The organism is Staphylococcus cohnii species complex 1663, assembly GCF_041008415.1.
GTDB lineage: Bacteria > Bacillota > Bacilli > Staphylococcales > Staphylococcaceae > Staphylococcus > Staphylococcus ureilyticus.
In genome coordinates this window covers 1-57,671 of record NZ_JBFDVL010000010.1, presented here as the reverse complement: position 1 = coordinate 57,671, position 57,671 = coordinate 1, and the positions used below count along the sequence as shown (strand labels likewise).

Below are 57,671 nucleotides of genomic sequence, written 5' to 3'. Positions count from 1 at the left end.
TGAATTACCATTATGTAATTTTTTATCTATACTCCATTGTTCTACTTGTATTAATAATTGATCTAGTGTGTTCGTAATTTAAATATTCTTCCTTATCTAACAATATTGTTAGATTTTATATATTGCTTCAAATTTATTTTGTTAAGTGTTTTAATTGCTTTGGAGGTGATTATATTGAATCAATCTAATAAAAATCAAAATATTTTATCATCACTAAGTTATTTCAGTGTGTTTTTCGCACCAATTATATTTCCAATATTCGTTTGGATATTTGCTGAAAAACCAACTTCTACTCATGGTAGAAAAGCATTATTTAATCACATTTGGGTATATATTTTCTTATTCTTTGCAAATCTAGGTTTCATCTTTTCTCGAGAAGTTTTCGATAAACCTTTTGACAATCAAGAAGTAATATCTAATGTTTCATTCGGTATAGGCATTTTTTTATTACTCATTGCTGGCATTATATTTCTTTTCAACATCATTCGTGGTATCAAATTGCTTACGGATAAATAATATTGTCCCATCCTTAACTGGATGGCTTTTTCCATCTTTATATTCTCTCCCTTTCATCGTCTACATGCTACAATCTATCATTACTGCCGTGACATTAATTACAAATAAAGCAGCTATAAAGACTTTAAAAAAGTTCTTGTTAGAAACAATGTTGATAATTTTACATCACTTTTGATAAGACATACCCATGCATCAATATATTAAAGTAAAGAATTTTCAATGCCATATATTAGTAAAAGATTAGGTCATGCAAATATTGAAATTACTTGGTGAGTATATAATCATTTGCTTGAATAATTGAAATCACAGGAAGATGATAAGCTACTTAAAGCCTTTAATTTCTAGCTGGACAACTCAACGGACAAAAAATTTTAAAAGTGTTCAAGTCGTCCCTTGTTGACCAAAATTTATAGAATTCACTTTTGTATATTTTTCATAAAATAAAAAGAACGCTGATTTAACAACGTTCTTTTGTTATCCAAAGTATTTACTTGAAATGATTTTTCTGTTTTTACGGAAACAGTTAAAGCCGAAAACGATAAGGCTATTCAAGCGTTAGAAAGTATGGAAACTCACACCAATGCGTTGGCGTATCTTGTAAAATCTATATAACTATTGGCGTTTCATCGTCTTAAAAGTTCATTTAAGACACTTAGCCAAACTTATCCAAATATAATAAAAACCCGTCAAATCAACGTTTTACTCACGTCAACTTAACGGGATTATCTAATTTACGGAAACGGAGGGATTCGAACCCTCGCGCCGCTCTCGCGACCTACACCCTTAGCAGGGGCGCCTCTTCAGCCAACTTGAGTACGTTTCCAATGGCTCCACAGGTAGGACTCGAACCTACGACCGATCGGTTAACAGCCGATAGCTCTACCACTGAGCTACTGTGGATAAATAGTATCTCTAATCAAGCACAAATATTATTATATCAATTAATAGCAAATTTTCAAGAGATATCGTAAAAAAATATGCAGAACATTTACACTAAATTAATATAATATTCCGCATATTCTACTTTTACATTAATATTTTTAATAAACTTTACTATTTACTTTCAAACAAAGAATACTTAGCAAGTGCTTCATATATATTTAATTGTGGTTTTGTATAATCTATAGGAGATTCTGGATCAAAAGTTGCAACTCTTGCCGCTCTATCCATCATATAATAATAATAAATACCATTTAAATATTGATGATGCATGCTATGAGCTGAAATGTTTACAACGATAGATTGATTATCAACAAAGTTCACTTTGCATTTTTTATCTTTGAGTGATTTAATACTTTGAACATAATGGATATTAATCCATGTATTTTGTGTTTTTCTATCAGAATGTGTTGGAAAAAAATAAGTGGGAAATAAAGGAGTGAATAAAATCGGGGGCTTGCTGCTAATACCTGTAATTCGAATGGTATCCTCTTTTTTAAAAACATAACTACTACCATAAAATCTACAAGAGCGGTCAATAATTTTGTGGGTACGTTCTTTTATTGTACTTTCATCTTCTTTATACCTTAGCACTCTTGTTCCTTCATATTGGCCAACGGGTAAATGGCACGGTTGCAATGACATATCACCTTTTTTAATAATATACGGTTGAATCATAGTTGTAACCTCCTTACAATTTTGGTGATACTCAAATAATATACTATCATCATTTTAAAATCAACTTATATTATAAAATATTTTCTATATATTCTACAATTAAATTTTAGTTACGAATCTTTTTCTATTTTTTAATTATTGAAAGTTTCGTTTTACACTTATTTTTTCGGAAAAGTCAGAATATTCGTTGATTTAAAAATCAAAACCTTGTATAATGTATTTTAAATATAGATAGAGGGGTTGTGTTGATAATGAAACATAATACACATGTAAAATACAATACTTTAGAGTCTTTTGTATCAACAATTAATGACTTAGGTATCGAATTAATCATTGATGAATCGTTAAGGAATGTCCGTAAGCAACAATTAGAAAATCTCATCGATCATGCACTTAAAAATAAAAACGAGAATGATTTCAAACGCTATACAGAAGAATATAAACATTTGGAGGCATATCTCGTTGGTTAATTTAGTTGTCATATATTTAAAATAAGGTCTATTCACTAATTAATTAAAGTTAGCGAATAGACCTTTTATATTGTTTATTTAGGACATTAATCTGATTAACTCATATCTATCAATATCTCCAAAATAGTGATAGATATCATAATCTGCTAATGCTTCTTCTATACTATCAAAGTCATGCAATGTGCCTTCCAATGCATGTTCTAATTCAGTAACGTCTCCCACACCAAAGAAGTCACCGAAAATTTTAGCATGTTCAATTCTTCCTTTTTTAACATCTAATTTAATTTGAACAAATCCTTTTTCAAATTTTTCTTCTCGTTCAAAATTATATTTAGGATTTCTACCGTAATTCCATTCCCAAGTACGATATTTTTCATTACTTAATTGCTCTATATTTGCCCAATCTTCGTCTGAAAGCTTATATTCTTCAACTTGTGTAGCCTCACCAAATATTGTTTTTAAAATAATTTCTTTAAAAGTATCAATATCTAATGGTTCAGTTAAGAATTCTGAGATATTAGCAACTCTACTTCTCACAGATTTAATACCTTTCGATTTAATTTTTGCTGGATTCACACGCAAGGCATTTTGAACTTCATTTAATTCACTGTTTAACATTAAAGTACCATGGCTAAACATTCTATCTTTTACTTTGACCATGGCATTACCGGAAATTTTAGCTTTACCGATTTGAATATCGTTTCGGCCACTCATTTCTGCATCTAATCCAAGTGATTTCAATGCTTCCACTATAGGTTCAGTGAACTTTTTAAAATTATGAAAACTATTGCCATCATCATCCGTTATAAAACTAAAGTTTAGGTTGCCTGTATCATGGTACACGGCACCGCCACCTGAAATACGTCTGACTACATCTATACCATGTTCATCAATATAAGGTTGGTTCACTTCTTCAATCGTATTCTGATTTTTGCCAATAATAATTGAAGGACGATTGACATAAAACAGAAAATAACTATCGTCATTCGGCATGTGCTTTAATACATATTCTTCCATTGCCAAATTTAATGTTGGATCTGTAATATCATTATTACTAATAAATTTCATATACTGCACTCCTTTTCCTCTTAATACCCTTACCTTATTTATGCAATATTTTCATTAAAAATGCCAATCATTTAACTGATTTATACTAATTTTTCTAAAAAAAGAATGATAACTGTATATTTAAAGGTTATTTGTTTATTTGTCTGTCGTTTTTTTGTATAATACTATCTAGTTAGCATTTCTAGGGAGGATTCAATATGACTGTCGCAGAAGTCGGAAATATAGTAGAATTTTATGACGGTTTAAAAGGCCGCGTAGAAAAAATTAATGATAACTCTGTAATTGTAGATTTAACAATTATGGAAAACTTCAATGATCTAGACCTGCCTGAAAAAACTGTCATCAATCACAAGCGATATACAATCGTCGAACAAGAAGGATAGTTTATATGAATAGAATTTCAAACGCTTTAATCTGGTTTATTGTAAGCTTCATCGTATTTCACATTATTTTATATATCATGTGGGGTGAAAAGCAAGAATACTGGTACCTTTATACTGGTATCATGCTTATCGCAGGTATCAGTTATATATTTTACCAAAGAGATATTGAATCAAAAAGATTATTAACATCTCTAGGGATAGGTATTATTACGGGTATCGTACTCATTATTATACAGCTAGTTTTAGCAGCTATCTCATCAGATATTCAGTACGCATCACTGATTAAAGAGTTAACGCGAACAGGTGTATACTTTAAATGGCAAATGTTAGTTACTTTATTATTTGTGATACCGTGTCATGAACTTTATATGAGAACTGTATTACAAAAAGAACTACTCAAATTAAACATTCCAATGTGGTTAAGCGTATTAATAACAGCAATTTGTTCTGCTTCTTTATTTTTCTATCTAGATAAAATGTGGATTGTTTTCTTTGTATTCATCGTTCAAATTGTGCTTTCATTAAGTTATTATTATACGCGTAGAATTGCTACGACTGTCATAGCACAAATTGTTGCAGTAGTTATTCTATTAATTTTCCACGGATAAATTGAAATAGAAACACAAGCTTATGAATGATGTAAAAAAGATTAAGATTTTACAGCTTATACCCCACAGTTTGAAAGAGATGAGGGCATAAAAGGTCTCTGAATGAAAATAAACGCCAATTTCTATTGAAATAATATAGAAATTGGCGTTTTCTTTGGTTTTAAGAGATTTTTATAGCACATAAATTTTATCAAATAATAACATTAAATGTTTGTTTTTGTTCGATGTGGTAGTCATTATCTTTTAAATTTCTAGCAATTAATTCAACCATCGTAATTTCACCCGTTTCGTGAATGACAGCATCTTCTAAATATTGCTTATAGTTTCTATAGCAGTAATCAGTCATACTTACACGATACATGTGGTCTAATTTAATATTTTCCAATGTCACACGATGGTATGGCTCTGCATTCATATCTATTGTATAGTTAACACCTTGCCAAAACGTACATAAGGTTTCATCTACGATTGTTAAGCTCAATGCGCCGTCACTAAAAGCTATATGTGAATAGCAATACTCTAAAATATCATGAATCTGTTGACCTTTCATTGTTAAATCAACTGGGACATCTGGATGAGGATAGGCATTAAATAAATCTTCATTTGTAATGATGCCATTGAGCCCCTCTTCACCACTCGTTGGTAAGTGTACACAAGATATATCATAATCATAGGCTAATCGAATACTATCATGTAATAACTGTGTGAATGGATGAGGTTTTGTTATAACATCACTCAAACCATTTACCTCTGCTGACAAAGCATTTTCGTTTATGCTTTCTTCACTCCAATTACAAACTGTTTTTCTATCATAAAAAGTCAAATCTAATAATGCTTGGTCTTCTGGATAATGATTTAAATCCACAATTTTAGAATTGACATCTTCTAATTCATACGAATTTGTGCGTTTTTTAAAGTTAATCTTCACATGTATAAGTTGTTCAGCATTTTGTCCTGCTTGTACATAAAGCGTCTGATCATCTCTACCGATAAACGTTTGATGTTGATGACCAGTAATTAATAAATCAATAACGCCTAGGGTCTGCATGATTTTTTCCGCTTCATTTACATTTTGCTCACGCTCATTAGAGGTTTTATTTAGTTGATTTAGTCCACCATGGTATATAACAATTAAAAAGTCTGGCATTTCGCTTTCATGAATAAATCGAATCCAACGTTTAGAAGAGCGTAATGTTTTTTCAATTCGTACATCATTTTCCATTTCAAAATGTTCACGCTCCATTAGCCCATCTGAAGTCAAACCCACTATTGCGATTTTGACACCTTCTATTTCTTTAATTGTATATGGTGTAGAAAAATATGGTTCTTTTGTACGTTTATATTCAATATTTGCCGATAACCATGGAAACCTAGACAATGATACTGCCCTTGAAAAGAATGACAGACCAAACTTAAATTCATTAGGACTAATACCACTTGCATCGTATTGCATAGCATTCATCAATTTTATCATTGGATGACGTTTATAAGGTGCTACAACTGCATAATAAAATGCTGCTAACGAACCTGCTAAACTACCACCACTGTCTAATAAAATAACGTGATCATTTGTTTCTCTAATACTTTTAACATAAGATCCTGCTCTATAAATATTGGAATTATTCTCACCACTTTGAAAATAACTATGCATATCAGAAGTAGTGATAATGTCTATTGCGATTTTTTCACTTTTTTTCATACGCCTCTCCCCTCATTAATATTAGTCTAACACGTTTCTAAAATAGCTTGAAATAATAATAAACATTTATCATCAACAGTGAATATTTGCCAACTATACGCTTTGATCCTGAAACTAAAAGCACCAGTACATCATTTGTTAGATGTACTGGCACCATTGTTTCACAAACTATTCAGTTCAGATTTACATTTAACAATCAACCAATTTGTACGCGTTCTTTAGGATAATGAAATTTATCAGGTTCTCTACGTCCACCAATCATAATAATAAAACTGATTAAACCAACACGGCCAATTAACATCAACACCATCAAGACACCTTTACTCATATCATTCACATCACCAGTAATACCTAATGATAATCCACAAGTTCCAAATGCCGACATAACTTCAAAAAACGCTTGTAAAAATGAAACCTTTCCATTTTCAACAACCAGTATAAAAATCATACTCGTAAAAGTTAATATGCTAGCCATGATAAAAACAGCAAATGAACGTTGAACATCAGTTATGTGAATTTCACGATTAAATGCTTTGATAGACGTTTTTTCAGGTTGGTTGCTAAAGTTTAAAAGGAATAATATTAAAATCGCAAATGTCGTAGTTCTAATTCCCCCACCGACAGAACTTGGGGATGAACCTATAAACATCAGTATACCCATAACGATATTCGTACCTTCTCCAAAACCACTTACATCAATAGTTTGAAGCCCTGCGCTCCTTGTGGTAGCTGATTGAAATAATGCATAAAATAGCGATTTGTGCCAACTCATATTCTGAAAAGCTTGGTTATGTTCGAATAAAAGGATAATTAATACACCGAAAATAAACAAACCAAAATAAGTGACCGTTGTGATTTTTGCAAATAATGAAAATCTAAAATTAGGAATTCGATTTTTGATATATGCTTTCACTTCTATCAATACAGGAAAGCCAATTGAACCTAACATGATTAAAAACATAACAATAGTTTGCACAAAATAGTCATTTGCATATGGTATAAGTGATTGTCCAGTTATATCAAGCCCACCATTTGTTGTTGCTGATACCGATACAAATAATCCTTGCATAATTGCATATTGAATGTCGGGGTTATCTCTATAGAAATAAAATGCTAATAATGATGCACCAACAAGTTCTATGATAATGATTGTTCGAACAATATCTAAAATCAATTTCACAGTACCACTCATCGTATGTTTATTATTATCAAGCATGATTAATTGGCGTTCACGCATACCAATATGTTTACCTAAGACAACCCACAGCATAGTTCCAATGGCCATAACACCAATACCACCTAAATTTAGTATCAGCATGATAACCACTTGGCCAAATGTTGTGTAAGTATCAATAATGTTAACTGGCGTTAGACCTGTTACACTGACACCTGACACAGCAACAAACAAGGAATCAATTGGATCTACAGAGACATTGGACTTATGGACAAACGGCAAGTTCAGCATTAAAAATGCCACGATAATTGCCGCGATATAATACATTACAATCCCTTGTTGAGGACTTGATTTTTTTAACAATTGGTTGAAAATGGACAACGTTTCTTCACCTCAACGTTACTTCAGTTTAATCTTAATATCCTTTTCTTTACCATCCCTATATATTTTAGCTGGTAGCGTTTTTAAATCATCTTTATGATTAAAAATAATTTGTCTGTATCTAAGATTATCTTCTAATGCTTTACCATCTAATTCTACTATGACATCATTTTTTTGCAACCCGGATTTTTCACCTAATGAATCTTTTTTAACATCACCTACTAGCACGCCTTTTTTAACATCTTCTGGTAAATTAATAGATTGTTTGGTAGCTTCATCAACCTCACTAATATTAGCAATCTTCACACCTGTATTAGGATATTTAACTTCACCTTTATCTTCTAATTGCTTGGCAATGTCTTCAGCGTCATTGACCGGTATGGCAAAGGCAATACCTTCAACATTATCCATATCTATTTTCAAGGATGCTATACCTACTAACTTACTATTTCTATCAATCACGGCTCCACCTGAGTTGCCCGGATTTACAGGTGCATCTATTTGGAAAGCACTCATTAACACATCATATTGATCGTCTTTATTGATATCCACTGGTATGTGTCTGTTCAAACCTGAAATAATACCATCAGAAATACTTCCTTTAAAATCTACACCTAGAGGGTTTCCTACGACTATAATTGGTTCACCTAGTACTAAAGTACTGGAATCGCCTATTTTAATTGGTTTCACTTTACTATCCGATTTTACTTTAGCTTTAACAACGGCGATATCTGAATACTTATCCGTGCCAACAACTTTTCCAATCGCATAGTCATCATTACCATATGTAATCTTCTGTTCTTTTTTATCTCCAACCACATGTGCGTTGGTCATAATAAAAATAGAGTCGCCCACTTTTTTGTAGACGACACCTGAACCTAATTCATTTTCTTTACCTGCTTCTTGTGTCTCTTTTTCGGCAGAAGTTCTATCATCACTTGTATCATTTTCAACAGTTACTACTGAATGAATTGCACTGTTTGCACTTTTCATTGTTGTTGTATAAGCTTTATCTTTATTTTGATTATCGTTAAACACGCTATCATTTGAAGTACCATTTTCATCAACATTTTTGAATATAGCTTGTATGAGTGTAAGTAAAACAATAACTGCAACAACAATTAAAATTTTAGCCCAATGTTCAATAAAGAAAGCCTTAACTTTATCAGAAGTATTAGCTGTGCTTTCATGCTTAGTTTCATTGTTACGATTCGAATGTTCACTGGCACTTTTTTGGTGCTTCATTTGGAAAGATGTTTGTTCATCATTACTCAAATAATCATCGACTCTAGATTGTTGTGCATTCTCTGAGTAAAAGTTTTCTTCCTGCTGTTTTTCAGCTGGGACATGTTGTTCATTTGATTGTGCACTGTTATTTTGATCCACATTCTCAACATGTGATGATTTTGAATTTATATTATTTTTTTCATCCGCTATGTTCTCGTTTTCATTGTATGGATGATTGATATTGTCCGCTGAGGTTGACTCATCGTTTTCTGTTCTCTCTGGTGTATGTTTTGAGTTCCGTGCAGCAGCAATGGCTTGTTGTTGCTGAATTTCTTCTTGTGTAAGCTTTTCAATACGTGCTTTTCTTAAATTTTCTTTCACACGCTCTTCATTATTTTTAGCAAGTATTTCAGCCTTTTCTTCACGCTGTTTTCTAGCTTGACGTTCTTGTTGCACACGTTGTTCCCGTTCCTCGTTATGAAAGTACTCACGTCGCTTGCGTCCATACTTTACTTTTGGGATGACATGTTTTTTATTTTGCGTCACAATAAGCCCCCCTATTACTTTTGATTGCAATTCTATTATGACATATCAAATATAATTTTTCTGCTTTATTTTGTCATATAAAGTTAGCATACTACAGATTATAGTCTCTTTTATTAAAAAATTCTAACTTTATCTCATGAAAAATAAAACAAAGCCTGAGACATAGTTTTTTATGACTCAGACTTATTTATATTATTTATGTTCTTTTTTATTATTTTTAACAGAAGTTAACCAACCAATAATCACAAGTGCAATCATAACCGTCCAGAAAATAGATTGCCATAATACACTGTGTGGGAAGTGTTCCGGTAATATTTTAATATCTGGGTGCGCTAACACCATAATAACTAATTTAATACCTACCCAGCCGACAATTGCAAATGCAGCACCTTCTAAACCAGGATATTTATTCAATAAATTTACAAACCAAGTGGCTGCAAAACGCATGATGATTACGCCTAGCATACCACCTAAGAACATGACTGCAAACTGTCCAAGGTCCATACCACCAAAGTGTATACCAACAGTAGGTAAAGTTACTGCAATAGCAAGTGCAGCTAACATAGAGTCAATCGCAAAGGCAATATCTGCAAATTCTACTTTTAATACTGTGCCCCAAAATGCTTTTGGACTTGCATGTATTTCCTCACCTGATTCATCATAATGGTGGTCATCCGTACCATCTTCTTTTTGGTGATCTTTTTCATTAAAGAATGATATAAGATTCTTAATGGACATGTATAATAGGTAAATTGCACCCAATGCTTGAATCCACCAAAAATGTGCGATGATGCTTATTAAGAATAAAGAAATAAAACGGAAAATAAATGCACCTAACAGTCCATAAAACAATGCTTTTTTACGTTGTTCTGGAGGCAAGTGTTTAACCATGACTGCCATTACGACAGCATTATCTGCTGCTAATAATCCTTCTAAAAATACCAGTACTACTAGAACCCATAAATAAGGTAAAATTAAACTCGGATCCATTTAGGACAACTCCTTTAGTTTTTTACATAAAAATAGAGACCTAAGCTAAGTAAATGCTACACACATTTTCGATCATATACACGCCTATAGTAAATTAAACTTTTAGCTTTATATATTTTGTATGTTTGTAACATTTATAAGCAAAGGTCTCACTCGACAGTATTTTTCTGCCCATTTTACCGGAAACGTTTAACGTTTCGTAATGACGACAAAATGACTATGTTAAAAAGATATATAAAACAGACATTTCACAAAAATATTACTATCTCATATATCTCTTTAAAAACAGTTGAGTTACTCCCCTCCGACTACAAAGTCATAGGTATTCTATTAATAATATAGTATTATACACAATTAATCATATTATAACAAACTGTATAATTTAATTTCTGGAAATTTTTCTTCAAACCATCTCGTTGCAAACTCATTTTCAAATAAAAAAACGTAATTATCATAAACATCTTTAACAAGAATAGAACGAGAAGAGCTCATTTTATCTTTAATATCTTCTTCATTTTCAATCCATCTTGCAATTTTTGGACCAACTGGTTCCATGATGACATCGACATTATATTCATTTTTAAGTCTATGTTCAAATACTTCAAATTGTAACTGACCTACCGCACCAATAATAATTTGATTGGTATGCAATGCTTTATAGTATTGAATTGCGCCTTCTTGAACTAATTGTTCAATTCCTTTATGGAAATGCTTCTGCTTCATGACATTTTTGGCAGAAACTTTCATAAATAATTCTGGTGTAAACTGCGGTAATTCTTGGAAACTGAATTTTTGGTTGCCACCTACTAATGTATCTCCAATTTGGTAATTACCTGTGTCATACAAACCTATGATATCTCCAGCAACTGCGTGATTAACTGTTTCTTTATCATCAGCCATAAACGAAGTCGAACGTGTTATTTTCTGTTTCTTTTTCGTTCTTTGTAAGGTAACATCCATACCTCGTTCAAAAGCGCCACTAACTACCCTCATAAAAGCAATTCTATCTCTGTGTTTGGGATCCATATTGGCTTGAATTTTGAAAATAAAGCCTGAAAAATCCGTATCGTAAGGTGTAACTTCAATATCTTCTTTCGTTTGTCGTGCACTTGGCATAGGTGCATGATCAACATAAGCATTTAAGAAATTTTCTACACCAAAGTTCGCTAATGCTGATCCAAAGAACACTGGTGTTAAATCACCATTTCTCAAAGCTTCATTATCAAATGTTTCTCCTGCTTCTTCTACCAACATTAATTCTTCGATTGCTTGTGTAAAGGCGCTATCATTTTTAATATTATGATCTTCTTCCAGTTCATAATCATCATTTAAATGTAGTACATTTTGTTCATCTCTAAATGGCTCAATCGTATGTGTATCTCGATCAATGATACCAAAGAAATTTTGTCCCATACCCACTGGCCAATTCATAGGATACGTTTCGATTTCCAGTGTAGACTCGATTTCATCTAACAATTCAAATGGCTCTTTTCCTACTCTATCTAACTTATTGATAAACGTAAAAATAGGAATACCTCTCATTTTACAAACTTTGAATAGTTTTAAAGTCTGAGGTTCAATACCTTTTGCACAGTCTATAACCATTACAGCACTATCCACTGCCATTAATGTTCGATATGTGTCTTCGGAAAAGTCTTCATGCCCTGGCGTATCTAAAATGTTGATTTTATAATGATCATAATCAAATTGCATCACTGAACTCGTTACTGAGATACCACGTTCTTGTTCAACTTTCATCCAGTCACTTGTCGCAAACTTACCGCTCTTTTTACCTTTTACGGTCCCTGCTTCTCTTATTGCCCCACCAAATAACAGTAACTTTTCTGTTAATGTGGTTTTCCCAGCATCAGGATGTGAAATAATCGCAAAAGTTTTTCTGGATTCTACTTCTTCCTTTATACTCATTTGTTCTCTCCTTTAATTCTCAAATATCGATTGACCAATATCATCAGCAATTTGTACTGCTGTTGACTCATCAAGTAACGTAAACAAGTGTATCACAAGTTCCTCCTTGATATCATCATCATTTAACGAAGTATCAATTTCTAATGACCAATTGAGGTCTGGTATTGCCATAAGTAAGACATCAGCGTCATCATTTTTATAAATATAACTACGAACTGTTACACCATTCAGACTTATAGGCTTAATTTTCAACAGGACCACCGCCAAACTTTTTATAAGCCGCTTCTAAACCGATTAAGTCATCTCGATGCGGTACTTTTACATGACCAGGCATAATTTGATAAGGCTCACGCCCTTTTGACGCCAAGACAACTGTATCACCAGGATTAGCAATTTCAATAGCATGACGAATCCCTTCCGCACGATCTTCGAATTCAACATAATTACTATGCGTTGCGCCTTTAGCAAGTTCACTTGTTAATTTTTTTGGATCATCATTTGCTGGATTGTCAGGCGTAAAAATAACATAATCCGCTCTACAAGCGACACGACCCATTTCAGGTGTTTTCCCCATGTCTCTTTCTCCAGCCATTCCACACAAGAAAATCAATTTCTGTTTTGCAAAAGGTTTCACTGCATCTATAAGTTTATCCATACCATCTGCTGTGTGTGCATAATCTATAATTAAATCAATTGGTAATTTTGGGTCTAAAACTTCAAGTCGACCCTCAACTGGTTCTAAGTTTTCTACCGCTTGAATAATTTCTTCTAAAGTAGCACCTTTTGCCCAAACAGCTATCATTGCTGCCATAATATTAGAGACATTGAAAATGCCTACATATGGTGACTTCACAGGAAATGTACCTTCAGGTGTATTAAAATCAAATGTTACACCTTGTAAAGACTCATGAATATTTTCAGCCTTAAATTGTGCATGTTCTTTGATGCCATACGTAAACACCTCGTAAGGTGTAACTGAAGCTAAATATTCTGAGAATTCATCATCTTGATTTAAAACAACATATTTTTCTTTTGATAAATCTTCACCTAACTGGCTGAATAATAATGATTTGGCATGACCATAAGCTTCCATTGTACCGTGAAAGTCTAAATGATCTTGCGTTAAATTTGAAAACACAGCAACATCAAAATTAACACCACTTAAGCGTCCTAATGATAATCCGTGGCTTGATACTTCTAAAGTCATAGCTTGTGCTTGTTGTTCTACAGCTTCATGAATTTTTTTCGTCAACGCAACTGTTTCAGGAGTTGTATTTGTACCTTTAGATTTTTCTTCGTTAATTTGAAAACCATTTGTACCTAAATAAGCACTACCTTTACCTAATTTTCTATATATGTGGTGTATCATTGTTGCTATAGATGTTTTGCCATTTGTCCCGGTAACACCATATGTAGTAAGTTGTTTACTTGGATAATTAAATAATACATTTACGAGTAAACTAGCAACACGCAACGTGTCAGGAACGATAACTTGCGTTACATCACCTTTCAACAGTTGTTCATGATTTACCACAATAACTTTACAGCCTTGATTCACCACATCTTGACAAAATTTATGACTATCGACGGTATAACCTTTAGAAGCAACAAATATGCTGCCTTCTTTAGCTGTACGCGAGTCCGTTGTTATATCATTCACATTCATATCTAATGTTCCAATCACTTGTTTAACTCTAATTTTTTTAAACAACTCGTTTGCATTCAACATTAACCGCTCCTTTATTTCCAATACTTCTATTATACACATTTTCAAGTGATTTTATAGAAACTAATATTGCATTTTGCCTTTTCTCTACCATTATATATTTTTTTCGTTTTTATTTAAAAACATTATAATTACCGTAAGTATAAACTAGATTTAAAATGTTAATCATATGTAATTAATTATGTAGATTTTCTTTTTTATTTGTTTAATTTCTTTTAAGATGACTTATTTTAAAAGCATGCGTGGTATGGTATAAATATAGAACAATCTAAATTTATCATGATATAATTTTTAAAAATAAGTATGAATTATTTTCTATGCGTTTGTAAAATGATATAATCTTTATTAATTATGTTTTTTCTTTCGCATGACAACAAAATGCGTTAAACTTAGCATGAGCTAAATTTATACTATTGGAGGGTGACTCAAAATGGTTACTCGTAACAAAAAAATATTGATTATTACTGGTTCTTTTGGTAACGGACATTTACAGGTTACTCAAAGCGTAGTAAACCAATTCAACGAAATGAATCTAGACAATTTAACTGTCATTGAACATGATTTATTTTTAGAAGCTCACCCAATTTTGACTTCTATATGTAAAAAGTGGTATATCAATAGCTTTAAGTATTTCAGAAATATGTACAAGTCTTTTTACTATAGTAAACCTGACCAAATAGACAAATGTTTCTACAAATATTATGGTTTGAATAAATTAATTAATTTATTACTAAAAGAAAAGCCAGATTTAATTCTACTTACCTTCCCTACGCCAGTGATGTCTGTATTAACTGAGCAATTTGATATGAATATTCCCATTGCCACAGTTATGACAGATTATAGATTACAAAAGAATTGGGTTACACCACATTCTCAACGATATTATTTGGCAACTGAGGAATTAAAAGATGAATTTGCTGAATTAGGCATTCCAAGAAATCAATTAAAGGTTACAGGCATTCCAATTTCTGATAAATTCGAACAAGATATCGACCAATCTGCATGGTTACGTCAAAATAATTTGAATCCTGACAAACCAACAATCCTTATGTCAGCAGGTGCTTTTGGTGTTTCTAAAGGATTCGATCAAATGATTAGCGATATTTTGACTAAAAGTCCACACTCGCAAGTCGTCATGGTTTGTGGTAAAAACAAAGATTTGAAGCGCACATTATCTAGCCAATTTAAAAATTATGATAACGTACTGATTTTAGGTTATACAAAACAAATGAATGAATGGATGGCTTCAAGTCAATTGATGATAACAAAACCAGGTGGCATCACTATTTCTGAAGCACTAACGCGACAAATACCAATGATTTTCTTAGATCCTGCGCCAGGACAAGAGTTAGAAAACGCGCTCTATTTTGAAGAAAAAGGTTATGGTACAATCGCTTATTCACCCGATGAAGCTATACAACAAGTAGCCTCATTAACAAATCATCCAACTTCACTAGTGGAAATGTCTGAAGCAATGAGTGAATCGCGCATTCCATATTCAACATATAAATTATGCAAAGATTTGTTAGAACTTCTAGACCATTCGACACGTTATGAAGAAGTTTATGGAAAGGTTCCTTTATATGCAAAGCTCTTCGTTAAATAATACTAACTACAATTCAAGCACAAATTTTATTATTATGTTGATTATTTTATTTTTAATGGAGTTTGCTAGAGGTATGTATGTATTGAGTTACTTAGCCTTACTTCCAACGGCAACTTCTATTGCGGTAGGTGTTACATCTATCGCTATTTCTATTCACTTTATTGCTGATGCAACAACAAACTTTGTCATTGGTTTTTTACTTAAACGCTTAGGTACTAAACTTGTTTTAACACTTGGATTTTTATTAGCTTTTGGTAGTTTGTTTTTAGTCATTTGGTTTCCTACATCACCAATCGTATTAATCACAAGTGCGATATTACTAGGTATCGCAGTGAGTCCGATTTGGGTCATTATGCTTGCAAGTGTTGATGAAAATAACCGTGGTAAACAAATGGGATATGTCTATTTCTCTTGGCTACTAGGCTTATTAGTCGGGATGGTTGGAATGAACTTAATCTTTAAATTCCACCCAACACGCTTTGCGTTTATGATGTCATTAGTCGTATTGATTGCATGGATTTTATACTATTTCGTTAAAATCAGGCTTACTAACTACAATACAAGACCTGTTAAGCAACAATTAGGACAAATTGTAAACGTGACCAAACGTCATCTCATTCTATTTCCAGGTATTTTATTACAAGGTGCTTCAATCACCGCCTTAGTCCCAATATTACCTACATATGCGACAAAAGTTGTCGGCGTTTCAACCGTAGAATATACAATAGCAATTATCATTGGTGGTATAGGTTGTGCCATTTCTATGCTATTTTTATCTAAAATTATAGATAAAAATGGAACATTATTTATGTACAGTATCATTTTTGGTGGTTTTGTCTTATACACTATAATGATATTTGCTTTATCTATTATTACAGATATTAAACTAGTCTGGGGCTTAGCATTATTTATTGGCCTAATGTATGGTATCTTATTACCTGCATGGAATACTTTTATGGCTAGTCATATCCATATGGATGAACAAGAAGAGACTTGGGGCGTGTTCAATAGTGTTCAAGGTTTCGGGTCTATGATTGGTCCACTCGTAGGTGGTTTAATTACAGAATTCTCTAAATCTGTTAATAATACATTTTATTTTTCAGCATTAGTGTTCTTATTTTTAGCAATATTTTATGGCTTGTATTTTATTAAAAATAAAAAACAACACAATCACACTTAAGTATATGAGTACGTTTCAACATACAAAAGCGTCGCTATCATTTTAGAAATTATCTAAAAATATGATAGCGACGCTTTTAAAATTTCAATATTATCATCGATTAAAATGATAATTTTATATAAAAAAATTATGCAAAATTAAAATTCTCTAATACTTTCCATTTTTCTGCACTTTCATCATAGTAAACTAAAGAAAGTTGCTCAATTGCTTCTTTATAGTCAATACCCGCTAAGTTCAATTGACCAAAAATGTCTTCGAACTCTTGACTAGTCAAGCCTTGTGCAATTGTAAAATGTGGTACAAATGGATGTTCTGGACGACCATAAAAATCACCACTATTGAATTGATTAAATAATTTTTCTAAATTGTCCGTTTTGGCAACTTTAAAATAAATTACATTTGTAATTGGCGCAAAGTTTGATGCCTTTGTCGCGTGTACTTCAATCGGTGGTATCCCCTCGATTCTTGATTTGATTGTCTCTTTGACAGCGTCAAGATCACCTTCGTTTATTTTAAAATGCTCTTTAATCGTAATGTGTGGCATAATCGTTGCATAGTGAGCATCATAACGTTTACGGTATGCATTTACTTCATCTTGAAACGCTTTTGACGGAATTAATGCTAATCCTAAAATCATTTAAATTCCTCCTTTGTTTAACATAACTACATTATATCAAATTTCACAAAAATTCGTTACTTTTAACTAAATTTCCTACAGATAATTAAAAAGAAATATTATCTGATAAAAAATATTTTAATAAATCATCTAGTAAATGTTTCCAAGATTTCCATCTATGTCCCCCATCAAACTCTGCATAGTGATAAGTAATATCACTATTTTCGATAATCGATTTCAACTGGCGATTAGGTGTTAAAAAATCCGCTTGCTTTCCGGTCGTTGGTAAAGCAAAGTCTTTTTCTTCTAATCCAACTGTATGCCAAATCGTCAATTGTTCTTGAAATTGACATCGTTCAATTAATGTTTGTATTACCTCATCATGTTGAGGACTCAATAGACCTACTTGGCTAAAAATTCTTGGATAGGATAAGGCTGTGATCAAAGCTGCACTCCCTGCTAAACTATCACCTAAAATAACTCTGCCATTTCCTACTTTATATGTTGGGAATTGAGCGTCTATAAACGGTAAAATTTCATTCGCCATACATTTTACAGTTAGTGCTGTTTTTGCTCCTTGAGGATGAAATTCTGCTCTTCTTTTTTCAACATCTTCATAATGAAAACCCACAAAGATTGCTCTTTCTACTTCATTTGCTTCCCATAATTTTTCATACGTTCTGTGTATTCTACCAAAGCTAAAAAAATCCAAACCATCAAAACAAAAGACGACCTTGTATTTAAATAATTCTGTGAAATCTTTAGGTAAATAAATAGAAAGTGTGATGTCTCTATCTAATATGTCGCTTGAAAAATTAATTTTATTAATTCGTCCTGCTTGAAAATTGTCCATAAAATAATGCGCCCCCTCATAGTCTTAATGACATTGTATCAAGAGACGCAATATTTTAAAATGACTCCTTTTTATTTAGCAAAGTAAGATATTATTTTTTAATCGTTAATATTCTCTTTTTTAAGGCGTTCAGGATAATCTTTTAGCCAAAAAACAGCATTGGGTACTTTTTCTGGGTCTGGTTTATAAATCGCTTTTCTACCAGATCCTAAACGCTTTTTCTGCAATTCATAATCTTTCAATGCGTTTATAGCTGGTTTGTGTAATAGCCAAATCGCTATGATATTAAGCCATGCCATCATGCCTACACCTAAATCTCCCATTAACCATGCTATATCTGCCGTTTTCACTGCGCCATAAACTGTTGCTAATATCAATACAATACGAGTTATATTGATAAATATAAAGGAAGTTCTATAATTTGCAGATCTCGTTAAGTATGCAATATTGGTTTCTGCAATATAGTAATAAGCCAATATAGTAGTAAATGCAAAGAAAAATAATGCAATTGCTATAAAGTAAGATCCGAATCCAGAGAATGATGGATCAAAATGATAACTTCCGCCTTGTAAAGCCTTATCTATACCTGCTTGAGCATACATTGCTGTACCAGAATAATCTTTATCTCCATTTGACATTTCAACAAAGATACCATTATCTTTAATCAAACTCGCTTTATCACTAGGTGTATTGCCACCATCCGTTACATTATATGTACCAGAAAGCAAGATGATTAGTGCGGTTGCAGTACAGACAAATAAAGTATCAACGTAAACTGAAAACGCTTGCACCAAACCTTGTTTTGCTGGATGTGACACCTCTGCTGCCGCGGCTGCATGTGGCCCAGTACCTTGACCAGCCTCATTTGAATAAAGACCTCTTTTGACTCCTATTTCAATCATTGCACCTACAATCCCACCAAATGCTGCTTGCATGCCAAATGCAGATTTGAAAATTAATGCAAACAATGCAGGAACCGCTTCAATATTAAATATAATGATAATAACCGCCATTAATATATAAAACACTGCCATAAATGGTACAACTGCTGTCGCTGCATTAGCAATCCATTTGATTCCCCCAAAAATAATTAATCCGATAATGATTGCTAAAAATATGGCTACAACCCATGGATTTAATTGAAACGCATTTTTCATAGAACTGGATATAGCATTGGATTGAACACCTGGCAATAATAATCCGACTGAAATTACAGTGACAATTGCAAAGATCAATCCATATACTTTGCCCAGTTTCCCCTTTATACCATATTCAATATAAAATGCTGGTCCACCTCTATATTGTCCCTTCTCTTCTCGTTTATATATTTGACCTAGTGTCGATTCTATAAAGGCGCTACTTGCTCCTAAAAATGCTGTAGCCCACATCCAAAATACGGCGCCTGGCCCACCAATAAATATTGCTGTCGATACACCTACAATATTACCAGTACCTACACGACCTGCTAACGATAAGGCGATTGCTTGAAAACTTGAAATACCAGTTGGTGACTTTTCCCCTTGAAACATAAGTCGAATCATTTCTTTAAAGTGTCTGACTTGGAAAAATTTCATAAATAGTGAGAACAATATACCAGTGATTAACAAACCATAAACTAATGGTTTGCTCCATACTATGTCATAAAGCCAAGTTAAAAAACCTTCTATCATAACGTATCCCCCTTGTTATACCATTAAAGAAAATGATATTTTTTAATATTATACACATATGTTATGTTCCGCGCAACGCATTATATAAGTTATTATTTTCACAATTTATATAATGCGTTATGAATTTTTTATATAAATAACATTAATATATTTAATACTTATATTATCTTATAACGTACTACTTATTATTGAGTAACAATTGTTACTTACCTGAAATTGCAGTCAACCACACGGTGCGACTAAGTACAAACTTTCACAAATTTACCTTTTGTTCTATCTTTTTTTAAGATATACTGAATTATAAATTCAAATAAAGTTTTATAGGAGGAACCATTCTATGCTTAACAAAGTATGGTTTAGAACAGGTATCGCTTTATTAATCCTGTTTTTACTAATCAAATTGATTATGGAAGTACATAGTATTTTCACACCATTCATTATTATCCTTCAATCTGTGTTACTGCCATTATTATTGAGTGGCTTTTTGTTTTACATTTGTTTGCCTTTTCAAAAAATACTTGAAAAGAATCATGTGCCACGCTGGGGTAGCATTACTCTAATCTTTATAGGCTTACTCATAATTATTAGTATTGTTATTGGGGTATTAGCTCCGTTAATTGCAGAACAAATTGAAAACTTAGTAACTCAAATACCTGCATTACAACATGAAGTTCAAAACATCATTAATTTCGCTCTAGATCAAATGGAAAGATTGCCTAATGATGTAACAGATCGCATTAATAAAATGGTACAATCTATCAGCGACAGTACTGCTGATATTTTATCTAACTCTTTAGGTTACTTAACATCATTTATTTCAACACTTTTCTTACTGATAATGGTTCCGTTCTTTTTAATTTATATGTTAAAAGATCATGAACGTTTTATCCCTTTCATCGCAAGACTATTTAAAGGAGACAGAAAAGTTTTCACTGTAGAATTATTGAAAGATTTAAATGAAACTGTTAAATCCTATATTCAAGGCCAAGTTACAGTAAGTATCATTCTTGGAATTATCTTATACATTGGTTATTCAATTGTAGGACTTAACTACACATTATTACTCGTTATGTTTGCATGTGTAGCAAATATGATACCGTTCTTAGGTCCTTGGATGGCATTTGCACCCGCTGCAGTCATTGCAATTATTCAAAGCCCTACAACATTTATATGGGTATGTATTATCACGCTGATTGCACAACAATTAGAAGGTAATGTGATTACACCTAACGTAATGGGTAAATCACTTAGTATTCATCCTTTAACAATTATTGTAGTGATATTAGCTGCAGGTAATCTTGGCGGTTTCGGTCTAATCTTAATAGCTGTTCCATTATATGCTGTCATTAAAACGGTTGTCAGAAACGTATTCCGTTATAGACAAGAAATTATTGCAAAAGCCAATAGTGACGTCAAAGAATGAAATAATGATATAAAACAAAAAGACTATTCGTTTCAGTTGTTGAAACGAATAGTCTTTTTATATGTTAATAATTAAAGATATTTAATTATTTAACGATATGATAACCACTGTCTACATGGATATTTTCGCCTGTAACTCCACTTGAAAAATCACTCAATAAGTAAGCTGCAGTTTTACCTACTTCTTCTTGGTCTACATTACGTTTTAATGGCGCACGTTCTTCAATTTCTTTCATGATTGTGTTAAAACCACCAACACCTTTAGCGCTAAGTGTACGAATTGGACCAGCTGAAATCGCATTGACACGGATATTATCTTCACCCAAATCTAATGCTAAATAACGTACATTTGCTTCTAAACTCGCTTTAGCTACACCCATCACATTGTAATTTTGCACAGCATACTCGCCACCTAAATAAGTAGTAGCAACAATACTACCACCCTCAGGCATGAATTTTTTTGCTTCTCTAGCAACAATTGTTAATGAATATGAACTAATGTCTTGTGCCAATAAGAAGCCATCACGAGATGTATCTGAAAAACGACCTCTTAAATCTTCCATGTTAGCAAAAGCAATCGAATGATAAACACCGTCAATGTTACCTACTTCTTCTCCAATTTTTGCAAAACCATTGATAACATCTTCGTCTTTTTGTACGTCTATTTGATACATTCTAATTGTTTGTTGATCTAACTGTTCAACAAGTTTTTCCATTTCTTTTTTACTACGTTCTTTACGATATGTAAAAACTAAATTCGCACCTAATTTGTCTAATACTTTAGCTACACCAAAACCGATACTACGTTTATTAGCAATACCCATAATGACGAATGTTTTATTTTCTAAATTTAACATGAAAATAACTCCTTTTTTAAATTTTCATTGTAAATTGGTTCGAGATGTTATAATCATACTTCCTATCACTTCGCTCGATGCCAATTCTAACAAACTTTATTTTAACATTGGTTTCATTGTTTAAACAATTCATTTTACATTCTATAAACGAATTCATCGTTTTTTGCTTTCTTTCGAGTTGAAATTTTGACCAACGCTTCATTCAATTAATCAGTACTAACAGCTTAAAGTAACTTGCATATTGTTCTTTCACTACCTATTAATACATATTTTAGGACTTCAATACTATCCCAGATATAGATGTTAATAATAAAATTCTAATTCACGTTTTAGCTCATCAACATACTCTTTAGATCCCGTTACAATGACACGGTCTTTATAGCGTAATTGAGTATCACCATGTGGTACAATCGATTCATTATTTCTAATGATTCTCACAAATATGATATCCCCATCAAACGGGAAATTTCGTAATTGAATTTGATCATATTTATGATTTAGCATTGCAATTTCATATAAAGATGTTTCCACATTACTTAAAAGATTAAGCATATTTGGTGTTTCTATTAAACCTTTCAAGAGTATCTTATTACTCATAAAGCCACTAAATACTTCTATACCTTCACTTTGTAAACCTTCATCACCAGTACTCGCTTCTAACCTACATATAACTCGATTTACACCATGGCTTTTGGCCATTAAAGCCACTTTTCTATTTATATCGTCATCATTTGTAGAACAAACAACAATATCTCTTTCAAATAAACCTAAACGCTCTAATAATGGTTCTTCATAATCTGCAATTTCAATCATCGAAATTGCATCTGATAATTTACGTTTATCACTTAAATCATTTCTATAATATAACGAAACTTGATAAAGTTGTGATGTTAAATTCTGAGCAATTGGTATGGTTAATTGGTTTTTACCTATTAAACTCACTTCAATCTGTCTTGTTGCTTCATCTGGCATCGGGAACATTTTCTTAAATATAATTGGTACAAAAACACATGTAATAACTGCACTTAATATTAAAATACCTGATATTTCAGATGATATTGTTCCAAGTTTTTCAGCAATTTTTGCAGAAGCAATAACCAACGATAAAGTTGACGTTAGCAAGAAAGCTGAAGAAATTGTTGTTTTCATATCAAACCATCGACGTATATAAAATACTGGTATTAATTTAGATATTAAAAAGGCCAATATTAAAAATGGAATGATAAGTAATAATGAAGGCTCTTTTATTAACATTGGTATATTTAAATCTACACCAACCATGATAAAGAAAATTGGAATAAAGAATCCGTAACCAAAGGAATCTAATTTCTCTACCATATCCTCATCAGGACCCAGTAAAGAAACAATCACGCCGGCTAAGAAAGCGCCTAGAATATTTTCTGCACCAACGCCTTCCGCCAAAGCAACTAGCATGATAATTAACGCAAATACCGCACGTATACCAATTTGTGTTGTACCATCCATCAGTTTTTGCAAGAATTGTGCTTTCTTAAATAATCCACCTAGGAAATAAAAAACAAGCGCAAATACTACTAAACTCCCTATTAACCAAAGTGATGTGCCACCTGAAGCGTGTAGTGTTCCGTACGCAGTTAATAATATCATTGTCACTAAGTCAGCTAATACTGCTACTAATAATATGAATTGCCCGATAGTTGTACGCATAATATTCATTTCTTTTAGTGTAGGTACCACAACACCTAATGAAATAGTAGAAATAATAATAATCATTAATAAAACATCATCAATTAAACCAAACCATTTAAATGCATATGCAAATACAATTGAAATAACCATAATAAATAAAAATACAGTAAGTGCTAATTGTAAATGACCGGGTTCTTTACTTTTTTCATTATCTTCTAATGCGCCTTTGTCTTTTTTAAATGCTTTAAAATCAATTTCTAAACCACTCAAAAACATTAAGAATATAAAGCCTAATGTAGATAAAATATTTAACATAGCATCACGTTCTACTATGTTTAAAAAAGAGTGCCCAATAAGAATACCCATTAATATTTCTGCTACAACAACAGGCAAGAATGTAATTCGCAATCTATTGATTAGTATCGGTGTAAGGAATGCTGCCATTACAACGACAACAAGTGATAAAAATTCCATGTAACCCCCTATAATAAGTAAGACATGAATGAAGTTGCTAATCCAAAGTAAATCAACATACTCACAATATCATTGATTGTAGTTATAAATGGACCACTAGCAACTGCAGGGTCAATTTTTAGTTTATTCATAACTAATGGAATCATTGATCCCACTAATGTACCTACTGTCATAGCAATTGTTAAACTGCTTGCCACGATCGTAGCTAAAATTGGCTGTCCATAAAGCACCATTATAATAATAAACAGCAATATAGCACAAATCAAACCACTTAAAAAACCGCTACCTGCTTCTCTCAATGCGACTTTAAAATTACTTTGTTCGTCAATTTCACCAGTTGAAATATTACGTACTGATACGGCAAGTGATTGTGTCCCAGAATTACCAGACATACCACTGATAATTGGAATAAACGCTGCCAATAATGACACTTGTGCTAAAGTATCCTCAAATGATCCAAGTATCGTGGCTGTGATCATTCCTAAAAACGTTAAAATAATTAGCCATGGCAAACGTTTCTTAGCAGTTTTAATGACTGAATCATTGGTTGCATCAACATCAGATACCCCGGCTAAACGAGAGTAGTCTTCACTCGCTTCTTCATCCATAACATCTAAGATATCATCGATTGTAATAATACCTAATAAGTGATCTTGATAATCGACAACTGGCATAGCGATAAAATCATAATCACGCATTTTCTGAGCAACATCTTCTTGGTCATCAGCAGCATTAGCACTGATCACACGTTCGCTCATTATGTCTTCTATATAAGCATCATTTTCTGCTACGATTAAATCTCTTAGTGATAAAACCCCAGCTAATTGTTTATGCTCATTCACTGCAAATATGACATAAATTGTCTCAGCATCTGGCGCTTGTTCTTTAACATGCATTAAAGCTTCTTTCACTGGCATTGTTGATTTTAAAGAAATATATTCCGTCGTCATGATACCGCCAGCAGTATCCTCTTCGTAATGTAATAATGCTTTAATTTCTTTTGCATCTTCACGGTTCATCAGTGTCAACAAGCTAACAATTTTCTGCTTAGATAATTGATTCATAATGTCTACTGCGTTATCGTATGACATATTTTCTAACACTTTGCTAGCATATGTAGCGTCCATAGTATCGAACAGCGCTTCATACGCTTCTTCATCAATTTCTAATTGTTCAAAGAAATCTGCTACTTCTTCAGGGGACAATACTTCAAACATTTTTTGTCTAATATCTTCATCGCTGTCTTCAAAGTATTCACTTTGTTCATATGTGTGCATCGCTAAGAATTCTTCTCTAAATTCACCAATATGATTTTCATGCAGTAATTTATCTAGCATTTCTTGATCATATACTTGCTCATCTTCTAAAACGATTTGGTCTTTTTCATTTGCCAAAAGTCCCACCTCCATAGTTACTCAAATTATATCATATTAAATATGTTTTCTATTGCATCATATTTATCTTGTATTTCAATCTTTTGATCATAGATTGGATGTATAAAAGATATTTTAAAACATCGTAACAACTGATGTTTAAAATACGAATGTTCTCCTCCATATAAATCATCACCCACAATAGGATGTCCTATATGCTGAAGATGGACGCGAATTTGATGTGTCCGGCCTGTTAATAAAGTAACTTCACATAAACTGTAATTATTTTTATGGTCTAAGCATCTATATTTTGTTTTTGCTTGTTTACCATTTGAATTGACTTGTCTTGTAATAATACTAGCAGGATCTCTAGCAATAGGTGCATCTATGATTCCTTGTGATTGCAATTCACCATAGCATACGCATAAATAGGTTTTATCAATGTGTATGTTTGACATCAGATGATGTAAAAAACCATGTTTAGCAATCACAACAATACCTGAAGTATTTCGGTCAATCCTAGTGACAATATGCGGTACGATGTTTTGTCCTGATTGTTTAAAATAACCTAGAACTTGTTCAGCTAAACTAAAATGTTTATGTTCTCTTGATGGTGCGCAGTTTTGAAAAGCTTTTTTAGAAACGATTAATAAGTATGCATCTTCATATAAAATATTTAAAGACTTATTGAATGGGATTAAATTATTACTAGCTGTCTCGTAACCTAAATGTACCTCCACTATATCGCCGTTCTGTAATTGCTTACGCACAGTTTCTGCTTGTCCATTAACAATTAAAGCGCCATTATGCTTAATGGCGCTAATTGTATTCTTAGAATACCCTTGCTCCTGTAAAAAAGTTCTTAGCATTTGAAGGTCTCTAATCATATACGTAAATTGCATTATTCATCGTCTCCACTTGAAATAAAGGAATCATGTACTCTTTTCCAAAATGGAAATGGTCTAAACCTAGCAAATCTAATTTTTTCATTTGCCACTCTAAATTGAATTGCATTAACATTTTTATGTTTTATGCTGACGTGATCTATGGTCGTTAAAATCTTATCATGATTCACTGGTGTAATCAGACATGTATGATGTTTGGGCAATACTAATGGTGACCCAACCGTTCTGAATACTCTATTATTAATAGAAGCGATTTCGGCGATTTGCATCGCTTCCAAAGAAGGATGTATTAACGCACCACCCAACGCCTTATTATATGCAGTAGAACCTGATGGTGTTGACACACACAGTCCATCTCCTCTAAAGCGTTCAAATTGGTTTCCTCTAATATTCACATCCACAACAAGTGTAGAACCATTTTCAGTTTTCATCGTCGCCTCATTTAATGCTAAGTATCTCGTCTCATATCCATTATCGTTATAACGCACTATAATTTCTAATAGTGGATATTCTATAACTTGGAATTCTGAATTATTAATTTCAATAATCAATTTCTCTACTTCATGTGGCAACCAATCTGCATAGAACCCTAAATGTCCAGTATGTATCCCTACAAATGCGCACCTCGATAACATGTGACTATACTGATGGAAAGCCTGTAATAAAGTACCATCTCCACCAACTGATATGACTATTTCAGGATTTTCCGTATCTTCAACCATTTCAAAATCTTTCATGTGATTAATCATCTTATGCTTTAAAGCGTTCGACTTAGAATCACCTTTAGATAAAATTGTATAGCGCATGATTGCACCTCCTAGTCATTATCATGCTTTTTAGCACGTTTTTTGGAATAGTATTTTTGAGCTTCTTGAATTTCCTCTTTAATTTCTGACATTTCTTCATCAAGTAAAAACGCTGCTTCAGCCGCACGTTCTAGTCGGTGCTGAATTTCTGGCGGATAATCTCCATCATATTTATACCGCAAAGTATGCTCGATTGTTGCCCAAAAATTCATGGCTAATGTTCTGATTTGAATTTCTGCTAAAATTGACTTTTCACCTTTAAGTGTTTCGATTGGATATTCAATAATTACATGATATGAACGATATCCACTTTGTTTTGTATTACTAATATAATCGCGTTCTTCTACTACTTTGAAATCTTGACGTTGTCTCAAGAGATTGACCACAATATCGATATCATCGACGAATTGACACATTAATCTCAAACCTGCTATATCATACATTTCTTCATGTAATCGATCAAATGAGATTTGTCTTTTATTTGCTTTATCAATAATGCTAGTCATAGGTTTAACACGACCCGTCACAAATTCAATCGGTGAAGCATTATCTTCTACATCATATTGTTTTCTAAGCCCTTTTAATTTTACTTTTAATTCATCAACTGCTTGTCTATATGGAGATAAAAACTGATCCCATTGATTCATTGTGCTTCACTCCGCTTCACTCTAATTCGAAAGTATCTTCCACAACAGAAACAAACTCCTTACCATAGTTTGAATTACCTTGAATATTTTCTAATATATAATTAAATTCTCTATCGAATTGTTTTAGTTCTAAATGATCATTAACGATAATCTTTTTATTTTTATTTTCATGTAGCATCGACCAAGTTTCTTGAACAAAAATCAAATATGAATACGACTGGCCGTCATCTAAGATATATGCAAAGCTATAATTATCACTATCAACAAGCATTTGTCCTGCTTCTTGTAAGCCTTCTGTAGATTGTTCTGTATAACACTTTAAACTATCTTCTGTTACTTTAATTTCATTCACATAAATACGCATGCTTGTTCCTCCTTATTCTTCATTATTTTAACATAATTAAGACGTACATAACACGTTACATGACTATTATTATGTCATCAATTGACTTAACGTAAATATAATAATTTTCAGCGTATAATGCAATCTAATTTAAATTAACTTACAAGTCCTTTAAAATGAATTATCATATATATTTAAGGAGTGTAACGCGTGGCAACTAATAATGAAATTGAATTTAAACAGTTATTGTCTGAAGACGATTATCAAGCTATATACAACACCTATTTTTTAAATATCAAACCATTTAGTCAAACTAATTATTACATCGACACATTAAATTTCGATTTAAAATCTCATCAATCAGCTTTGAGAATTCGCGTTAAAGATGATGCATACGAAATGACGTTAAAAGTACCAGCTGAAATTGGTTTGATGGAGTATAATTTCGATACAATCGTTGAACCAAAACTAAACAAGCACATCAAAAGTCAGGATCTGCCCCAAGATATTTTAAACCAACTCCTAAAAATGGACGTAGATATTGATGCATTAATCGTCTTAGGAGACCTAACTACCGAACGTATAGAAAAAGAAATTAACGGAAATCTACTTGTTTTAGATAAAAATTATTACTTGGATTTCCAGGACTTTGAACTTGAATATGAAGTAAATGATTATAATGAAGGATTAGTTCAATTTAAATCGATTCTTAATCAATTTAATATCAATCATGAAATTCCAAACAATAAAGTCCAAAGATTTTTCAATCGCAAACGTAAATTAAACAACAGTTAATTGCGCACAATATTAAGAAGTCGAATTACTTCCAAATGTAAAAATTCATGTTATATTAGTATTATATTAATAGGATATGGTGATACTATGACTCAAACAGCTTACGAGGTTATCGGACAAGACGCCTTATTTAAAATGATTGACCATTTTTATGATATGGTTAAACGTGATGATAGAATCAATCATTTGTTTCCTGGAGATTTTGAAGAAACAAGCAGAAAACAAAAACAATTCTTAACACAATTTTTAGGCGGACCTCAACTGTATACAGAAGAACATGGTCATCCTATGTTAAAAAAAAGACACTTGGAATTTGTAATAACAACATACGAACGTGACGCATGGCTTGAAAATATGTATAAAGCTATTCAACAAGCAGATTTTTCTGCAGGCGTCGGGGATTATTTATATGAACGATTACGTTTAATAGCGAATCACATGGTTAATTCCGAAAATTAATTGTAGGTGAAAAAACATGGCTGAAGAATTAAAATTGATAAATGCTAATAGTCGTGAAGATGCAAATCTTTCACCTTTGAGTAAGATTGAAATTTATTCCTTTTTCGATCCATTCAGTAAAGAGTGCTTTAAATTGTCTGCGATACTTTCAAAATTACGACTTGAGTATAAACAATATATAAGTATTAGACATATTTTAAACCCTTCTTTACGTGTATTAACAAAATGCCAAGCACAAAGTACATCAAATTTAGATAATATTGCACTTGCCTATAAGGCCGCCGAACTCCAAGGTCGATTACGGGCGGAGCGTTTTATCCATCTTGTTCAAAATGAGATAATACCAAAACGAGATATTATCACTGAAGAGATGGTCAATAATTGTATAAGTAATGCTGGCCTTGATTATGAAGTCTTTAAAGAAGACTTACATAAAAGTGCTTTAAAGGAAAGCTTACAAGTTGACTTGCATATCGCTCGAGAAATGGAAATTGAAGAAGCACCCTCTCTTGTATTCTTTAATGAAGATATTCATGAAGAAGGTTTAAAAGTCGAAGGCTTGTACCCTTATCACATATATACGTACATCATAAACGAACTGATTGGTTCACCGATTGAAAAAGAACTCCCACCAAGTTTGGAAACTTACATCTATCAACAACAATTAGTAACCAAAGAAGAATTACTGACTATTTATGAATGGCCTGAAAAATTATTGAATAAAGAGCTGAAAAAATTAGCATTACAGCAAAAAATAGAAAAACTTAGCTCACCAGAAGGTAAATTTTGGAAGTCAAAAGTTTGAAATATTAATTTTGTTCATATCTATATCAATATACTGCACCATAAAACGTAGTATATTTTATGGTTAAAAACTTGTGACATACAACATGCTTACTTTCCGAATCAAAAGCTAAAAGCATAAGTCAAAATAAAATGACTTTAAAAGATTTTATATAGGTTAATGATTTATCTAGAAAATGTTTCATAAACTTATAAAAGTTAAATAAACATTTTGAATATACGCAAATATCATAGTAGATAGAATTACAAAATTTCATAAAAGTAAAGAAATGCCAACTTCTATATGAGGACTAAAGAAGTTGGCATTTTTATTTATCATTCCTAGTTATGATCACTCAATCACTTTTTTGTATAATATATACTTGCAATTACTTGCTTAGTAGTTGCTAATTGTTAATCATTATTTTCAATATACATTCATGTTTTATATAAAATTCCAGTCAAAATATATGCTGAAATATCTGAATAGTTATTCAATTTCTTATACATATAAAAGTCTTTAAAAATGAACATAAAAAAAACGCCGTGTCTGATTACACGGCGCTAAACAAAGGGGATGGGAGAAATTTTTCACTTCAAACAAAGGGGTATGTTTGTTATGTGATTAATTTCATGTATATAATATAACACGGTGTTATATACCTTTCAACCTTTAAAATTAAATAAATCTCCTTTGTCACAAACTTGTCATATTGTAAACGAATACATTCATACTAAGCTTTCATTAACTTTTCAAAAGCGTCTAATTTTTGTTCGAACACTTGGCAAGCTTGTTCAATTGGTTCTGGAGTTGTCATATCTACACCTGCATTTTTTAAGATTTCAATAGGATAATTTGAACTACCTTTTTTCAAGAATTCATTGATATATCGCTCAACAGCAGGTTTACCTTCTGTTAAAATTTGATGACTTAAACTTTGAGCTGCACTGTATCCGGTTGCATATTGATACACATAATAATTCATATAAAAGTGTGGTATTCTAGACCATTCTTTACTAATATTTTCATCTGTTTCAACAGAATCTCCAAAATATTTTCTGTTGAGCGCTGCGTATTCTTCATTCATACGGTTAGCTGTTAATGGTTCTCCTGCTTCTTCTATTTGATGGATTTTATGTTCAAACTCTGCGAACATTGTTTGTCTAAATAGTGTTGCACGGAAACGTTCAAGTTCTTGGTTTAATAGTAATAATCTGCGCTTGTCATCTAAATGTTTATCCATATAATCACTTAATAGTGCTTCATTACAAGTCGATGCAACTTCTGCAACGAAAATAGTGTAATCACTTAAATTAGATGGTTGATTTTGACGACTAAAGTAGCTATGTGCTGAATGACCAAATTCATGTACTAAAGTATACAAATCAGAAACAGTATTTGACCAATTTAGTAAAATAAACGGATTTGTTAAGTGTGCACCTGATGAATAACCTCCAGAACGTTTACCTTTATTTTCAAAGACATCTACCCATCGATGATTTAATCCTTCTTCTACAACTTTCATATATTCTTCACCCATCGGTTGTAATGCTTTCAACATCCAATCTTTAGCCTCTTCGTACGGCATTTCAAATTTAATATCTTTAACAAGTGGTGTGTAAACATCATACATTTTCATGTCATCTAAGCCCAATAGTTCTTTGCGCAATTTAGTATAGCGATGAAGTAAAGGTAAGTATTTATGAACTGTTTTCACTAAATTATCATATACAGCTTCTGGAATGTGATTATTACTTAACGCTGCTTCTCTTGCTGTTTTATAGTTATGTGTTCTAGCGTTAAAAACATTTTTCTTAACTTCTCCAGCGAGCGTCGCACTTAGTGTATTATTATAAGCACCGTATGCTTTATATAAATTTTCATAAGCAGATTGACGTAATACGCGATCATCTGATTCCAGACATTTAATGAATGTTCCTTGTGTTAATGAATGTCGTTGGCCTTCACTATCTATCGCATCTTCAAATTCTAAATCCGCATTACTAAACATGCCATACACATTGTCAGGTGTAGACAATGCATCTTGTGCTTCAGTTAGTAATCTTTCTTTATCTGCACTCAATACATGTGGTCTTTTTTCATTAATTAATTTTAAATCAAATTTGTAACGTTCCAAATCATCATTTTCATCAATAAATTTTTGTATCGTTGCTTCATCTATTTGTAGAATTTCTGGCACTAAGAAACTCCATGCTGAGCTGAATTTTATAATTAATTGATGTGCTCTAGATTCATAACCTGTGTATTTATCATTCGCTGTATCTTGATCTTGTTTTAAATGTGCATATACATATACTTTTTCTAACTTAGAACCTAATTCATCTTCTAGTGCTAATGCATTATATAGTGTAGATGAGCTATCAGCTAAGTGACCGACATATTGTTGTTCTTTGCCGATATTATTTTCTACTTCTTTAAATGCATCTTCAAAAGCATTGTCAGATTCAAAAATGGTAGATAAATCCCAAGTATATTCTGGATATTTACGTTCTTGCTCTTCTCTTGTTAATTGTTGTGTCATAATATCTAGTAAACCTCCTATAAAGTCTATTAGTATAATTTTCTCATGTCATGATTATTTTTGCACGCTATAACACCCATGATTATGATAGAATTGTTTGAACTTTTGAACAACGCTATGGCTTATTTGCGTTTTATCTATTTCAACATTATAAAAATGATTTAATTCTATCAGTTGTTTAAATCGTGTCATGTTAAAAGTGTGTGTACGCCACAAATATATAAGTTGTAATTGCCAATACACAGGATGTGACTTAATATAAATTTGTTCTGGGTAAATTATACCTATATATTTATTTACCCATGCATCCGTTAATTTTAAATTATACATCACACTTAAACTTGGTTCTAAAACTGAGTGTGTTTTACGGCAGTTTCTCAAATAAGTGCTTATAGCAATTTTGGATAATTTTAAGGGCTGTGTTGGCGCATGATAAACACGCTCTATTTGAATTTGATTAATTAATTGTGCAAATGTCATACAATGCCTTTTGGCAATAAATTGTTGCCCTCCTAAAAAATTAATCACTTTATAACCAAAAAGAATTTTATGTGTTGTATCCCACGATAATAATAATCTATTATGAATGTTAATAAAATTTCTTTCGTATTTTGATAAATACAAAACACTATTACTTTTATTATATTTAACTTTTTTTGTTATCCAATACACTTTATACCCAGCATTTTGTAAAGTTTTACTGCGTTTTGAAATACATGCTGTCGTTACTTTTGAAAATTGTATTTCTAATACAATTTCATCATCAATGATTAAATCAGGATATTGGTAACTTTGTGGTACATAAGGTTCGATGTTAACTTTGTGATTTAAGCCTTTTAACTCACGAGCAATATGGTATTTTAAATTAAAATGTTCTTGTGATTCATTTTTATGACAGTATGAACGATTATTACGGATATGCGCAAAATGAGGTGTATTGTATGTTCCTTTTTTTAATATCACTTTGCATTTACAAAATGGGCAACGATAATGCTTATTTTTTATCGCATCTTTTGCCCAAACGGCCTGATTTCGATTATTGTTCGCGTATAACATTTCTTCACCTCATTTAATTACACGTGATAAGCCATCAAATTACTATACTTTATTTAGAAATCACCTTGTTATTACATAAAGAATCTGAGACATAAATCCTAGAAAAATAGCACGCAGATGATTTAATTCAATTTATCTGCGCGCTTCTTTATTATTCAATACTTCGTATTGTTGACTTGCTTTCTTAGAAAACAGCTTCATACTGCAGTCTTCAGCTTATCCTGTTCCTTCAGTACCTCACCAAAATACAACGTATTCATACGTAATTTCACATTAAAATACTTTAAAAACAACGTCTTATATCAACCAAAATGATGTTAACAATTATTCTACATGTAGACACCCAATCTGTATGCTCTAGTCGTACAATAGAAAAAGATCAATAATGGTATCTGAATGATGTAGCTCTCACAGAATCAAATGACTTATTTTAAAACAATACAGAAAAAGGCAATTTCTATATGATTTCAATAGAAATTGCCTTTTTTCATTTGTCCAAGAACCTTATGTCCCAGACTGTCAGTCTCAAATTAATCTACTAATCAAATCATAATCATTGTTGATAATAATTTATATTAGTTTCTTTATCGTAGTTATTCTGTTGTATCAGGAAAATAACGACGTACTTGTGAAGCGACATTATGACTCATAATAATTTTTGCGTAATCGTTTAAATATACTTCTGATTTATCAGTAGGATATGCGAACTCAAGTAATTGACTGTAACTATCGTTAATTGTTTCTTGTCCAACTGTTTCATCAAAGTGAACAGCGTAGTAATATACATTATTAAAACTATATAATAAATCTTCAAACTCATCTGTTCTTTGATTATTATGGTAAGCATAATCAATTACTTCTTCCAAGTCATTAAATCTAACTATAACAGTACGTGTATTTTGCGGCTTACGTTTGTTGCGTTCTTGATCTTGTTGTGTCTCTTTTTGTTGTTGTCGTTGTTCAAATAAATCCTCTAAACTATCATCTTGATCAAATGTTTGTGATAATAAATCATTAACTTGATGATCTAATTGGTCATTGTCTTCATCAGACATATTGATAAGATCTTCGTTTTTAGATTTAGAAATTGTTACTTCAACGCCCTTTTCAAAAGCATGTACTTGAATCCATAAAGGACCTTCAACAACAAAATCTTCTTCTTCATTGATTTCTTCCATCATGTTCCAAAAGAATTCTTCTCCACGTTTGCGATTAGTCCATAAATCTTCTCGTTTAAAACCTCTTGCTTCTATATCACTATATGTTATAAATAGTTTAACGGTAGTATCGTCAACTCGCTCTATTCTCATATCATCTCACTCCTTACAGTCGATGAATAGTAATCATTATTGTATTAGAACGTAGTAAGAATTACAATTAATTTGTTTGATTAATTTTTACTATTTTCTATTTGGTCTCTTATAATAACATATACCCTTATAAAAGGCCAAAAAACAGCACTTTTTATAGAGTGCTGTTTGAATTTAGTCAATAATTATTCACAATCGAATAATCGATTTGTTTGACGTAAGTATACATTTATCTGTTATGGTAAACACAACAAAACCACAAAGCAACATCACAATAACATTACTTTATGGCTTAATCGCTCTATTTATAAATTAATCAACCATACGTTGCGCTTCTTGCAATTGGAACGTACGTACTTTTCTAGGTAAAAAACGTCTGATTTCATCTTCATTATAACCAACTTGTAAACGTTTATCATCTAAGATAATCGGACGTCTTAATAAACCTGGATTATCTTGGATAATTGAATATAAGTCTTGAAGTGGTAAAGCATCAATATCTACATTTAATTTTTGATAAGTTTTAGAACGAGTAGATATGATTTCGTCTGTTCCATCTTCAGTCATTTTTAAAATTTGTTTAATTTCATCAATTGTTAATTGTTCTGAAAAAATGTTACGCTCCGTATACGGAATGTCATGTTCTTGTAACCATGCTTTCGCTTTACGGCAAGATGTGCAACTTGGTGAAGTAAATAATGTTACCATACATCTCACTCTCCTATTTTTCATGAATATAAATTCATTAGATTTCAATTTTTATATGATTAAGAAATTACTAAGTCATTTTTACCTCTCTTAACCTTACAATTAAAGTATACCCTATCAACATTAAAATTAAATGAGAATTCTCTAATTTTTTTAAAAATTTTCAAATAAGCTTAATTCCCAATCAATTTAGTTAGAAATATTGATATGTATACAGTTTAACATAACTTACAAATGATTGAAATACTGTTATACTATTACTAAAGTAGATAAATTAAATTATTAAAAAGGTAGGCATCAAAAAATGGAAACTTTATTTTCTGGTATCCAACCTAGCGGCATCCCAACGCTTGGTAATTATATTGGTGCGTTGAAGCAATTTGGTGAAGTCCAAGAAGACTATGATTGTTTCTTCTGCATCGTGGATCAACACGCAATTACAATTCCACAAGATCGATTAAAACTACGTAAACAAACAAGACAACTAGCAGCAATTTATTTAGCTTCAGGCATTGATCCAGAAAAATCAACATTATTTATACAATCTGAAGTGCCAGCGCATGTGCAAGCTAGCTGGATGTTAACAACTATTTCATCTATTGGTGAATTAGAACGCATGACACAATTTAAAGATAAAGCAGTAAAACAAACGGAAGGTATACCAGCTGGCTTACTTACATATCCTCCATTAATGGCAGCAGATATCGTTATTTATAACACAAACATCGTTCCTGTTGGAGACGACCAAAAACAACATATTGAATTAACTAGAAATTTAGTAGACCGATTCAATTCACGTTACAACGATGTTCTTGTAAAACCAGAAATACGCATGCCAAAAGTTGGTGGTCGTGTTATGAGTTTACAAGACCCAACGAAAAAAATGAGTAAAAGTGATGATAACCAAAAAAATTATATCTCATTGTTAGATGAACCCAATGTTGGCGCTAAAAAAATAAAAAGCGCAGTAACAGATTCAGATGGTATTATTAAATTTGATCGTGACAATAAGCCTGGCATTTCAAATTTATTATCTATCTATTCAAGTTTAACTGATAAAACAATTGATGAACTCCAAACACAGTATAAAGATTCTAACTATGGTGAATTTAAATCAGATTTAGCTGAAATTGTAAAAGACTTTTTAGTTCAGTTCCAAGAAAAATATGAGTATTATTTCAACTCAGATGAATTAGATACGATTTTAGATAATGGTAGAGAGAAAGCTCAAAAAGCTTCATTTAAAACATTAAAAAAAATGGAAAAAGCAATGGGCTTAGGTCGAAAAAGATAATCTAAAAATCAAAAAAATTGGCATACATCTCATTCTAAAACAGACCAATCCAAATTAAAGGATTAGTCTGTTTTTTCAACTTTCGATACATATATTAATCTGGTTGTGCCCCCCGATTTCATCATTCCTTCTACAACTATCCACGTGATTTTAGCAAATTACAATTTTGTTTAGTTGATGAATGCTACATTAACACCGTAATTTTTGAAATATATCAATTTGCTCTTACAATATCAATAATCATTTATTGTCAGTTCTTCTGTTGGAAAGTAATTATTTAACAAGGATTAAAAATGTATGATATCAAAGAATACGCCACTCTCTATATAATGACATAGAAAGTGACGTATTTTCATTATTTCAATAAGTTGTACTCAAATTTCATTTTTCACTTATTTTATTTCTTTTTACCAGTTTCACGGTCAATTGATTTATCAATGCTTACTTCTTTTAGCGAAGTATCACCACCAATTTGGTGATAGAATAAACCTTTGACTTGTGGATTGGTTAAATGTGCTTCCCCTTTTTGATATATAGGTGCTACAGGTGCATCATTGAGTAATAATTCTTCCGCTTCTTTCATCGCTGCATTACGTTCTTCAGGTTTTTTCAATAATTTACCATTCGCATCTTTAACGAGTTGGTCGTATTTTTTATTACCCCAAGCGGTATTATTTGAAGGATTACCTGTTGTCATAATTTCCAAGAATGTTAGAGGATCTGGATAATCTGGCCCCCAACCTGATAACGATGCTTCAAATGTTTCAGAATGTTCTTGATTTACTCTCTGTTTAAACGGTAATTGTTTAATCTTCAAAGTGACACCTGGTAAATTCTTCTCTACTTGTGCTTTAATATATTCTGCTGAAATCTTTGCATCTGGTGTATCTTCAGTATTCATGGTAAACGTCAATTCTTTCACACCTAAATCTTTTTTCGCTTTTTCTAAGTGTTTCTTAGCTGCTGTCGGATTATATGCAAGTGGTGAATCTATAGATTCGGCAAAGTCTTTGCCGTCAGGTGTTTCTGCCGTTAATTTAGCTGTGAACCCATCTGTCGCTTTTGATCCATTATTTTTTACAGAATTCACATACCCCTCTTTATCAATCGCTTGCGAAATAGCTAATCGCATATCTTTATTTTTAAATTCAGGTACATTATCTTGATTTAACTTCATATAGAACGTACTAGCCAACAAACGTTTTTTCAAACCAGGATTTCCTTGATATTTATCCACTTGGTCGGCGGTGATAGTAGTATCATCTACAGAATCAGTGTCATAAAGTGATGCTCCTGCTTGCTGGTCTTTTAACACTTTATAATTTACACGGTCTAAATGAACTTTTTTCTTGTCCCAATAATCTTCATTTTTAACTAATTGAATTTTATCTTCTACTTTCCAATCTTGAACTTTGAACGGACCATTAAACACTGTTTTATCTGCAGTTGTAGCATATTGTTCACCATGCTTTTTCACAACTTTTTCTTTTTGTGGCAAGTATGTGCCAAATGCAAGCATTTCATTAATATATGGTATTGGCTTATTTAGTTCAATTTTTAATGTGTGGTCATCTAACGCTTTTACACCTAATTTATCAACATCTTTTTTACCCATATTAATGTCTTCAGCATTTTTTAAGTCATACATTATGTAAGCATATTCTGAAGCTGTATCTGGATTGACAACACGTTTCCATGCAAAAACAAAATCTTGTGCAGTAACTGGATCCCCATTAGACCATTTTGCATCCTTACGCAATTTAATTGTCAATGTCTTACCGCCATTACTTTTCTTTGGCATTTCTTTAGCGACACCTGGTTGTGCTTTATCATTCTTATCCAAAGTGTAAAGACCTTCATAGACTTGATTGAATAAATCAAAAGATACCGTGTCGGTCACTAGTGCAGAGTCTAATGAAGAAATATCTTGTGGTATCACTTTTCTAAATACTTGTCCTTTGTCCGAGTAGATACCTTCAGCACTGCTACATCCCGCTGTAATCACCGTTAAAGCTAATAAAACTATAAATAGTTTAATCCTTTTCATATTAATCCCCCTTCCCCTTATACTGATGGTGCTTGCATTTGAGATTTTAATGTTTCTGCTTCTTCATCCGTAGTAAATACAAAATGGCCAGGTTGTATTTCATTTAATGACCGTTGATTATTTTTGGATGTGTCTTCTTTATACACTGTTCTTTTTCGAGAACGTTCACTTTCAGGATCCGGTTGTGGTACTGCTGAAAGCAATGATTTCGTGTAAGGATGTAACGGATGATTGTATATTTCATCTGCAGAACCTAATTCGACAATTTTACCAAAATGCATTACTGCTATTCTGTCTGAAATATATTTCACCATTGAAAGGTCATGGGCAATAAATAAAAACGTAATATTGTGTTCTCTTTGCAACTTTAATAACAAATTAACGACCTGGGCTTGTATTGACACATCTAACGCTGATATTGGCTCATCTGCAATAATAAATTCTGGTTCTACTGCTAATGCACGTGCAATACCGATACGTTGTCTTTGACCGCCTGAGAATTCATGTGGATAACGATTGGCATGTTCTTTGCTAAGACCTACTGTTTCTAATAAATTGTACACTCTTCTTTTTCGGTCTTTTGTCCCACTAGCTAGCTTATGAATATCTATCCCCTCTGCTACGATATCCATGACTTTTAACCTTGGGTTTAATGAAGCATACGGATCTTGGAAAATCATTTGCATCTTTTTATTAAACTTCAACGAATCTTTACGGTTTTTTATTTTTTGAATATCGATACCTTCATAAAGTATTTCTCCATCAGTTATATCATTGAGTTTAATAATAGCTTTACCAGTTGTAGATTTTCCACAACCAGATTCACCAACTAATCCAAATGTTTCCCCTTTATAAATATCAAATGAAATATTTTCAACTGCACGCACTTCGTTACGCTTTCCTTCATTAAAATATTGTTTAACATTTTTCACTTGTAAAAGTATGTCTTTATTTTGCATCATCAAACGCCACCCTTTCTACTTGTTGCGGTTTATCGTAATTATTTGGCATCTTACGTAAACGTTTTTGTACCATTTCTGGTGGTTCAACATGAGGTGCACGCTCGTCAAGTAACCAAGATTTCACAAAATGTGTATCAGATATTTTGAACCATGGTGGCGGTGTTTTAAAATCCACATCTAATGCATATTGGCTACGTTCAGCAAACGCATCTCCTTTAGGCGGGTGTAATAAATCTGGTGGTGTACCTGGAATAGCTAATAATTCTGTTTCTGAACCAGTCGTTAAATCAGGCATCGATGATAATAGTCCCCAAGTATACGGGTGTTTAGGGTCATAAAATATTTCATCTACATCCCCTGTTTCAACCATTTGACCACCATACATAACAGCTACTCTGTCTGCTATATTAGCAACAACACCTAAATCATGAGTGATGAAAACGATTGAAGTACTTATTTTACTTTGTAACTCTCTCATCAATTCTAATATTTGAGCTTGCATCGTTACATCAAGTGCAGTAGTTGGCTCATCAGCAATTAATACTTTAGGCTCACATGCAAGTGCTGTCGCAATGACTATTCTCTGTCTTTGTCCCCCTGAAAATTGATGTGGATAGGCATTAAAACGTTTTTCAGCGTTTGGTAAACCGACAAGGTTTAATATTTCCAATGCTCTTTTTTTCGCATTTACTTTATTGTAATTTCTATGTTTCATTAGTGGTTCCATAACCTGCTTGCCTATTTTCATTGTAGGATTAAGCGAAGTCATCGGATCTTGAAAAATCATAGAAATATCTTTTCCTCGTAATTTAATTAACTCTTCTTCTGATTTTTGAGCTAAGTCTTCACCCAAGAAATTAATAACACCTTTTTTAATTCTCCCTGTATCACCTTGGAATAATTTCGTAATAGCTTTTGTTGTCACTGATTTCCCAGAACCTGATTCACCAACAATCGCTAGTGTTTCTCCTTTATCTAGAAAGAAATCCACGCCACGTACTGCTTGCACTTCCCCTGCGTCAATATCAAAGGAAACATGCAAATTGTTAACTTCTAATATTCTTTCTGACATAAAATGTTGCCCCCTTTTTATTTACGCATTTTCGGATCAAATGCATCACGTAATCCATCACTAAATAGATAGAAGAATAATATTAATAAACTTAAAATAATAGCCGGAATAAATAATTCATGTGGATGAATCAATAACATTGCACGACCATCATTTACAAGTGAACCAAGTGATGTTCTTGGTGCTGGCACTCCAATACCAATAAAGCTTAGGAATGCTTCGAAGAAGATTGCATTCGGCACTGTAAACATAGATGTAACAACTATAACTCCTAGTGTGTTAGGTAATATGTGCTTAAATATTAATTTAAGTTTAGATGCACCTAATGTTTTTGAAGCTAATACAAATTCTTGGCCTTTTAATTTTAAGAATTCCCCTCTGACAACACGACTCATTCCAATCCAGCCTGTGATTGCCATCGCTAATATAATCGTCCATATAGATGGTTCAAAGATTAACACGAATAAAATAACAACAATCAATGTTGGTATAGACGCAACAATTTCAATAATTCGTTGCATCACATTATCAAGTCGTCCTCCAAAAAATCCTGAAATCGCGCCATAAATGACCCCTATAAAAATATCGAGCAATGCTGCAACAACACCAATAAATAATGATACTTGTGCACCTTGCCAAGTACGTGACCATAAATCTCTACCTAATTGGTCTGTACCAAACCAGAAATTTTCTTTCACTCCAGCTTCTTCATAGGCATCTTTACCTTGAGCACCTTCACCATCAAATGGTAAAAATGAAATTTGATCTAGTACAGGTATTTTAGCTGGTAAGTTACGTCTTTCAACATCTTGTTCAGCATAGTCATGCGCACTAAATAATGGCCCAATTAACGCTAAAATAATGATAATAATTAACCCTATCATACCAACTACCGCTAATTTATTACGCTTTAATTGTGTCCATGCATCCTGCCAAAAGTTTTTACTTTCTCGCTGTATTTCAGGCTCTTTTTCAATATCATTGTTACTTCTAATAAAATCTGATGCTGGTATTGCTTCTGAGGTATGTGACATAACTGCATTTGAATAATCTTGATTTAAATTTTCATTTTTATTATCAGCCATTATTTTTTACCTCCTTGTACACGTATACGTGGATCAATAACACCATATAATATATCTACAAGGAAAATAGAAACTATAAATAGTGTACTGAATAAAATAGTTGTCGCCATAATTACTGGGAAATCGTTCGTGGTAATCGATCTTACGAATTGATCCCCTAACCCTGGCACACCAAAAATATTTTCAATTGTCAAAGTACCTGTTAATATACTCGCCAACATTGGCACAATAATTGTAATTACTGGAATCAAGGCATTTCTTAATGCGTGTCCAAATAATACTCTCATTGTTGAATTACCTTTGGCACGTGCAAGTAAAATATAATCTGAACTTAACACTTCTATCATTTCTGCTCTTATGTATCTTGCTACCGTCGCTAAAACTGCTGCTGATAGTGCTAAAGATGGTAACACTGCTGTTGAAATACCTTCCCAACCTGCTACTGGGAACCATTGCAATCTTACTGAAAATACATATTGTAATAAAACAGCTAAGACGAATGATGGTACCGATACTGCTATAACTGAAATTACTGTAGCTGTATAGTCAGCCCAGGTGTTTTGCCGGACTGCCGCAATGACCCCTAAAATCAGACCGAGTATGACACCAATCACCATCGCTGTTAAACCCATTTCTAAAGATGGTAATAACCTTGGTTTGATTAAATCCCAAACTGGCTGGTTATCATATTGGAATGAGTTACCAAAGTCCCCCGTAACAACATTCTTCAAATAACTCGCATACTGAACTGGTACTGGGTCATTCAAACCATATTTTTCATTTAGAATTTGCTTTTGTTCATCATTTAATTTTTCATCATTAAATGGTGAACCTGGCATAAGTTTCATCAAGAAAAAAGTAATGGTAATGATAATGAATAATGACAAAAACATATAACCCAATCGCTTTAAAACATATTTAAGCATATTGTATCCCCCTTTGAATCGAATTAAACATTCCCTTCACAATATTCAGAATATTTAATAACATTATACGTTTAGTTAAGATTTTAATCAATATTCTATTGCTTTACTTTATTAAAGAAATTAAAAATTAATTAATTTTAAACTTCTAATTAAATACTGTTGTTAACGAATTTATAGTAATTTTTATTCATTTTTTAGTTAACTTAAGTTACAATTAATTTAATTCTTTTTTAGGGGGCAACGACATGAAATATTTAAAACATCTCGTATTATTTTTACTTATTACACCTATAATTTCATTTATTTTATGGTTATTTTCAAACCATAATTGGATAAACTTTATTAATATTATATTCTATGTCTCTATCTTCTTAGCAATATTCTCTTTTATCATTTTGGTTGTGCAGGAAGGCGTTTTAGATCCTACAAGCTTTGGTTTTAGAAGATTAAAATATCAATTGATGAGAAAGAAACATAGAAGCTCGCTTGAAGATGATACGTTTTTTAAGCCTACTAAACCTAAAAAAGATATTTATATTGTTTCATCTTGGGTGAAAATTGCTTTTCTTTGTAATCTCATTTATGTCATTATCTCTATTTTAATATCATTTGCTATATAAAAAGGCTGGATTAGTAATTGTATTTAATAACAATAACTAATCCAGCCTTTTTTTCTGTTGATTATCAATATTGGGATTACAAAAAAGTGCATAATAAAGTAGGATAAAGCCCAACAAAACAATGACTGCCACGTAGATAGACATCATCCACGGTAATATAAATGCGCCAATAATAAGTCCTAGACGTGCTAAAATATTTCCGCCGTAAAATGAAACCATTGCAAATGTACTATACGTACTTCGTTTATCTTCAGGAATCATCAAGAAGCGTTGTGCATTTTGTATAGGTGAATATATTAATTCCCCTAAAGTAGCCAAAATTGAAAATAAGCATAAAATCCAAAACGATGTTGCAGACGTCAATACACTGTATCCTAATGTATACAAGACAATCCCAATCATAAATGCAATTCTAGTCGAAGTCGCTGCGACAATTCTGTTTACAGTAAATGTTAAAGTGGCGACAACTACTGTATTAATAATCATAATGACCGTAAACATTCTGACACCATCTATATAAAAACCTAAAATCGATAATGGTTCAAAAGCATCTTTCAACCTTACCACGACATAAGAATTTAAACTTAATTCAGCCATGATGACCATCATATAGCCCAAATTTAGCATCATATAATATTTATCTTTAACTACATCTCGATAGCTTTCAAAAAAATGTTTAAATTTAGTCGTAACGTCGCCCTTTTTACTAATAACTTGTTTAACATCATAATACTTCTCAAATAAGTACCAACTTACTAACATAGCGACAAAGAAAAGAATAAATAATAAATGTTTATGCCCCAAATATAATAATGCACCTAACGCCATACCGATGGCTGTACCGATATTAAACATCCAATAATTGAGTTGATATACATATGCCCTAACATCTTCATATATAGCATCCATAATAGCCGCTTCAAATATGGGTTCACTTGCAGCAAATAATAATTGAAAAACAAAAATAGCAATACAAAATATAACTAAACCAGTACCGTCCATAGTAACCGTAATACTTAGAATAATTAGGCAAATTGCATATAAAAAGTGAATATAATTCACCGTTTTCTTCCTATTATAATTATCACCTAAATATCCACCTAAAAAAGACACTATAAAACTCACTATAATATTTATAATTAAAAATGTCCCTGCAAAAACTGCGTTCACCTTGCTCGTTAAATAAAGTGCTATAAAAGGCATGATGGCTTGACTTGCTATAATCAAGATAAAATCTGCAATCATTCGTGTTTTCAAAGTTGTTGACAAAGTTGAAAAGCGTTTCATCTTGACTGCCTCCTTTTGAAGTAAATATAAAGCACATTATACACTAGGTGCACACTATAAATATACAATATATCAAATTTAATTATGTATTTTACTATTAAAATATATATTATTTAAAAATTAAAACTATCTTCAATAGATATCATCGCTTATTCATATCACTCCGTATCTGTTAAATAATTTCAGCCAAAATAAATAAGGCTGGACAAATGAATTGTCTCAGCCTTTTATCATTACATATGATTTAGTCGTTAAATTTTTTCAAAACAAGGACGGCATTATGGCCACCAAATCCTAAACTATTACTCATAGCGTAAGTAATATCTAAATCTTCAGCTTTATTTGGAACAATGTCTAAATCACACTCTGGGTCTGGGGATTCAGCATGGATGGTTGGCGCGATGCGGCCATCTCTAATAGATAAAGCAGAGAAAATGGCCTCTAAACCACCTGTTGCACCTAATAAGTGACCAGTCATAGATTTTGTAGAGCTAATTTTTAAATTTTTAGCTGCTTCACCAAATGTATTTTTAATCGCTTGTATTTCAGTCAAATCGCCAACTGGCGTACTCGTACCATGAGCATTTAAATATTGAATATCTTGGGGCTCAATGCCTGCATCATCAATCGCTGCTTGCATCGCACGTGAGCCGCCTTCGCCTTCAGGTGCTGGAGCTGTAATATGATAAGCATCACCTGTTGAACCATAACCAACTACTTCAGCATAAATTTCTGCACCACGTGCTTTGGCTGACTCTAAAGATTCAAGTACAACAATACCTGCGCCTTCTCCCATTACAAAGCCATCGCGGCCTTCTTGGAATGGTCGACAAGCTGTTTCTTTATCTTCATTCGTTGTTAAAGCACGGCTTGCGCTAAAGCCTGCGATTGCCATATGTGTAATTGGCGCTTCAGTACCACCTGTAACCATAGCATCGGCATCACCGCGTTGGATAATCTTGAAAGCTTCTCCAATTGAGTTTGTACCTGTAGCACATGCTGTAACCGTAGCACCATTCGGCCCTTTTGCACCTAAATCAATAGATACTTGGCCTGTAGCCATATCAGGAATTAACATCGGAACAAAGAAAGGACTGACACGTCTAGGGCCACGCTCTAGCAATTGGCTATGTGATAATTCAAATGTTTCCATGCCACCGATACCTGAGCCAATCCAAACACCAATTCTATTAGCTGTATCTTCATTAATATTTAGTTTTGCATCCTTAACCGCTTCTCTTGCAGCGACTACTGCATACTGTGTGAATCGATCCATACGACGCGCTTCTTTTTTATCTATATGATCTTCAATATCAAAGTCTTTTAATTCACCAGCTAAATGAACTTTATATGCTGATGTATCTATACGTGTTATTTCATCTATACCACTAACACCATTTAGTGCATTTTTCCATGAAGTTTTTGCATCATTACCGATTGGTGATAAAACACCCATACCAGTAATGACGACACGATGTTCCTTACTCATATATTATCCTCCTATTTTCCCCATCTTATTGTTACAGCACCCCAAGTAAGACCGCCACCGAATCCTACTAGTACTAAAACATCATCATCTTTAATTTTACCATTTTCTAATTCTTGTGCGATACTTAATGGAATTGAAGCTGCAGAAGTATTACCAAATTTATCCACTGAGACGCTCATTTTTTCTTTAGGTATACCTAATCGTTCTCTTGCAGATTCCATAATTCTAATATTCGCTTGATGAGGCACAAACATATCGATATCGTTTGGTTCTAAATTTGCTTTTGCAACTGCATTATTAGAGGCTTCACCCATGATTCTAACAGCAAATTTAAACACTTCTCGTCCATTCATAAATATCTTACCATTTTCTGGATTTAAATATAAATATTCGCCTCCAGAACCGTCTGATCCAAGTTCATAACTTAAAATACCTCGGCCTTCAGACACTTCGCCGATAACGACTGCACCAGCACCATCACCAAATAAAATAGCGGTTGAACGGTCTGTGTAATCTGTGATTTTAGATAATTTATCTGCACCTACAACTAAAATATTTTTATAATCGCCTGATTGTACGAATTGTTTAGCGTTAATCATTGCATACATGAAACCACTACATGCAGCTAACTGATCCATAGAAGCAACCTTTCCGATACCAAGTCTGTCTTGTAATATGTTAGCCACAGTTGGAAATGGAAAATCTCCTGTAGATGTTGCAACAATAATCATATCTATGTCCGTTGGTTCAATACCAGCATCATTAATAGCTTTAACACTTGCTTGATAAGCTAAATCAGACGTCTCTTCATCTTCATCAGCCCATCTTCTTTCTTTAATACCTGTCATTTTCGAAATCCATTCATCTGAAGTTTCTAAAAACGATTCAAAATAGGCATTCTCTACTACTTTTTCAGGCGCATATGCGCCGAAACCTTTAATACCCACGTTCATGGTTGTACACCTTCTTAATAATTTTTTAATACCAGGTATTAATTTAACATAATACATAATTCCAATACAAGAACTTCACCTAGTATACTCATTAAAATCACATTTATTATTATAATTTATAGTGAAAATTAGTACAATTAAAATCTACACTTTATAACTTACTACTATACAAATATCACATTCTTATTTATAATAAATGTATATATATATTAAATTGGAGGCATTACATAATGAAATACCTCGCAGTGTTATTTTGGTCTATTGTCTTATTACAAATGGTAAATTTCGTGCTTAACAGTCTTTCAGGTGGGGGCGCACTTAATTTGATTACCCCTATTATTGGTGCTATTGTATTTACAATCATTGTCGTATTATTTGACTTGATTATTAAACCTTCAAAGCATGAAACGAAAGAACAACACTAATTATTTATCGCATACACATTTTTAAGAAGCGTTCGAAACGAAAATATCTCGAACGAATTTAAAAAGGCAATCTCTAAGTTTTCAATTTAGAGATTGCCTTTTTGCTATAGAAAATTTCTAAGATTTTAAATGTACTAACTTTTTAATTAATCCAACATTAATATAATAGTAGCCCATAAATGAATTTCTCCAAATCATTTATGGGCATATTTTAATAGCGATGATGCGCAAACACTATTTTCTATTTATTTCTTCTTATATCATTTCTGGTTTAATTTCTTCAAATGTTAAACCATCATCAGATAAATCTATTTTTATTAACGTACCTTCCGGTAGATTTTCTCTAATCATTTTGCGTGCAAGTGGTGTTTCAATTTGTCTTTGAACAAATCTTTTAAGTGGTCTTGCACCAAATTGTGGTTCATATGCTTCTTCACCTAACCAAGTCTTAGCTTTGTCAGAAACTTCAATTGAAATACGTTGTTCCATCAGTCTAATGTTTAATTGTGTTAAAATTTTATCAACAATTAAACTCATATCATTTACAGATAATGGTTTAAATAATACGATATCATCCATACGATTAATGATTTCAGGTTTGAAGTATTGATTTAAACTATTCATAACTGCTTTTTCTGTTGATTCAGTTATTACACCTGTATCTTTTACATTTTCTAATAAAATTTGTGAACCTATATTACTCGTCATGATAATTATTGTATTTTTAAAGTCTACTTCTCGACCTTGTGAATCAGTTAAACGACCTTCTTCTAATATTTGAAGCAACACATTGAACACATCTGAATGTGCTTTTTCTATTTCGTCTAACAGTATGACTGAATAAGGATTACGTCGTACTGATTCAGTCAGTTGACCGCCTTCTTCATGTCCAACATAACCTGGAGGCGCACCTATTAAACGTGAGACAGAATGTTTTTCCATATATTCACTCATATCAATACGAATCATATGTTTTTCTGAATCAAATAAAGTTGATGCTAAAGATTTCGCTAATTCTGTTTTACCCACACCAGTTGGGCCTAGGAATAAGAAGCTGCCAATGGGTCTGTTAGGATCTTTAATTCCAGCACGTGCTCTGACAACTGCGTCTGCAACCAAATCTACAGCCTTATCTTGTCCCACAACACGTTCATGAAGTATATCAGATAAGTTCAAGAGTTTTTCTCTTTCAGTTTCAACTAATTTTGATACTGGAATGCCTGTCCAAGAACTAACAATATCACCAATTTCTTCATCGGTAACAATTTCACGAATGATGCGGTCATTGTCTTCATTTTGTTCATTTTGGAAAGCATCTTCTAGTTCACGTAATTCTTTTTCTAATTGTGGAATTTTACCGTGCTGTAATTCCGCTGCTTTTTCTAAATTGTAGTTGTTTTCAGCATCTTCTAAAGCTTTTCGATTTTCATCTAATTCTGAACGTTTCTCTTGCAACTTAGCTATTTTTTCTTTTTCTTCTTCAACACGTGATTGAATAGAACTTTGTTTTTCTTTTTCGTTTGCTAATTCTTCTTGTAGCTCTTGTAAACGCTGTTTACTAGCATTATCAGATTCATTTTTCAATGCCGACTCTTCAATTTCCAGCTGCATAACACGACGATTCACTTGATCTAATTCTGTTGGATTTGAGCCCATTTCAGTACGTATCGTCGCACATGCTTGGTCTACTAAATCTATTGCCTTATCCGGTAAGAATCGATCTGTAATATACCGATCTGATAATTCAGCTGCTGCTACTAATGCTTTATCTTGTATACGAACACCGTGATATACTTCGTAACGTTCTTTCAAACCACGTAAGATAGAAATTGTATCTTCTACATTAGGCTCAGAAACATTTACTTTTTGGAAACGACGCTCTAAAGCTGAGTCTTTTTCAATATATTCTCTATATTCATTTAATGTAGTCGCACCAATACAATGTAGTTCACCACGAGCTAACATCGGTTTAAGCATATTACCTGCATCCATAGCCCCTTCAGTTTTACCAGCACCTACAAGCATATGAATTTCATCAATAAACAAAATAATTCTGCCGTCAGAGTCTTTGACTTCTTTAAGTACTGCTTTCAATCTTTCTTCGAATTCTCCTCGATATTTAGCTCCAGCCACAAGTGCACTTAAATCAAGTTCAAAAATTGTTTTATCTAACAATGATTCTGGCACATCTTTACGAACGATACGTTGCGCTAACCCTTCGACGATTGCTGTTTTACCTACACCTGGTTCACCAATCAAAACAGGATTATTTTTAGTTTTTCTACTTAATATACGGATTGAATTACGAATTTCTTCGTCTCGACCAATGACAGGGTCCATATTTCCTTGACGTACTTCTTCAACTAAGTCACGACCGTATTTTTCTAAAGCTTCATAATTTGCTTCTGGATTTTGTGATGTCACGTGATTGCCTCCTCTAACTTTTTTAATAATTTCTTCAATAACTTCTTTTTTATTTGCTACAAATTGTTTAGTCGTATCATCTATATCAATAGCAGCTAATACGATGTGTTCCATAGATATATATTCATCTTCATATTTTTTCATATAAGATTCAGCTTTATTTAATAAATTGTTAGCATTTTGGCTTATATATTGGCCATATTGGACATTATCTCCTTGAACGGATGGATATTTTTTAAGCTTTTCTTTATATGATTGATCTAATTTATCAGTGTCTATATGTGCTCTATCAAAAATACTTTTAAATAAACTTTCACTTTCTGTTAATGCCGCTGATAATACAGCTTCAATTTCAATATTTTGATTTTCATTTATTTTAGCCAGTTCAATAGCATTTTGTAATGTACTTTGGACTGCATAGGTCATTTGATTGATATCCAAATTGATTCACCTCACCATTTAATGATTGATCAATAAAGTAAGTTTGACTTTGACTTTCTTTGACCTTATTTATATTATATTACGCTACTCGGCAATAATCAACAATAAAGGGTTGGTTTTTCAATTATTTTTTATAAGTTTTGAACGCTTACTATATCATAACTTTTACCAGATACATATATGTTAAAACATCTAGATAAATAATATAAAGCTATTAAATTCTATAGCAATATTTATATTTTCAACAATAGGACATTCCTCATTACTTTAAAGCTATGTTAGCATTATTGTAAATATACAAGATTGGAGGTTATCTATATGAAAGATGTAATCAAAAAGCCAACGCCGCCGTTTAATAAACAGACAGCTTTAGAAAAAGTTAAATTGGCGGAAGATGCATGGAATACTAGAGATCCTGAAAAAGTATGTCTCGCTTATACACTTGATTCACAATGGAGAAATCGTAATGAGTTTTTTGAAGGTCGAGAAGCAATCAAATCTTTTTTATATAGAAAATGGAATAAAGAACTTCATTACAAATTGATGAAAGAATTATGGTGTTACACCGATAACCGTATTTCAGTTAGATTTGAGTATGAATGGTATGATGCTTCAACAACTCAATGGATGCGTACCCATGGTAATGAACATTGGGAATTTAATAGCCATGGACTCATGACTAGAAGGGATATGAGCGCAAACGATTACCCAATCAAGAAACAAGATAGAAAATATTAATATCATCTATGCTAATTCATCAATGGTAAATATATGCCATTTAAAGTACATCTTCAAATGACAGTTTTCTTTATAGATGTTCAAAAGCAAAGTAAACGCCAATTTTAACAAAAATTGGCGTTTACTTGTTAGTTAAGCTTCATTGATTTCATATTTCTCTAAGTTTTTAATTTATTTTGCATTGCTAGCTATATGTTTTAAAATTTCATCCGTCAATGCCTCTACACCTTTTGGTTCTAAATGAATACCATCTGGTGCAAAGTATTCTGTATGATTTTCAGAGCGTTTGTACCAATCAACAAGCGTTACATTCTTGTGTGTGTTTGCAGCATCTGTCATCAATTTATTCACATGGCCTTCATAACTTCTCGGAACTCTCGTATTCACTAAATAAATTTGAGCATTCCCGAATTTATTGATTAACGTATCTAATTGTTCTTTACTAAAATCTCCATTTGTACCAAGCTCTAGTACAATTTTATCTGATTTTTTATTAAACGAATGATAATGTTTTTCTACAAGTGGAGCGACATCGTAAAGATTACGACCAACCTCACCATCAATTTGTGCATTGGGCACCCTTTTTTTAAAATTCTCACCAATATCAACCATCACTGAGTCACCAATGAGCAGTGGTTTAATATTTGTAAAAACTTCTGATTTGGAGGTTTTTTTAGCATTTGATTTACCAAAAAAGTTTACATCATCAATTGGTATAGGCCTCACTATTTGTTTATCAAATTCATTAGTCTTAAACGTAGTTTTTTTATCTGAAACCATATCTTTCCCTAATTTATCAAAGCTACCAGCTAAAACAAATAAACTTGGAATCATAAAAATTAATAAAATAGCTGTTCTCACTAATGGTATTTTTTTGTTTAATTTTATAGAAAGTGCTTTGAAACCTTTTTTTCTAAAAGGCGTTTCAATATAACGATACGATAATTCTGCTAAAATAATTGTCAATATGATATCTAATAAGTACACATAACTCGGTAATTGTCCATCAACATAATATGAATGTACAAAACTAATCACTGGAAAATGCCATAAATATAAGCTATAGGACCTTTTACCTATCATAACAAAAATAGGATTTCCTATGACTTTAGCAAAGTAACCTGATGGATGAACAACACTCATTATGACAAATAATGTCATTACAGATATTAAATAAAAACCACCATTATAAATCCAATCGCTATTATCATTAACTTTATAAAAAAGTAAAAGCAAGATGAAAATACCAAAAACACCAATACCATCTATGATATGCGTTAATGTCTTTTTCGGATGTTTTTTCAACTTGAACGGAGGCCATAAAAACGCTAATATGACGCCTAATAACATAGTTTGAAGTCTTGTATCTGTACCAAAATAAACTCGAGAATGAGACATATGTGGTTGTGAAATGCTTATCATCACTAGTAAAGAAATTAACGAAATAATCCAAAATATCAAAACAACATTACGATATTTTTTAAAAGCTAATAAAAGGAATATAAAAAGAATTGGAAAAACTATGTAAAATTGCTCTTCAATTGCTAAAGACCACAAATGTTTTAATGGCATGAAAGCAAATTGTTCAAAATAATTGACATCTGTAGCGATGTACCACCAATTTGAAAAGTAAAAAATTGCTGCTATTGCATCTTTTTTAATATTAATAATTTCGTCTGGTTTTAATACCAGTGTTACCACAATGACAACAAATACTAAAGTTAATACTGCAGGTATCAATCTTTTAAATCGTCGTATCCAAAAGTTTTTTAAATTAATTATCCCTGTTTCTTCATATTCATTTAACAGTAAACTAGTAATTAAATATCCCGAAATAACAAAAAATGTATCAACACCTAAAAATCCACCGGTTAACCATTGCTTATTTAGATGGTAAATAATAATACCAATCACTGCAATTGCCCTTAAACCATCTAAACCTGGCATGTATCGCGTGCTACGTTTCACACGACAATTTTCAAGATTATTGTTCATTTTCCCACAAACTTTCCTAAAATTACATAAACATCTATTTTATTCACCTAGCCATTGTAATACTAATGTAATACAACTGCAATTATTTTAATGAATTGAGCGATAGAAATAAATAATTTTAAAATAGCCTGACACAAAGTGGGTATATGTTGTTTAAATAAAAAAACTAGCTTAAGTTAGCAATACGTATCTCATCGCATTGTTACTTAAACTAGTTCTCTAATCTATATATTAACCTATGCCTAGCGCTATTTTTGCATAGCGTGACATCATTTCTTTACTCCATGGTGGACTCCAAACAATATTTACTTCTGTATCTGAAATCTCTGGAATTTCTGCTAAGACCATTTTTACTTGGTTCATAATTTGCGGTCCAAGCGGACAACCCATAGAAGTTAACGTCATTTCCACTGTACATAAACCTTCATCATCAACATCTACGTTATATACTAAACCTAAGTTTACAATATCGATTCCTAACTCAGGGTCTATGACCATCTCTAAAGCATTTAGTATGCTATCTTTTAATCCTTCGTCCATACTTTTCACCTCTTCGTATTTAATCATACTAACAATATATCAAATATCTTACAAAACGCCAATAAAATGCTATGATGTTCATACATCATTTATTAAATTCAAAGGAGATTTACATGAGTTCTTATTTAATTTGTTTAGACTTAGACGGAACACTATTAAACGATGACAAGAAAATTACACCTTATACAAAAAAGGTTTTAACTACATTGCAAAAGCAAGGACACAAACTAATGATAGCAACAGGCAGACCATACAGAGCCAGTCAAATTTATTACCATGAACTAAATATGGATACTCCTGTAGTTAACTTTAATGGTGCATTCGTTCACCATCCAAAAGATGATCATTTCCAAAATAAACATGAAGTACTGGATTTAGACTTATCACATGAGATCATTCAATCACTGAACAACTTTGGTGTCTCCAACATTATTGCTGAAGTAAAAGATTATGTTTTTTTAAATAATTTTGACCAAAAATTATTCGACGGTTTTTCAATGGGAAATCCTAAAATTGAAACTGGTGACTTACTTTACTCCTTAAATGAATCGCCTACTTCCATTTTAGTTGAAGCTGAAGAATTTATGATTCCTAGAATCAAACAAATGCTAACCCGTTTCTATGCAGAAAATATTGAACACCGAAGATGGGGCTCACCTTTCCCAGTAATCGAAATCGTAAAACAAGGAATTAGTAAAGCTAGAGGCATAGATTATGTGAAAACTTTTTTAGATGTAGACAGAAACCATATTATTGCATTCGGCGATGAAGATAATGACTTAGAAATGATAAAATATGCCAAACATGGTATTGCTATGGGAAATGGTTTAGATGAACTAAAACATGTAGCCAATCATGTGACTTATTCAAATAATGAAGATGGCATTGGTCGCTATTTAAACGATTTCTTTCATTTAAATATATCGTATGAAACAGTAGTAGAATCACATATTTAAACACTAAATTTATAGGGGGCAATATACTATGAATAAAATTGTAGTGGTGGGTGCTGTTGCTGGAGGTGCAACCGTTGCTAGCCAAATCAGAAGACTAGACCATGAGAGTGAAATAACTGTTTTTGAAAAAGATAGAGATATGAGTTTTGCTAACTGTGCACTACCTTATTATTTAGGAAATGTCGTAGATTCAAGAGACAAAGTATTAGAAGCTACACCCGAGTCTTTCTATGATTCTAAAAAAATTGTTGTTAAACCTTATCACGAGGTAACTGCAATTAATGACAAAGCGCAAACAATTACTGTTTATAATAAACGTGACAATACAACGTTTGAAGAAGATTATGACACTTTAATTTTAAGTCCAGGGTGCAGTGCGAATACTTTAAACTTAAACAGTGATATCAGTTTTACATTAAGAAATATGGAAGATACTGATGCCATTGAAAAATTTATAGAACACCAAAACGTTAAAACTGCCCTTGTCGTTGGTGCAGGATATATAGGTTTAGAAATATTAGACAATTTACACCATAGAGGTATCGAAAGCACATTGATACACCGTTCAACTCATGTGAACAAGTTAATGGATAGCGATATGAATCAACCCATTTTTGATGAAATGGAAGCGAGAGATATCAATTATCGTTTAAATGAAGAAATTCAATCAGTGGATGGTAATACAGTTCATTTCAAATCTGGTAAAGTTGAAAACTATGATTTGATTATTGAAGGGGTTGGAGTAAAACCTAATTCCGAATTTATTCAATCATCAAATGTAAGTTTAGACAGTAAGGGTTATATTCCAGTAAACGATCAGTTCCAAACTAACATTGAAAACATTTATGCTTTAGGTGATATTATTACTTCACATTATCGTCATGTGGACTTAAATGCACACGTACCATTAGCATGGGGTGCTCATAGAGCAGCGAGTATTATAGCAGAACAACTAGCTGGTAATGCATCTATACACTTTAAAGGTTACTTGGGTGCAAATATTGTAAAATTCTTTGATTATACGTTTGCCAGCGTTGGCGTAACACCACAAGAATTAGATAACTTTGATTACGAAATGGTAGAAGCTAACCAAGGAGAACACGCGGGCTATTACCCAGGAAATACTAAGTTACATTTACGTGTTTATTTCGATAAATCAAGCAGACGCATTATTCGAGCTGCCGCAGTAGGAAAAAATGGTGCAGATAAACGTATAGATGTTTTATCTATGGCAATGTTGCATAAGTTGACAATAGATGAACTTACTGAGTTCGAAGTTTCCTATGCCCCGCCTTATAGTCGACCAAAAGATATCATCAATATGATTGGTTATAAAGCGCGCAACAAATAATTTCAGCTAATTTAATACGTGAAAATAAAAAGCGGAGACAGCTTAATGTCTCCGCTTTTTATATTACATACCAAACATTTGTGTGATTGGGCCTTGCGGTAAAATAACCCCAATAATGATAGTGATTATAATAACTGCAATTGTGCTCCACATCATACCATGACTTGCTTGTCCTTTTTTTCGTTTTGTAACTGTAACTTCCATTAATGCTACGACAGCCACACCACAAATCATTTTCAATGTTAATAACATGTGCCCGCCTGAATTTCCATCACCAAATGCTTGAATCCAAATCCAGAATCCTGAAATTAAGACTAAAACCATGAATAACCTTAATAACATATGAATTGGTTTAAAATAAGGTGTCGCACCTTGCTTTTCTGAGAAATTAAAATAAGCAGCGAAAAACAAGATAATTAGCAATACCCAACTTGCAATATGCATATGTAACATATTTAATACCCCCACACTATTTTTACTTTATAAAAATATCAATACATTGTTACTTTTAATTATAAAATTAAAAGCGTACTTTTTTAATCATACTGAAAAAGTAAATATTTTTCAAAAAAAGTTCTGCACTTCACATTTTATCTTCATTTTCAATTTATAGCAACATCATTACTTTGTATCAAAAAAATTAGGCTAACTTATTATAATT

General features: G+C 32.3%; 51 protein-coding genes, 2 tRNA genes and 1 pseudogene (1 of these 54 running past the window's edge). 16 read left to right on the top strand and 38 right to left on the bottom strand.

Going from position 1 to position 57,671, the window contains the following annotated elements; all coding sequences use genetic code 11:
• Positions 1-78, bottom strand: a pseudogene (locus tag AB1J10_RS12645) (MazG-like family protein); its annotated part reaches 54 nt to the left of the window's first position; the annotation flags it as partial.
• A gap of 96 nt (positions 79-174) precedes the next feature.
• On the opposite strand from AB1J10_RS12645, the gene AB1J10_RS11475 reads away from it, so the two are divergent.
• Positions 175-516, top strand: a complete 342-nt coding sequence (locus AB1J10_RS11475) for a hypothetical protein (RefSeq protein WP_080937822.1) — start codon at positions 175-177, stop codon at positions 514-516.
• 734 nt (positions 517-1,250) lie between these two features.
• Here the strand turns inward: AB1J10_RS11475 and AB1J10_RS11470 are convergent.
• The 3 genes from AB1J10_RS11470 to AB1J10_RS11460 all read right to left on the bottom strand — a co-directional run bounded on the left by AB1J10_RS11470 (position 1,251) and on the right by AB1J10_RS11460 (position 2,133).
• Positions 1,251-1,339: transfer RNA gene (locus AB1J10_RS11470), tRNA-Ser, on the bottom strand.
• Between the two features lie 2 nt (positions 1,340-1,341).
• Positions 1,342-1,416 (bottom strand) — tRNA-Asn (locus AB1J10_RS11465).
• A gap of 153 nt (positions 1,417-1,569) precedes the next feature.
• A complete protein-coding gene (locus AB1J10_RS11460) occupies positions 1,570-2,133 on the bottom strand; it encodes a competence protein ComK (protein ID WP_070038070.1) in 564 nt (187 codons plus the stop codon).
• Between the two features lie 251 nt (positions 2,134-2,384).
• On the opposite strand from AB1J10_RS11460, the gene AB1J10_RS11455 reads away from it, so the two are divergent.
• Positions 2,385-2,603: an IDEAL domain-containing protein gene (locus tag AB1J10_RS11455; protein ID WP_046208082.1), complete on the top strand. Its 219-nt coding sequence runs from the start codon at positions 2,385-2,387 to the stop codon at positions 2,601-2,603.
• Positions 2,604-2,681: 78 nt separating this feature from the next.
• Here the strand turns inward: AB1J10_RS11455 and AB1J10_RS11450 are convergent, their stop codons facing one another.
• Positions 2,682-3,671, bottom strand: coding sequence for a lipoate--protein ligase (locus tag AB1J10_RS11450; RefSeq protein ID WP_046208081.1), 990 nt, complete (start codon positions 3,669-3,671; stop codon positions 2,682-2,684).
• A gap of 197 nt (positions 3,672-3,868) precedes the next feature.
• On the opposite strand from AB1J10_RS11450, the gene AB1J10_RS11445 reads away from it, so the two are divergent.
• Positions 3,869-4,054, top strand: coding sequence for a YkvS family protein (locus AB1J10_RS11445; RefSeq protein WP_002508073.1), 186 nt, complete (start codon positions 3,869-3,871; stop codon positions 4,052-4,054).
• Between the two features lie 5 nt (positions 4,055-4,059).
• Complete coding sequence (locus tag AB1J10_RS11440; RefSeq protein WP_046208080.1) at positions 4,060-4,662, top strand: CPBP family glutamic-type intramembrane protease; 603 nt, start codon at positions 4,060-4,062, stop codon at positions 4,660-4,662.
• A 190-nt stretch (positions 4,663-4,852) separates the two neighbouring features.
• On the opposite strand, the gene AB1J10_RS11435 is transcribed toward AB1J10_RS11440, so the two are convergent.
• The 7 genes from AB1J10_RS11435 to AB1J10_RS11405 form a co-directional block, all read right to left on the bottom strand.
• Positions 4,853-6,361 (bottom strand): bifunctional metallophosphatase/5'-nucleotidase, encoded by a 1,509-nt coding sequence (locus tag AB1J10_RS11435; protein ID WP_046208079.1) that lies wholly within the window; start codon positions 6,359-6,361, stop codon positions 4,853-4,855.
• A 196-nt stretch (positions 6,362-6,557) separates the two neighbouring features.
• Entirely contained in the window at positions 6,558-7,916 is a 1,359-nt protein-coding gene (locus AB1J10_RS11430; RefSeq protein WP_046208078.1) for a TrkH family potassium uptake protein, read from the bottom strand.
• A gap of 18 nt (positions 7,917-7,934) precedes the next feature.
• Positions 7,935-9,689, bottom strand: a complete 1,755-nt coding sequence (locus tag AB1J10_RS11425; RefSeq protein ID WP_070038073.1) for a S1C family serine protease — start codon at positions 9,687-9,689, stop codon at positions 7,935-7,937.
• A gap of 192 nt (positions 9,690-9,881) precedes the next feature.
• The gene (locus AB1J10_RS11420; protein WP_046208076.1) at positions 9,882-10,679 is read right to left on the bottom strand and encodes a TerC family protein; all 798 of its coding nucleotides are present in this window, start codon (positions 10,677-10,679) and stop codon (positions 9,882-9,884) included.
• Positions 10,680-11,042: 363 nt separating this feature from the next.
• On the bottom strand, positions 11,043-12,605 hold the full coding sequence (locus tag AB1J10_RS11415) for a peptide chain release factor 3 (RefSeq protein ID WP_046208075.1): 1,563 nt from the start codon (positions 12,603-12,605) through the stop codon (positions 11,043-11,045).
• 12 nt (positions 12,606-12,617) lie between these two features.
• Positions 12,618-12,866 carry a YueH family protein gene (locus AB1J10_RS11410; protein ID WP_261789502.1) on the bottom strand — a complete coding sequence of 83 codons (249 nt, stop codon included), beginning with the start codon at positions 12,864-12,866 and terminating at the stop codon, positions 12,618-12,620.
• Positions 12,847-14,331, bottom strand: coding sequence for a UDP-N-acetylmuramoyl-L-alanyl-D-glutamate--L-lysine ligase (locus AB1J10_RS11405; protein ID WP_046208351.1), 1,485 nt, complete (start codon positions 14,329-14,331; stop codon positions 12,847-12,849). Before AB1J10_RS11405 ends, AB1J10_RS11410 begins: the two co-directional genes overlap by 20 nt.
• Positions 14,332-14,761: 430 nt before the next feature.
• On the opposite strand from AB1J10_RS11405, the gene AB1J10_RS11400 reads away from it, so the two are divergent.
• On the top strand, positions 14,762-15,937 hold the full coding sequence (locus tag AB1J10_RS11400) for a diglucosyl diacylglycerol synthase (RefSeq protein WP_046208073.1): 1,176 nt from the start codon (positions 14,762-14,764) through the stop codon (positions 15,935-15,937).
• Positions 15,915-17,117: a lipoteichoic acid biosynthesis MFS flippase LtaA gene (gene ltaA / locus AB1J10_RS11395; protein ID WP_064209420.1), complete on the top strand. Its 1,203-nt coding sequence runs from the start codon at positions 15,915-15,917 to the stop codon at positions 17,115-17,117. The genes AB1J10_RS11400 and ltaA overlap by 23 nt, the downstream gene beginning before the upstream one ends.
• 127 nt (positions 17,118-17,244) lie before the next feature.
• Here the strand turns inward: ltaA and AB1J10_RS11390 are convergent, their stop codons facing one another.
• The 3 genes from AB1J10_RS11390 to AB1J10_RS11380 form a co-directional block, all read right to left on the bottom strand.
• Positions 17,245-17,754, bottom strand: coding sequence for a YjcG family protein (locus AB1J10_RS11390; RefSeq protein ID WP_019469079.1), 510 nt, complete (start codon positions 17,752-17,754; stop codon positions 17,245-17,247).
• Positions 17,755-17,839: 85 nt separating this feature from the next.
• Positions 17,840-18,586, bottom strand: coding sequence for an esterase family protein (locus AB1J10_RS11385; RefSeq protein WP_046208071.1), 747 nt, complete (start codon positions 18,584-18,586; stop codon positions 17,840-17,842).
• A gap of 98 nt (positions 18,587-18,684) precedes the next feature.
• Positions 18,685-20,256, bottom strand: coding sequence for an alanine/glycine:cation symporter family protein (locus tag AB1J10_RS11380; RefSeq protein WP_070038075.1), 1,572 nt, complete (start codon positions 20,254-20,256; stop codon positions 18,685-18,687).
• Between the two features lie 337 nt (positions 20,257-20,593).
• On the opposite strand from AB1J10_RS11380, the gene cozEa reads away from it, so the two are divergent.
• The gene (gene cozEa, locus AB1J10_RS11375; protein ID WP_070038077.1) at positions 20,594-21,679 is read left to right on the top strand and encodes a lipoteichoic acid biosynthesis protein CozEa; all 1,086 of its coding nucleotides are present in this window, start codon (positions 20,594-20,596) and stop codon (positions 21,677-21,679) included.
• A gap of 85 nt (positions 21,680-21,764) precedes the next feature.
• On the opposite strand, the gene fabI is transcribed toward cozEa, so the two are convergent.
• The 7 genes from fabI to AB1J10_RS11340 all read right to left on the bottom strand — a co-directional run bounded on the left by fabI (position 21,765) and on the right by AB1J10_RS11340 (position 28,772).
• On the bottom strand, positions 21,765-22,535 hold the full coding sequence (fabI, locus tag AB1J10_RS11370) for an enoyl-ACP reductase FabI (protein WP_369003122.1): 771 nt from the start codon (positions 22,533-22,535) through the stop codon (positions 21,765-21,767).
• A gap of 303 nt (positions 22,536-22,838) precedes the next feature.
• Complete coding sequence (locus tag AB1J10_RS11365; RefSeq protein WP_064209422.1) at positions 22,839-24,677, bottom strand: monovalent cation:proton antiporter family protein; 1,839 nt, start codon at positions 24,675-24,677, stop codon at positions 22,839-22,841.
• Positions 24,678-24,685: 8 nt separating this feature from the next.
• On the bottom strand, positions 24,686-26,086 hold the full coding sequence (mgtE, locus tag AB1J10_RS11360) for a magnesium transporter (RefSeq protein WP_103161403.1): 1,401 nt from the start codon (positions 26,084-26,086) through the stop codon (positions 24,686-24,688).
• An 11-nt stretch (positions 26,087-26,097) separates the two neighbouring features.
• Positions 26,098-26,952 carry an RluA family pseudouridine synthase gene (locus AB1J10_RS11355; RefSeq protein ID WP_070038079.1) on the bottom strand — a complete coding sequence of 285 codons (855 nt, stop codon included), beginning with the start codon at positions 26,950-26,952 and terminating at the stop codon, positions 26,098-26,100.
• Positions 26,952-27,761, bottom strand: coding sequence for an NAD kinase (locus AB1J10_RS11350; protein ID WP_019469071.1), 810 nt, complete (start codon positions 27,759-27,761; stop codon positions 26,952-26,954). The genes AB1J10_RS11355 and AB1J10_RS11350 overlap by 1 nt, the downstream gene beginning before the upstream one ends.
• A gap of 11 nt (positions 27,762-27,772) precedes the next feature.
• Positions 27,773-28,408: a GTP pyrophosphokinase gene (locus AB1J10_RS11345; protein WP_046208064.1), complete on the bottom strand. Its 636-nt coding sequence runs from the start codon at positions 28,406-28,408 to the stop codon at positions 27,773-27,775.
• 16 nt (positions 28,409-28,424) lie between these two features.
• Complete coding sequence (locus AB1J10_RS11340) at positions 28,425-28,772, bottom strand: hypothetical protein (RefSeq protein WP_046208063.1); 348 nt, start codon at positions 28,770-28,772, stop codon at positions 28,425-28,427.
• A gap of 189 nt (positions 28,773-28,961) precedes the next feature.
• Here AB1J10_RS11340 and AB1J10_RS11335 point away from each other — a divergent pair, with 189 nt between their 5' ends.
• From AB1J10_RS11335 to yjbH, 3 genes are all read left to right on the top strand, one after another.
• Positions 28,962-29,546, top strand: a complete 585-nt coding sequence (locus AB1J10_RS11335) for a CYTH domain-containing protein (RefSeq protein WP_046208062.1) — start codon at positions 28,962-28,964, stop codon at positions 29,544-29,546.
• Positions 29,547-29,633: 87 nt separating this feature from the next.
• Entirely contained in the window at positions 29,634-30,005 is a 372-nt protein-coding gene (locus AB1J10_RS11330; RefSeq protein WP_070038082.1) for a globin domain-containing protein, read from the top strand.
• Positions 30,006-30,021: 16 nt separating this feature from the next.
• Positions 30,022-30,810 (top strand): protease adaptor protein YjbH, encoded by a 789-nt coding sequence (gene yjbH / locus AB1J10_RS11325; protein WP_064209425.1) that lies wholly within the window; start codon positions 30,022-30,024, stop codon positions 30,808-30,810.
• A 712-nt stretch (positions 30,811-31,522) separates the two neighbouring features.
• On the opposite strand, the gene pepF is transcribed toward yjbH, so the two are convergent.
• The 4 genes from pepF to spxA form a co-directional block, all read right to left on the bottom strand.
• Positions 31,523-33,331: an oligoendopeptidase F gene (pepF, locus tag AB1J10_RS11320; RefSeq protein WP_064209426.1), complete on the bottom strand. Its 1,809-nt coding sequence runs from the start codon at positions 33,329-33,331 to the stop codon at positions 31,523-31,525.
• A 54-nt stretch (positions 33,332-33,385) separates the two neighbouring features.
• Positions 33,386-34,387: a competence protein CoiA gene (locus tag AB1J10_RS11315; RefSeq protein WP_070038085.1), complete on the bottom strand. Its 1,002-nt coding sequence runs from the start codon at positions 34,385-34,387 to the stop codon at positions 33,386-33,388.
• A gap of 593 nt (positions 34,388-34,980) precedes the next feature.
• The gene (gene mecA, locus AB1J10_RS11310) at positions 34,981-35,697 is read right to left on the bottom strand and encodes an adaptor protein MecA (RefSeq protein ID WP_064209428.1); all 717 of its coding nucleotides are present in this window, start codon (positions 35,695-35,697) and stop codon (positions 34,981-34,983) included.
• A 312-nt stretch (positions 35,698-36,009) separates the two neighbouring features.
• Entirely contained in the window at positions 36,010-36,405 is a 396-nt protein-coding gene (gene spxA, locus AB1J10_RS11305) for a transcriptional regulator SpxA (protein WP_369003121.1), read from the bottom strand.
• A gap of 304 nt (positions 36,406-36,709) precedes the next feature.
• Here spxA and trpS point away from each other — a divergent pair, with 304 nt between their 5' ends.
• Complete coding sequence (gene trpS / locus AB1J10_RS11300; protein ID WP_046208056.1) at positions 36,710-37,699, top strand: tryptophan--tRNA ligase; 990 nt, start codon at positions 36,710-36,712, stop codon at positions 37,697-37,699.
• 397 nt (positions 37,700-38,096) lie between these two features.
• Here trpS and AB1J10_RS11295 read toward each other — a convergent pair whose 3' ends face one another.
• From AB1J10_RS11295 to opp3b, 5 genes are read right to left on the bottom strand one after another with little or no spacing between them, the layout of a single operon-like run.
• A complete protein-coding gene (locus AB1J10_RS11295) occupies positions 38,097-39,746 on the bottom strand; it encodes a peptide ABC transporter substrate-binding protein (protein WP_107365458.1) in 1,650 nt (549 codons plus the stop codon).
• Between the two features lie 17 nt (positions 39,747-39,763).
• Entirely contained in the window at positions 39,764-40,705 is a 942-nt protein-coding gene (locus AB1J10_RS11290) for an ABC transporter ATP-binding protein (RefSeq protein WP_150822840.1), read from the bottom strand.
• On the bottom strand, positions 40,695-41,780 hold the full coding sequence (locus tag AB1J10_RS11285) for an ABC transporter ATP-binding protein (RefSeq protein WP_046208053.1): 1,086 nt from the start codon (positions 41,778-41,780) through the stop codon (positions 40,695-40,697). The genes AB1J10_RS11290 and AB1J10_RS11285 overlap by 11 nt, the downstream gene beginning before the upstream one ends.
• A gap of 17 nt (positions 41,781-41,797) precedes the next feature.
• Positions 41,798-42,865, bottom strand: coding sequence for an oligopeptide ABC transporter permease (opp3C, locus tag AB1J10_RS11280; protein ID WP_046208052.1), 1,068 nt, complete (start codon positions 42,863-42,865; stop codon positions 41,798-41,800).
• Positions 42,865-43,791: an oligopeptide ABC transporter permease gene (opp3b, locus tag AB1J10_RS11275; RefSeq protein WP_064209430.1), complete on the bottom strand. Its 927-nt coding sequence runs from the start codon at positions 43,789-43,791 to the stop codon at positions 42,865-42,867. Before opp3b ends, opp3C begins: the two co-directional genes overlap by 1 nt.
• A gap of 245 nt (positions 43,792-44,036) precedes the next feature.
• On the opposite strand from opp3b, the gene AB1J10_RS11270 reads away from it, so the two are divergent.
• A complete protein-coding gene (locus AB1J10_RS11270; RefSeq protein ID WP_064209431.1) occupies positions 44,037-44,411 on the top strand; it encodes a DUF3899 domain-containing protein in 375 nt (124 codons plus the stop codon).
• A 36-nt stretch (positions 44,412-44,447) separates the two neighbouring features.
• On the opposite strand, the gene AB1J10_RS11265 is transcribed toward AB1J10_RS11270, so the two are convergent.
• The 3 genes from AB1J10_RS11265 to AB1J10_RS11255 form a co-directional block, all read right to left on the bottom strand.
• Entirely contained in the window at positions 44,448-45,698 is a 1,251-nt protein-coding gene (locus tag AB1J10_RS11265) for an MFS transporter (protein ID WP_064209432.1), read from the bottom strand.
• A gap of 244 nt (positions 45,699-45,942) precedes the next feature.
• A complete protein-coding gene (gene fabF, locus AB1J10_RS11260) occupies positions 45,943-47,187 on the bottom strand; it encodes a beta-ketoacyl-ACP synthase II (protein ID WP_070038090.1) in 1,245 nt (414 codons plus the stop codon).
• A gap of 11 nt (positions 47,188-47,198) precedes the next feature.
• A complete protein-coding gene (locus AB1J10_RS11255) occupies positions 47,199-48,140 on the bottom strand; it encodes a beta-ketoacyl-ACP synthase III (RefSeq protein WP_040030149.1) in 942 nt (313 codons plus the stop codon).
• 230 nt (positions 48,141-48,370) lie between these two features.
• Here AB1J10_RS11255 and AB1J10_RS11250 point away from each other — a divergent pair, with 230 nt between their 5' ends.
• Positions 48,371-48,565: a YjzD family protein gene (locus AB1J10_RS11250; protein ID WP_046208047.1), complete on the top strand. Its 195-nt coding sequence runs from the start codon at positions 48,371-48,373 to the stop codon at positions 48,563-48,565.
• Positions 48,566-48,820: 255 nt separating this feature from the next.
• Here AB1J10_RS11250 and clpB read toward each other — a convergent pair whose 3' ends face one another.
• On the bottom strand, positions 48,821-51,430 hold the full coding sequence (gene clpB / locus AB1J10_RS11245) for an ATP-dependent chaperone ClpB (RefSeq protein WP_064209434.1): 2,610 nt from the start codon (positions 51,428-51,430) through the stop codon (positions 48,821-48,823).
• A 318-nt stretch (positions 51,431-51,748) separates the two neighbouring features.
• Here clpB and AB1J10_RS11240 point away from each other — a divergent pair, with 318 nt between their 5' ends.
• A complete protein-coding gene (locus AB1J10_RS11240; protein WP_064209435.1) occupies positions 51,749-52,168 on the top strand; it encodes a nuclear transport factor 2 family protein in 420 nt (139 codons plus the stop codon).
• 171 nt (positions 52,169-52,339) lie between these two features.
• Here AB1J10_RS11240 and AB1J10_RS11235 read toward each other — a convergent pair whose 3' ends face one another.
• Both AB1J10_RS11235 and AB1J10_RS11230 read right to left on the bottom strand, forming a co-directional pair.
• Complete coding sequence (locus tag AB1J10_RS11235) at positions 52,340-54,163, bottom strand: acyltransferase family protein (protein WP_070038093.1); 1,824 nt, start codon at positions 54,161-54,163, stop codon at positions 52,340-52,342.
• Positions 54,164-54,394: 231 nt separating this feature from the next.
• Entirely contained in the window at positions 54,395-54,703 is a 309-nt protein-coding gene (locus AB1J10_RS11230) for a metal-sulfur cluster assembly factor (RefSeq protein ID WP_019469047.1), read from the bottom strand.
• A 113-nt stretch (positions 54,704-54,816) separates the two neighbouring features.
• Between AB1J10_RS11230 and AB1J10_RS11225 the strand changes: the two genes are divergently transcribed.
• Positions 54,817-55,659: a Cof-type HAD-IIB family hydrolase gene (locus tag AB1J10_RS11225; RefSeq protein ID WP_070038095.1), complete on the top strand. Its 843-nt coding sequence runs from the start codon at positions 54,817-54,819 to the stop codon at positions 55,657-55,659.
• Positions 55,660-55,687: 28 nt separating this feature from the next.
• Positions 55,688-57,010: a CoA-disulfide reductase gene (locus tag AB1J10_RS11220; protein ID WP_070038097.1), complete on the top strand. Its 1,323-nt coding sequence runs from the start codon at positions 55,688-55,690 to the stop codon at positions 57,008-57,010.
• A gap of 63 nt (positions 57,011-57,073) precedes the next feature.
• Here AB1J10_RS11220 and AB1J10_RS11215 read toward each other — a convergent pair whose 3' ends face one another.
• On the bottom strand, positions 57,074-57,463 hold the full coding sequence (locus AB1J10_RS11215) for a YisL family protein (protein ID WP_046208041.1): 390 nt from the start codon (positions 57,461-57,463) through the stop codon (positions 57,074-57,076).
• Positions 57,464-57,671 lie beyond the last annotated feature (208 nt).

Excerpts from the sequence above, each read along its gene's own strand:
- AB1J10_RS11460 (WP_070038070.1), bottom strand. The coding sequence starts at position 2,133 with ATGATTCAACCGTATATTATTAAAAAAGGTGATATGTCATTGCAACCG.
- AB1J10_RS11455 (WP_046208082.1), top strand. The coding sequence starts at position 2,385 with ATGAAACATAATACACATGTAAAATACAATACTTTAGAGTCTTTTGTA.
- AB1J10_RS11450 (WP_046208081.1), bottom strand. The coding sequence starts at position 3,671 with ATGAAATTTATTAGTAATAATGATATTACAGATCCAACATTAAATTTG.
- AB1J10_RS11445 (WP_002508073.1), top strand. The coding sequence starts at position 3,869 with ATGACTGTCGCAGAAGTCGGAAATATAGTAGAATTTTATGACGGTTTA.
- AB1J10_RS11440 (WP_046208080.1), top strand. The coding sequence starts at position 4,060 with ATGAATAGAATTTCAAACGCTTTAATCTGGTTTATTGTAAGCTTCATC.
- AB1J10_RS11435 (WP_046208079.1), bottom strand. The coding sequence starts at position 6,361 with ATGAAAAAAAGTGAAAAAATCGCAATAGACATTATCACTACTTCTGAT.
- AB1J10_RS11420 (WP_046208076.1), bottom strand. The coding sequence starts at position 10,679 with ATGGATCCGAGTTTAATTTTACCTTATTTATGGGTTCTAGTAGTACTG.
- AB1J10_RS11415 (WP_046208075.1), bottom strand. The coding sequence starts at position 12,605 with ATGAGTATAAAGGAAGAAGTAGAATCCAGAAAAACTTTTGCGATTATT.
- AB1J10_RS11400 (WP_046208073.1), top strand. The coding sequence starts at position 14,762 with ATGGTTACTCGTAACAAAAAAATATTGATTATTACTGGTTCTTTTGGT.
- ltaA (WP_064209420.1), top strand. The coding sequence starts at position 15,915 with ATGCAAAGCTCTTCGTTAAATAATACTAACTACAATTCAAGCACAAAT.
- AB1J10_RS11390 (WP_019469079.1), bottom strand. The coding sequence starts at position 17,754 with ATGATTTTAGGATTAGCATTAATTCCGTCAAAAGCGTTTCAAGATGAA.
- AB1J10_RS11385 (WP_046208071.1), bottom strand. The coding sequence starts at position 18,586 with ATGGACAATTTTCAAGCAGGACGAATTAATAAAATTAATTTTTCAAGC.
- AB1J10_RS11380 (WP_070038075.1), bottom strand. The coding sequence starts at position 20,256 with ATGATAGAAGGTTTTTTAACTTGGCTTTATGACATAGTATGGAGCAAA.
- cozEa (WP_070038077.1), top strand. The coding sequence starts at position 20,594 with ATGCTTAACAAAGTATGGTTTAGAACAGGTATCGCTTTATTAATCCTG.
- fabI (WP_369003122.1), bottom strand. The coding sequence starts at position 22,535 with ATGTTAAATTTAGAAAATAAAACATTCGTCATTATGGGTATTGCTAAT.
- AB1J10_RS11365 (WP_064209422.1), bottom strand. The coding sequence starts at position 24,677 with ATGGAATTTTTATCACTTGTTGTCGTTGTAATGGCAGCATTCCTTACA.
- mgtE (WP_103161403.1), bottom strand. The coding sequence starts at position 26,086 with ATGGAGGTGGGACTTTTGGCAAATGAAAAAGACCAAATCGTTTTAGAA.
- AB1J10_RS11355 (WP_070038079.1), bottom strand. The coding sequence starts at position 26,952 with ATGCAATTTACGTATATGATTAGAGACCTTCAAATGCTAAGAACTTTT.
- AB1J10_RS11350 (WP_019469071.1), bottom strand. The coding sequence starts at position 27,761 with ATGCGCTATACAATTTTATCTAAAGGTGATTCTAAGTCGAACGCTTTA.
- AB1J10_RS11345 (WP_046208064.1), bottom strand. The coding sequence starts at position 28,408 with ATGAATCAATGGGATCAGTTTTTATCTCCATATAGACAAGCAGTTGAT.
- AB1J10_RS11340 (WP_046208063.1), bottom strand. The coding sequence starts at position 28,772 with ATGCGTATTTATGTGAATGAAATTAAAGTAACAGAAGATAGTTTAAAG.
- AB1J10_RS11330 (WP_070038082.1), top strand. The coding sequence starts at position 29,634 with ATGACTCAAACAGCTTACGAGGTTATCGGACAAGACGCCTTATTTAAA.
- yjbH (WP_064209425.1), top strand. The coding sequence starts at position 30,022 with ATGGCTGAAGAATTAAAATTGATAAATGCTAATAGTCGTGAAGATGCA.
- pepF (WP_064209426.1), bottom strand. The coding sequence starts at position 33,331 with ATGACACAACAATTAACAAGAGAAGAGCAAGAACGTAAATATCCAGAA.
- AB1J10_RS11315 (WP_070038085.1), bottom strand. The coding sequence starts at position 34,387 with ATGTTATACGCGAACAATAATCGAAATCAGGCCGTTTGGGCAAAAGAT.
- mecA (WP_064209428.1), bottom strand. The coding sequence starts at position 35,697 with ATGAGAATAGAGCGAGTTGACGATACTACCGTTAAACTATTTATAACA.
- spxA (WP_369003121.1), bottom strand. The coding sequence starts at position 36,405 with ATGGTAACATTATTTACTTCACCAAGTTGCACATCTTGCCGTAAAGCG.
- trpS (WP_046208056.1), top strand. The coding sequence starts at position 36,710 with ATGGAAACTTTATTTTCTGGTATCCAACCTAGCGGCATCCCAACGCTT.
- AB1J10_RS11295 (WP_107365458.1), bottom strand. The coding sequence starts at position 39,746 with ATGAAAAGGATTAAACTATTTATAGTTTTATTAGCTTTAACGGTGATT.
- AB1J10_RS11290 (WP_150822840.1), bottom strand. The coding sequence starts at position 40,705 with ATGCAAAATAAAGACATACTTTTACAAGTGAAAAATGTTAAACAATAT.
- AB1J10_RS11285 (WP_046208053.1), bottom strand. The coding sequence starts at position 41,780 with ATGTCAGAAAGAATATTAGAAGTTAACAATTTGCATGTTTCCTTTGAT.
- opp3C (WP_046208052.1), bottom strand. The coding sequence starts at position 42,865 with ATGGCTGATAATAAAAATGAAAATTTAAATCAAGATTATTCAAATGCA.
- opp3b (WP_064209430.1), bottom strand. The coding sequence starts at position 43,791 with ATGCTTAAATATGTTTTAAAGCGATTGGGTTATATGTTTTTGTCATTA.
- AB1J10_RS11270 (WP_064209431.1), top strand. The coding sequence starts at position 44,037 with ATGAAATATTTAAAACATCTCGTATTATTTTTACTTATTACACCTATA.
- AB1J10_RS11265 (WP_064209432.1), bottom strand. The coding sequence starts at position 45,698 with ATGAAACGCTTTTCAACTTTGTCAACAACTTTGAAAACACGAATGATT.
- fabF (WP_070038090.1), bottom strand. The coding sequence starts at position 47,187 with ATGAGTAAGGAACATCGTGTCGTCATTACTGGTATGGGTGTTTTATCA.
- AB1J10_RS11255 (WP_040030149.1), bottom strand. The coding sequence starts at position 48,140 with ATGAACGTGGGTATTAAAGGTTTCGGCGCATATGCGCCTGAAAAAGTA.
- AB1J10_RS11250 (WP_046208047.1), top strand. The coding sequence starts at position 48,371 with ATGAAATACCTCGCAGTGTTATTTTGGTCTATTGTCTTATTACAAATG.
- AB1J10_RS11240 (WP_064209435.1), top strand. The coding sequence starts at position 51,749 with ATGAAAGATGTAATCAAAAAGCCAACGCCGCCGTTTAATAAACAGACA.
- AB1J10_RS11235 (WP_070038093.1), bottom strand. The coding sequence starts at position 54,163 with ATGAACAATAATCTTGAAAATTGTCGTGTGAAACGTAGCACGCGATAC.
- AB1J10_RS11230 (WP_019469047.1), bottom strand. The coding sequence starts at position 54,703 with ATGGACGAAGGATTAAAAGATAGCATACTAAATGCTTTAGAGATGGTC.
- AB1J10_RS11225 (WP_070038095.1), top strand. The coding sequence starts at position 54,817 with ATGAGTTCTTATTTAATTTGTTTAGACTTAGACGGAACACTATTAAAC.
- AB1J10_RS11220 (WP_070038097.1), top strand. The coding sequence starts at position 55,688 with ATGAATAAAATTGTAGTGGTGGGTGCTGTTGCTGGAGGTGCAACCGTT.
- AB1J10_RS11215 (WP_046208041.1), bottom strand. The coding sequence starts at position 57,463 with ATGTTACATATGCATATTGCAAGTTGGGTATTGCTAATTATCTTGTTT.